Genomic DNA, 56,399 nt, shown 5'->3' with positions numbered 1-56,399 from the left:
CCGCCCGGCGGATGCGCTCCAGTTCGGCTTCGCCGACGTCACGGATGCGCCGTACTCGGGTTTCGTAGCCGGCCCGCTCGATGCGCTTGACCATTTGTCGCACGTTGCGCATCGCGCGTCCGGCGAGTGAGAAATCCGCGACGTCCACCACCGCCTCGTCGCCCAGTTCCAGGGCGTCCAGGCCGGTCTCGCGGGTCCACACCTCGCCGCCCGTCTCCGAGCAGCCCATGACGGCCGGGGTCCAGGAGTGCGCCTTGGCCTCGTCCATGAAGCGCTCGATGGCGCCGGGCCAGGCCTCGACGTCGCCGATGGGGTCGCCGCTGGCGAGCATCACGCCGGAGACGACGCGGTAGGTGACCGCCGCCTTGCCGCTCGGGGAGAAGACGACCGCCTTGTCGCGGCGCAGTGCGAAGTGGCCGAGGGAGTCCCGCCCGCCGTGCTTGGCCAGCAGGGCCCGCAGGCGGGACTCGTCCTCCTCGGTGAGGCGGGCGGCCGGGTGCTCGGGGCGGAAGGCCAGGTAGATCGTGGTGGCGGCGGTGATCCAGCCGAGGGCGCCGAGGGAGAAGGCGACGGTCCAGGAGGTGTTGCCCTGGTAGTCGACCGGCCCCTCGAAGCCGAACAGGCCGTAGACGACGTGCGTCAGCCGGTCGGCCAGGCTCGGATCGCCGATCGTCCGGTGCGGATGGACGCTCACGATGACGAGCCCGAGGGCGAGTGAACCGGCGCTCATGAGGACGAAGTTGGTGAGCGCGCGCCACCTGCTGCGCGGGTCGGGCAGCGCCGCGAACTGGTCACGGTGCAGCAGCAGCGGCACGAGCAGCGCGACCGCGATGAGCACGCCGATGAGTGAGTGCCGGTACGCGAACTGGGCCGCCGCGCCGGCCGGCAGCAGCGCGACCGCGGCCCGCCACGCACGGCGCTTGCGCCGTTTGAGTCCGTGCGCGAGCAGCAGCAACAGCACGCCGGAACTCAGCGACAGCGCCGCGGCGAACGGGCCGAACGAGCCGGGCAGCACCTCGGCGATGGCGTGCATACGGCTGTGACGGAAGCGCGGGAACACCCCCGCGGCAATGTCCAGGACGCCCACGAGGGCCGCCGCCCTGCCGACCACGACGGGAACGGCCTCGGGGCGCGGACCGCGCAGTATGCGCCGCGCCCGGCTCGATCGGCCCGGAACCCCGCCCGACATTTCCCCATCTATCCTGACAGACATCGCATCCCGTAGTTCTGCGAGAGACCTTGAACCCGGGCCCGATCGGGCATCCGGCGACATTGCGCCCTCTAGGACGGTGTCTCGCGGGGAGAGGTTCACTCCGCGGCGGAAAGTCGGGTCAAAGGCCAAGGAAAGCCTCGGACAAGCCCTCGCAACGACGCGTGGGCGGCCGCCGGGCGGAAAGCGCAGGCAGGTAACAGCCCATGGGTCTCACGAGCAACAAAGTGCTGGTTCTGACGATCGTCATCGCCGCCGTTCTGTTCGTCGGCACGGTGTGGCTGTGGCCGCGACTGGCCCGGCAGAGCTGGCGGTCCGTCAGCGGGAGGGTGGGGCTGATGCTCGCCACCCAGCTCGCGCTCTTCGCCTCCGTAGGCCTCGCCGCCAACCAGGCCTTCGGTTTCTACGCCAGCTGGGCCGACCTGTTCGGTCAGGAGACGGACCAGGGCCTGGTCGTCGACCACATAGCGGGAGGCGGCAGCAGCCCCGTCCAGGTCGTCTCCACCTCCAGGGTCATCGGCGTGAGCAGCCCGCTGCCGCAGGTGGCCGGGCAGGTCCAGAAGGTCGACATCATCGGCCGTACGACCCATCTCGCCACGCCGGCGTTCGTGTACCTGCCCCCGGAGTACTTCCAGCCGCAGAATCGTGCCCGCAAGTTCCCGGTGTCCGTCGTCCTCACGGGTTACCCCGGCACGGCTCAGGCGCTGGTGGACAAGCTGCACTACCCCAGTACGGCGCAGCAGCTGGCCAAGAACGGCAAGATGCAGCCGATGATCCTGGTGATGCTGCGGCCGACCGTGGCGCCACCGCGGGACACCGAGTGCGTCGACATTCCCGGCGGCCCGCAGGCCGAGACCTTCTTCGCCCAGGACCTGCGCGACGCCGTGATCGCCCACTACCGGGTCGACAAGACGCCCGCCAGCTGGGGCATCGTCGGCGACTCGACCGGCGGTTACTGCGCGCTGAAGATCGCGATGCACCACCCGAGGTCGTACGCGGCCGCCGCGGGCCTGTCGCCGTACTACAAGGCACCGATCGACCCCACCACCGGGGACCTCTTCCACGGGAACACGAACCTGCGGAATCGCGCCGACCTCTTCTGGACGCTCAAGCATCTGGCCCCGCCCGAGACGTCGCTGCTCGTCACCAGCAGCAAGGTCGGTGAGCACAACTACAAGGACACGCTCAGGTTCATCAAGAGCGTGCAGGACACGAACGTGACCAGGATTTCCTCGATCATCCTTCCGAGCGGCGGGCACAACTTCAACACCTGGAAGCGGGAGATCCCCGGGATGCTCCAGTGGATCAGCACGCGGCTGGTCGCCCACTGAGCCGCGTGGCTGACTCTCAGTGAAGCCGGTGATGTGGCCGTGTTTTTACAGGGCGGGGGTCCACGATTCGCCTACGCGCGGTAAGTTTCTGGCCATGCCACGTGGACGCCACCGCCATTCCCCACCTCTGCACCGGCTGTTGCCTCCGTCGGCGATCGCCGGCGTCTCCCTCGTCTGCGCGCTGGGTCCCTGGGTGTTCTCCGAGGCCATGGTGTTGCGCGCCCTGGCCGCGGCCGCCGCGGCGACGGCGGTCACCGGCGCCGTCGTGATGCGCCGCTGGGACACCCATGCGGGCAAGCGGGTCGCCGAGCTCACACGCGCGCGTGCCGGCGACGAATGGCGCTTCGAGGAGCGGGTCGCCGAACTGGAGACCGACCTGGAGGAGTCGCGCGAGCTGCGCACCAAGCTGGAGCAGAGGCTGCGCGCCAAGCGCGCGGAGCTGGCCGGCCTGCGCAACGAGCACGCGGCCCTGCTGCGCCGGTACGCCACGGCCGAGACCGAGCGCGCGAGCGCCCTGGAGGGACGCCGGCTGCTGGAGATAGAGGCGACCGTGCCGTCGTCCTCGCCCGCGCTGCCGGCGGCGCGTAGCCCCGAGCCGGGCCCGGCCGACGAGCCGGAGCGGGCCGAGGTGAAGAACGCGGGCGACGCCGCCGAGGACAAGGCGGACTCGGGGGACCAGCCGACGGCGTACGCGGTGTTCTCCCCCGAGGGAGCACGGCTGTACGGGCAGGCGCTGACGGCCCTGGCCCGGTTCGACACCGAGGCCACGGACCAAACCGAGACGGACGCCGCCGAGGCGGCCACGCCCGCGGCCGCCGAGGCCGAGGACTCCGGCGCCGAGGACCCCGGGGCCGAGGACTCCGGCGCCACGGCTGGGACGCCGAGGGCTCCCGAGGCGGACGAGGACGATCGCGCCGGCGTGGAGACCGACGCGGACGCTGTCGTCGCGCGCACGCGCGAGACCCGTGCGGCCGACGCGGGCGAGGCCGACTCCGTCGCAGGAGCCGCAGCGGAAGGCGGCGTGACCGGCGGCGCCGGAGCCGCCCCGGGCGGGGCCGGTGCGCCGGCCACCCCGGAGGACCAGGAGGACGAGGCACAGGGGCAGCCCGTGGCGGCCGGCGGGCACGCGCGCGCGGCCGCCGCCCCCACGGCACCGGCCGAGCCCGCCAGGCCCGTGACCCAGCCGCCCGCCGGGCACTTCACGGTGCCGACCGCGGTCGCCGTCGTACCGGCCGCGCCCGCGCGGCGCCCGGTGGTCGAGGGCGGTTTCGACTTCTTCGGCACCCAGAAGGACGCACCCGAGGCCGCGCTGGACTCCGTGCAGAACGAGGATCTCGCCGACGTCGTCGGCCAGGAGGCCCTCGCCGTGCACAAAGCCGAGACCGAGGCGGAGTTCAAGCAGGCCGGCCCGCAGGAGCACGGCGCCGGCCAGGTCATCGACCTGACCGCGCACGACGAGACCGAGCAGATCGACGTCCAGGGGCTGCGCAGCGCGGCTTCCTGAGAGCTCACCGGCCAAGGGCCCGGCTTCCCGCACACGGGAGCCGGGCCTCCTGTCATCCGGATGTCATCCAGCGGTCGGGACGGGCGTCGCGGCGGCCGGTGCGGGATCTCTCCGCCTGGGCGTGCAGGAGCCGCGCGGCCTCCTGGGCGTCCCGCAGACGGGCCGTCACGGTTTTGTCGGCTCCGGTGTCCACGTGGACGTCCGCGAGCCGCCACAGGCGCCGCCAGGGCCCCTGACGCAGCCGCACGCTCTGCACCTTGGCGTGCGGCACCAGCGAGAGCCTGCGCCGCAGCAGGCCGTGCCGGGTGGCGAACACCGTGTCGTTGACCGTGAGGCGGTGGCCGCGCCACCACACCGGTACGCACCAGCGGGCCCGCCGCGGCGGCCGGGACGGCTCCTGAGGCACCGTCACGCCGTGCAGCACGCGCGCGACGACCGACTCGGCGATCGGACGCGGGGCGACCGGCACCAGCACCGAGTTCGCGGAACCGGCCACGTCCAGTTCCACCCGCACCCAGCCGAGCCGCCGCCACAGCAGCGGCTCCACGATCCGCACCGTCTGCACCCGGCCGGGCGGGACCGTCTCGTGCGTACGGTCCAGCAGCCCGTGGTCGAGGCGCAGTCCGTCCGGTGACTCGCTCACCTTCCAGTCGAACTCGCCGGCGAACCGGCCCGCGCTGCGCGCGCCGGCCGCGCCGAGCAGCGGCAGGGCGGTGGCGAGCACGGTCCACGGGTTCTGGGTGGTGAGCCACAGCACCGTCGGCACGACGAGCGAGGCGCACAACGAGCCCCAGGTGGCGCCCGTCAGCACCAGGGAGAGCGCCAGCGCGCGCGGGGGTACGCGCAGCAGCTCGCACGCCGGGGCCTCACCGGCCTCCCGCGCGGCCTCGGGTGCGAAACCCGCCGCGCGCGCCAGCAGTTCCGCCCGCAGGTCACGCGCCTCCCGTTCGCCCAGGAAGGCCAGTTCGTCCTTGTCGTCGGCGCCCACGACATCGATCCGCAGCTTGGCGACGCCCGCCACCCGCGCGAGGAGGGGGCGGGAGACGTCCACCGCCTGGATGCGTTCCAGCCGGATGTGCGCGGTGCGCCGGAACAACAGGCCGCTCCGGATGCGCAGTTCGGTGTCGGTGACCGCGAAGTGCGTGAACCACCAGGACAGGAACCCGTAGAGGCCGGCCACCGGCACCAGCACCGCGAGCCCCAGCAGCAGCGCGGTGGTGGTCAGGCGCGCCAGCTGCTCCTGCGTCCCGTTCGGGTCGTGCACGGCCCATCCGGCGAGTACGGCGATCGGGGCCCACGCCCGCCGGAAGGGGGTGACGGGGTGCAGCCGACGTTCGGTCACGTCCGCGCGCCCCTCGGCGCCCGCTGCGCCGTCCGCGCCCCTCGGCGGCTCGGCGGCCTCCACGCCGGCCCCGGATTCGCCGGCGCCTGGGGCGCCCGCCGCGCGTATCGCGTCCTTCGCGTCGCCGTGGTCCGGGGCCGTCACAGGCCCGCCGATCGTGCCTCGCCCAGCTCGGTGAGCCGGTCGCGCAGCCGTTCCGCCTCGGCCGGGTCGAGGCCGGGGATGGTGGCGTCGGTCGCGGCGGCCGCCGTGTGCAGCTGCACGGTGGAAAGCCCGAAGCGCCGCTCGATCGGCCCGGAGGTGACCTCCACGAGCTGCATCCGCCCGTACGGGACCACCGTCTCCTCGCGCCACAGCACACCGCGGCTGATCAGCAGGTCGTCCGCGCGCTCGGCGTACCGCCAGGAGCGCCAGTTGCGCCCGATCAGCCGCCAGCACCACGCGGCGGCGGCCAGGGGCACCAGCGCGAAGCCCGCCCATGCGGGCCCCGCGAGCAGGCCCAGGAGCAGCCCGGCGGCGACCGTGAGCCCCGCCGTCCACAGCACCACGAACAGCCGGCGCACCCGCATCAGGGCGGGCTGCAGCCCCCGCCAGACCAGATCCGCCCCCGGTATCCCGGTCTCGTCCGGGCTCCCCGTTTCCATGGGCCCAGCGTACGTAGGGGAAACTGGGGCCATGACTCCTACGACGGAGACCACGGTCGGGATCGGTGGCGCCGCGGAGAGCACCGACATGGTGCTCAACATCGGGCCGCAGCACCCGTCCACGCACGGCGTGCTGCGGCTCAGGCTCGTGCTGGACGGGGAGCGCATCGTGCGCGCCGAGCCGGTGATCGGCTATATGCACCGCGGCGCCGAGAAACTCTTCGAGGCGCGCGACTACCGGCAGATCATCGTGCTCGCCAACCGTCACGACTGGCTGTCGGCGTTCTCGAACGAGCTGGGCGTGGTCCTCGCCGTGGAGCGGATGCTCGGCATGGAGGTGCCCGAGCGGGCGGTGTGGACGCGCACGCTGCTCGCCGAGCTGAACCGGGTGCTGAACCACCTGATGTTCCTCGGGTCCTACCCGCTGGAGCTGGGCGGTATCACGCCGGTGTTCTACGCGTTCCGCGAGCGCGAGGTGTTGCAGAACGTCATGGAGGAGATCTCCGGCGGCCGTATGCACTACATGTTCAACCGCGTCGGCGGCCTCAAGGAGGACCTGCCGGCCGGCTGGACGGCACGCGCGCGTGCCGCCGTCGCAAACGTGCGCTCGCGCATGGACGTCTTCGACGACCTGGTGCTCGGCAACGAGATCTTCCGGGGGCGCACACGCGGGGTGGGCGCGATGTCGCCGGAGACCGTGCACGCCTACGGAGTGAGCGGGCCCATCGCGCGCGCCTCGGGCGTCGACTTCGACCTGCGCCGTGACGAGCCGTATCTGGCGTACGGCGACCTCCAGGACACCTTGAAGGTCGTCACCCGCAGCGAGGGCGACTGCCTCGCCCGGTTCGAGGTGCTCCTGGAGCAGACCCACAACGCGCTCGAGCTCGCCGACGCCTGCCTGGACCGGCTCGCCGAGCTGCCGCCCGGACCGATCAACCAGCGGCTGCCGAAGGTACTGAAGGCACCCGAGGGGCACACGTACGCGTGGACCGAGAACCCGCTCGGCATCAACGGCTACTACCTGGTCAGCAAGGGCGAGAAGACGCCGTACCGGCTGAAGCTGCGCTCGGCTTCGTACAACAACATCCAGGCGCTGACCGAGCTGCTGCCGGGGACGCTGGTGGCGGACATGGTGGCGATCCTGGGCTCGATGTTCTTCGTGGTCGGCGACATCGACAAGTAGGCCGCCCTCTCGGGAAACCGGCCGGCTCAGGCGAGTGGGTCCGTGATCCCGACCGTCTGGACCAGCCAGCCGAAGTCGCCGAGGCCGCCCGGGGCGGTGAGTTCGGCGGCCTCTCCGGCGCTCGCGAGGGCGCGTACGTAGGCGGAAGGGTCCGTGGAGGCCAGCGCGAGCGGGGGGCGTGCGCCGGTGATGTCCAGGGCGCGTAGAGCGGCGCGCTGCGTGAGCAGGCGCGCGGGCGGCAGCGCGCGCGCCGTGCCGGAGGCCGCGTGCGCCGCGTCCGGCGGCGTGCTGGGCACGGCGTCACCGGGGGTGGGCGCTGGGTTCCGGGTGGTGTGCGCCGCCTCCGCGTCGAGGGCCGTGGGCGCCGTGTCCCGCAGCGCGTCCGAGTGTGGGTGCGCCGTGAGAGCCGCCGCGCACGCGTCGAGTGCGACGTGCGCCGTGATGTCGCACGACCCGTCCGGCACGGGCGCCGTCTCGCGCCCCTCCCGGAAGCCCGTGAGTGTCCCGAACAGGGGGCGCGCGTCGACGGTGTGCGCGTAGTCCACCGCCACCGCGAGCCCGCGCACCACCCGGTCCACGACCGACGTCCACGCCAGGTCCCGGGGCAGCCCGATCTCCGCGCGCAGCCCTTCCTCGGCCGGCAGCGGCCACCACCGTGCGAGCCAGTCCGCCTCGGCTCCGGCCACCGGCTCCCCGAGCCGCTCGGTGCCGTCCTCGGCGACCAGCACCAGCCGGGGCAGCCCCGCGGGGTCGACCTCGACGACGTCAACGGGCACGTTGTCCAGCCACTCGTTGGCGAACAGCAGCCCTGTGACGGCGGCCGGAGGCGCGTCCTGCCAGGTGATCCGGTCGTCCAGGCCGGCCGGGCGGTCGGCGAGTTCGACGGCGTACGCGCGCGTGCGGGCGGCCACCCCGGCCGGCAGAGCGGCCAGCACTCCGGTGATCAGTTCGCCGCGGCCCGCCCCCATGTCGACGAAGTCCAGCGCCGGTGGCTGTCCCAGCGCCTGGTCGACCCGGCACAGCAGCCGGGCCACGGCCCGCGCGAACAGCGGGGACGCGTGCACGGACGTACGGAAGTGGCCGGCTGGGCCCTCCGGGCGGCGGTAGAAGCCGCCCGGCCCGTACAGCGCGGCCTGCGTAGCCGCACGCCAGCCGCGCCGGGCCCGTCCGTCGTTCGGGTCGTGCCGGGCGTGATCGCCGTGGCCGTCGCCGGGGGGCCGTTCCGCTTCCGGAGCCGTCTCATCCGTCACCGGAACAGACTAGGCGCACAGATGATCACTCCCTCCACCTTGCGGAGTACGCGCGCCGGCCCCGGATCGGCCCTCCGGTTGACCCCTGCACGCATCCGGTTTCCCTACTCTGGGTTACGTGCAGCGCCTCTATGACTTCCTCCGCCGCCACCCGACCTGGGTCGACAGCTTCTGGGCCGTCGTCCTGTTCGGGCTGTCCGGTTTGAGTGTGGTCAACCTCCACGGGGCGCCCGGTCACCACATGACGCTCGCCGCGGGGATGGCCGTGTCCGTCGTCCTGTGCGCCGTCGTGGCGCTGCGCCGCCGGTTCCCGGAGCCGATGCTGCTGGTGGCCCTCGCGGTGGGGCTGGCCCAGCTGGTGCTGGACGTCGAGACGACCGTCGCCGACTTCGCGATGCTGGTGATCACCTACACGGTCGCGACGGTCGGCGCCCGCTGGGCCTCCCGGCTCGCGCTCGCCGCCAGCCTCGGCGCGGCGGCCCTCGCGCAGATCCGCTGGCCGAGCGGGCACACCGGCTTTCTGGGGCAGATCGTCATAGTCGTCTTCCAGACGGTGCCCTTCGCGCTGGCCTGGGTGCTCGGTGACTCCATGCGCACCCGGCGCGCCTACTTCGTCCAGCTGGAGGAGCGCGCGGCCCGCCTGGAGAAGGAGCGCGAGGCGCAGTCGAAGGTCGCGGTGGCCGCCGAGCGCGCCCGTATCGCGCGCGAACTGCACGATGTCGTCGCGCACAACGTGTCGGTCATGGTGGTGCAGGCCGACGGCGCCGCCTATGTCCTCGACACCGCGCCCGACCAGGCCAAGAAGGCCCTGGAGACGATCTCCTCGACCGGTCGCCAGGCCCTCGCCGAGATGCGCCGGCTGCTGGGCGTGCTGCGCACCGGCGAGCACCAGGAGAGCGGGGAGTACGTCCCCCAGCCCGATGTCGAGCAGATCGACGACCTCATCGAGCAGTGCCGCAGCTCCGGCCTCCCGGTCGACTTCAAGGTCGAGGGCACCCCGCGCCCGCTGCCGAGCGGCGTGGAGCTGACCGCGTACCGGATCGTGCAGGAGGCGCTGACCAACACCCGCAAGCACGGCGGGCCCAACGCGGGTGCCAGCGTCCGGCTGGTCTATTTCGACGACGGGCTCGGCCTGCTCGTCGAGGACGACGGCAAGGGCGCCCCGCACGAGCTGTACGAGGAGGGTGGCGCGGACGGCCGGGGTCACGGCCTGATCGGCATGCGCGAGCGGGTCGGCATGGTCGGCGGCACCCTGGACGCCGGACCGCGCCCGGGCGGAGGATTCCGCATCAGCGTCCTGCTCCCGCTCAAAGCGGCGCACTGACGGGGCCGCACGCCCCCTGCTCACACCTGTAGCACCCCTCCCCGAGGCAACATCCCCCGCACCGAACGAAAGAGGCCCGATGACGATCCGCGTGATGCTCGTCGACGACCAGGTGCTGCTGCGCACCGGGTTCCGGATGGTGCTCGCCGCCCAGCCGGACATGGAGGTCGTCGCGGAGGCGGGCGACGGCGTCGAGGCCCTGCAGGTGCTGCGGTCCACGGCCGTCGACGTCGTTCTGATGGACGTCCGCATGCCCAAGCTGGACGGCGTGGAGGCCACCCGGCGGATCTGCGCCGAGCCCAACCCGCCCAAGGTGCTGATCCTGACCACCTTCGACCTGGACGAGTACGCCTTCTCCGGGCTGAAGGCGGGCGCCTCCGGCTTCATGCTCAAGGACGTGCCGCCCGCTGACCTGCTGGGCGCGATCCGTGCCGTGCACAGCGGCGACGCGGTCGTGGCGCCGTCCACCACCCGGCGCCTGCTGGACCGGTTCGCGCCGATGCTGCCTTCCGTCGGCAAGGAGCCGCAGCACAAGGAACTGGAGCGGCTCACCGACCGGGAGCGCGAGGTGATGGTGCTGGTCGCCCAGGGCCTGTCCAACGGCGAGATCGCGGCCCGGCTGGTGCTGAGCGAGGCGACCGTGAAGACCCATGTGGGCCGCATCCTGACCAAGCTCGGCCTGCGCGACCGGGTGCAGGTCGTCGTGCTGGCCTACGAGACGGGCCTGGTGCGCGCGGGCGGCCACGGCTGAGCCCGACCGCCGGAACGGCCTCGCTGCGGGCCGTCATCCGGTCCTGGCCCGGCCGGGCCGACGGTCGCGAGGGTGCCAGTGGGCCCCCGGCCGCCGCGGGGACCCCGGTGCGGGCCCCTTGCCGGGCAACGGCCCTGCGGCCGCCGGGTGGGCTTTGGAGCGGGCCTCTGCCCCGGGACCGCGGACGCCGTAGCGGAGCCGGCAGGTGAACTCCGGCGCGGCGGTGACGAACTGGTCGCCCGTCATTTTGTCGAGCCGGTCCAGTTCCTCGGCGAGCGTGGCGCCGGGGAGCGAGCGGCCGGCGGGCAGCGCGGCGAACGGGGCGAAGACGTCCGAGAAGGTCGTACGCCACAGGAAGTCCGCCTCGCACAGTCGGTCGGCCAGGCAGGGGTCAGGGCGGGACGAGAGGCGGTCGCCCAGCTCTGGAGGCCGGGTGGTGGCCGGGGTCGCTGAGGGCGTGCAGGGCCATCCCCGGTTCCGCCGCCGATGAGGGCACGACGGAGACCCGCTCCGGGGGCGGTCCGGTGATGTCGATGGTCACGCTCATGCCTTGCATCGTGCACCCGCCCACTGACAGTGCCCCCGCCGATTGACGGCACCCGTCAATCGGCGCGACATCCGCTCCGGCCGGAGGGCGGCCTGAAGGCACCGGGTCAGCCGCGGGGCCAGACCGGTCACCGAGCCGCCGGTGACCGGTCCCTTCACCCAGAGTCCCGAAAGTCCCCAGACCTTCCCACCGCGCCCGCGCCCGGCGTGCACGACGCCGACCGCGTGCGCGCCCTGCGCGACCACGGGCGTTTCACGCGGTCATCGCCGAGCGCCCGGCGAGGGGGCGCGTGCGCTCCGCCCTCCGCCGATGGCTGCGCCCGCGCACGCTGTGATCACAGTGCGGGCAGGCGGGTCACGAAGTCGGCCACGGCCGCCCGTACGTCGTCCGCCGTCCACTCCAGGCCCGCCGCGCCGACCGTGACCTCCGTGCACGCCAGGTCCGGCCCACCGTGGTTCCAGGGGCCCGCGAACAGCAGCACGGAGGTCTCCTCCGCCTGCCGTACGGCGGCCTCGGCCGCCACGTCGGGGTCGTAGGGCAGCCAGACCTGGAACTCGTGGGTGTGCGGCTCCCGCGGATGGACGCGGGCCCAGGGCAGCCCGGCCGCGGCGAACCCCTCGCGCAGCGCGGCGGCCACCACGCGCGCGTGCCGCACATGGTCCGGCAGCCGGGGCAGCTCCGTCTCCAGTCCGGCGAGCGCCGACAGCGCGGTCGGGAACTGCTGGAAGATCGTGCCCCCGTACCGGTGCCGCCACGTCTTCGCCTCCTCGACGAGCGTCCTGGGGCCGCACAGCGCGGCGCCGCCGAAGCCGCCGAGGGACTTGTAGAACGACACGTAGACGGAGTCGGCGAGGCCGGCGATCTCCTCCAGGGGGCGGCCGAAGTGCACGGTGGTCTCCCACAGGCGCGCGCCGTCGAAGTGCACCACCGCGTCACGCTCCCGCGCGGCCTCGACGACCTCGGTCAGCTCCTCCCAGGTGGGCAGCACGAAACCGGCGTCCCGGAGCGGCAGTTCCAGCATCAGTGCCCCGAAGGTCTCTTCGAAGTCGCGTATCTCGGCGGCCGTGGGCAGCCGCCGTTCACCGGTCACGCGCACCGGGCGCAGGCCGCTGACCTGGCTGAACGCATGCCTTTCGTGCACCTCGGGGTGGGCGAGGGCGTGCAGGGCGACCGTGGGGTCGCCGGTGCGGGCCGCCCAGCAGCGCAGCGCAACCTGCTGGGCCATCGTGCCGGTCGGGAAGAAGGCGGCGGCCTCCGTGCCGAGCAGGCCGGCGACCCGCTCCTCCAGGGCGGCCACGATCCGGTCGCCGTAGATGTCCGCCTGCTCGTCCAGGTCGTACACCTGGGGTGCCGTCCGTGTCAGCCAGTCCAGCCGTTCCCGGATCGTGCCGTGCACGCCGGGACGCCACAGCACGCGCCGCGCCGCCTTGCGGGCGGCCATCCGGCGTTCGCGCATCGCCGGCCTCGCGTCCCGTTCCACCGTCTCGCTGCGTTCCGCTTCCGCCGCACCGGTCTCTTCCGCCGTTTCGCTCATGCCGGGGATCATGCCGTGCCCGGACCGGGCGGGCACGGCGGTTTTCCGTGCGGCGGAACCGCCCAGGCGAAACCGTCGCGGCGCGTGGCGAAACCCACAGCCTGTGGACAACCGATCGGCGCCGGACCGAGATAGCGTTAACATGACGAGAAATCGTCCGGTACCCAGAGCGGACTGGAACGGGAAGGCCGCCGTCGCGTGAGTACAGTCCACCAGCCAGACCTCAAGGACCGCCCCGCGCGGCTCACCGTCGGTGTCGTCGGCGCCGGCCGCGTGGGCCCCGCGCTCGCGGCGTCCCTCCAGCTCGCCGGGCACCGCCCGGTGGCCGTCTCCGGTGTCTCCGACGCCTCCCGCAGGCGCGCCGAGACCATGCTCCCGGACGTGCCTCTGGTGCCGCCCGCCGAGGTCCTCGAGCGCGCCGACCTGGTGCTCCTCACCGTCCCCGACGACATCCTGCCCGGCCTGGTCACCGGCCTCGCCGAGACCGGCGCGGTACGGCCCGGCCAGCTGCTCGTGCACACCTCCGGCCGGTACGGCGCACGGGTCCTCGACCCGGCCCTGCGCGCGGGCGCGCTGCCCATGGCCCTGCACCCGGCCATGACCTTCACCGGCACCCCCGTGGACGTCCAGCGCCTCGCCGGCTGCTCCTTCGGCGTCACCGCGCCCGAGGAACTCCGGCTGGCCGCCCAGGCCCTGGTCATCGAGATGGGCGGCGAACCCGAGTGGATCAGCGAGCAGAACCGCCCGCTGTACCACGCGGCCCTCGCGCTCGGCGCCAACCACCTGGTGACCCTGGTCGCCCAGTCGATGGAGCTGCTGCGCACGGCGGGCGTCGAGGCGCCCGACCGGATGCTCGGCCCGCTGCTCGGTGCCGCCCTGGACAACGCCCTGCGCTCGGGCGACGCGGCGCTCACGGGACCCGTCGCGCGCGGGGACGCCGGCACCGTCGCCGCACACATCACCGAGCTGCGCAGGCACGCTCCGCAGACCGTCGCGGGCTATCTCGCGATGGCCCGCGCGACCGCCGACCGGGCCCTCGCGCACGGCCTGCTGAAACCCGAACTCGCCGAGGACCTGCTCAGCGTGCTGGCCGACGGGGACGGCGGCACGAGAGGCACTCACGGCACCGAGGGGAACGACCGATGACCACCGCCCTGCTGAGCACCGCCGACGAGCTGCACGCGCGCGTGCGCCGCGGTCGTCGCGCCGTCGTGATGACCATGGGTGCCCTGCACGAGGGCCACGCCACCCTGATCCGCACGGCGCGCGAGATCGCCGGCCCGGACGGCGAGGTCGTCGCCACCGTGTTCGTCAACCCGCTGCAGTTCGGCGCGGGCGAGGACCTGGACCGCTATCCACGAACCCTCGAAGCCGACCTGAAGATCGCCGACCAGGCTGGTGCGGACGCCGTGTTCGCTCCCTCCGTGGACGAGGTCTACCCCGGCGGCGACCCCCAGGTCCGCATCACCGCGGGCCCCATGGGCGAACGCCTGGAGGGCGCCTCGCGGCCCGGGCACTTCGACGGCATGCTCACCGTCGTCGCCAAGCTGCTGCACCTCACGCGGCCCGACATGGCGCTGTTCGGGCAGAAGGACGCCCAGCAGCTGGCCCTGATCCGGCGCATGGTGCGCGACCTCAACTTCGGCGTCGAGATCGTCGCCGTACCGACCGTGCGCGAGGCGGACGGGCTCGCCCTGTCCAGCCGCAACCGCTACCTCTCGCCGGAGGAGCGCCTGACCGCGCTGACGCTGTCCCGCGCACTGTTCGCCGGCCGCGACCGGCACGCCGCGCAGGAGGCGCTGCGCGCGCGTGCCCGCGAAGTGCCCTCCACGCACGCGCGTGCCGAGGCGCTCAGCGCCCTCGGGGAGTCGCGTGCGGCAGCCGACGCGCACGCGGTCGCCACGGCCTCCCCCGGCGGTCCGGCGGCCGTCCGCGCGGCCGCACGCCAGGTCCTGGACGAGGCGGCCCGCTTCGCCCCGCCGCTCGAACTGGACTACCTGGCCCTCGTCGACCCGTCCGACTTCACCGAGATCGGCGACGGCTTCACGGGCGAGGCCGTCCTCGCCGTGGCCGCGCGGGTCGGCACGACCCGGCTGATCGACAACCTGCCCCTCACCTTCGGAACCCTCGGAGCCGCCTCGTGACCAGCACAGGCACCAGCACTGGCATACGACTGCACGCGCCCGCCCCCGGCTGGGCCATCTCCGCGGACGTGGTCGTCGTCGGCTCCGGAGTCGCCGGCCTGACCGCGGCCCTGCGCTGCCAGGCCGCGGGCCTGACGCCCGTCGTCGTCACCAAGGCCCGCCTGGACGACGGCTCCACCCGCTGGGCGCAGGGCGGTATCGCCGCGGCCCTCGGCGAGGGCGACACACCCGAGCAGCACCTGGAGGACACCCTGGTGGCCGGCGCGGGCCTGTGCGACGAGGAGGCCGTACGGATCCTCGTCACGGAGGGCCCCGACGCCGTACGGCGGCTGATCTCCACCGGCGCCCACTTCGACACCGACGACGAGGGTGACATCCAGCTCACCCGTGAGGGCGGCCACCACCGGCGCCGGATCGCGCACGCGGGCGGTGACGCGACCGGCGCGGAGGTCTCCCGGGCGCTCGTGGAGGCGGTACGCGCGCGTGGGCTCCACACCATCGAGAACGCGCTCGTGCTGGACCTGCTGACCGACGCCGACGGCCGTACGGCCGGTGTCACGCTGCATGTGATGGGCGAGGGCCAGCACGACGGCGTGGGCGCCGTGCACGCCCCCGCGGTCGTCCTCGCGACCGGCGGCATGGGCCAGGTCTTCTCCGCGACCACCAACCCGTCCGTGTCGACCGGTGACGGTGTGGCGCTGGCCCTGCGAGCGGGCGCGGAGGTCTCCGACCTGGAGTTCGTGCAGTTCCACCCGACCGTGCTGTTCCTCGGCCCGGACGCCGAGGGCCAGCAGCCGCTGGTCTCCGAGGCGGTGCGCGGCGAGGGCGCCCACCTGGTCGACGCCGACGGCGTGCGGTTCATGGTCGGGCAGCACGAGCTGGCCGAGCTGGCGCCCCGGGACATCGTCGCCAAGGGCATCCTGCGGCGGATGCTGGAGCAGGACGCCGAGCACATGTTCCTGGACGCCCGGCACTTCGGCGCCGAGATGTGGGAGCACCGGTTCCCGACCATCCTGGCCGCCTGCCGCGCCAACGGCATCGACCCGGTCACCGAGCCCATCCCGATCGCGCCGGCCGCGCACTACGCCTCCGGAGGCGTCCGCACCGACGCCTGGGGCCGTACGACAGTGCCCGGCCTGTACGCGTGCGGCGAGGTGGCCTGCACCGGTGTGCACGGCGCCAACCGGCTCGCCTCCAACAGCCTGCTGGAGGGCCTCGTCTACGCCGAGCGGATCGCCGCCGACATCACCGCCGCGCGGGCGGACAACGGCCTGCACGCGCGCGTGCCCGCACCGGTTCCGCATCCCGAGAAGCCCGCGCACCCGCTGCTCGCCCCCGAGACGCGGTTCGCCATCCAGCGGATCATGACCGAGGGCGCCGGTGTGCTGCGCTCCGCGGAGTCCCTCGCTCGCGCCGCCGGACAGCTCCAGCGGCTGCACTCCGACGCCCGTGACGCCCTGGAGGAGAACGGCAAGACGGCCGAGCCGGGCGTCGACACCTGGGAGGCCACCAACCTCCTGTGCGTCGCCCGCGTGCTGGTCGCCGCGGCGCAGCTGCGCGAGGAGACCCGCGGCTGCCACTGGCGCGAGGACAGCGCCGAGCGCGACGACAGGCACTGGCGGCGCCACATCGTCGTACGGCTCCATCCGGACCGGTCGCTGGCCGTACACACCACCGACACCGCAGACTTCCCCCCGACCCGGCACAACCAGCGTCCCCAGGAGCAGTGACAGACGTGAGCACCGACGACCTTCCCCTCGTCCCCAGCGGCGGCTGCGGCGACGGCTGCGCCTGCGGCGCCGAGGGCGACGAGGAGTACCTGGAGAGCGGGCTCGACCCCGCGCTCGCCGAGCTGCTGGCCGCGGCCGGGCTCGATCCCGTAGAGGTCGAGGACATCGCCAACGTGGCCATCCAGGAGGACCTGGACGGCGGCGTGGACGTGACGACCGTCGCGACCATCCCGGAGGACGCCACCGCCACCGGTGACTTCACCGCGCGCGAGGCGGGCGTCGTGGCGGGCCTCAGGGTCGCCGAGGCCGTGCTCTCCGTGGTCTGCACGGACGAGTTCGAGGTCGAGCGGCACGTCGAGGACGGCGACCGGGTCGCGGCGGGGCAGAAGCTGCTGTCGGTCACCACACGCACGCGTGACCTGCTGACCGCCGAGCGCAGCGCCCTGAACATCCTGTGCCGACTGTCCGGCATCGCGACCGCCACGCGCGCGTGGGCGGACGTCCTGGAGGGCACGACCACGCGCGTGCGCGACACCCGCAAGACCACCCCGGGACTGCGTTCGCTGGAGAAGTTCGCCGTCCGCTGCGGCGGCGGCGTCAACCACCGCATGTCGCTCTCCGACGCGGCCCTGGTGAAGGACAACCACGTGGTGGCCGCCGGCGGCGTCGCGCAGGCCTTCAAGGCCGTACGGGAGCACTTCCCGGAGGTGCCGATCGAGGTCGAGGTCGACACCCTGCACCAGCTGCGCGAGGTCGTCGAGGCGGGCGCCGACCTGATCCTGCTGGACAACTTCACGCCCGAGGAGTGCGCGGAGGCCGTCGGGATCGTGCGCGGCCGCGCGCTGCTGGAGGCCTCCGGCCGGCTCACGCTCGACATCGCGCGCGTGTACGCCGACACCGGCGTGGACTTCCTGGCCGTCGGCGCGCTCACCCACTCCGCGCCGATCCTGGACATCGGCCTCGACCTGCGCGAGGCGGAGTAACCGCGATGCTCCTCACGATCGACGTCGGCAACACGCACACCGTCCTCGGCCTGTTCGACGGCGAGGACATCGTCGAGCACTGGCGCATCTCCACGGACGCGCGCCGCACGGCGGACGAGCTGGCGGTGCTGCTGCAGGGCCTGATGGGCATGCACCCGCTGCTCGGGGAGGAGCTGGGCGACGGTATCGACGGCATCGCGATCTGCGCGACCGTCCCGTCGGTGCTGCACGAGCTGCGCGAGGTCACCCGGCGCTACTACGGCGACGTCCCCGCCGTCCTGGTCGAGCCGGGCGTCAAGACGGGCGTGCCGATCCTCACCGACAACCCCAAGGAGGTCGGCGCGGACCGGATCATCAACGCGGTCGCGGCCGTCGAGCTGTACGGCGGGCCGGCGATCGTCGTCGACTTCGGTACGGCGACCACGTTCGACGCGGTGTCCGCACGTGGGGAGTACGTCGGCGGTGTCATCGCGCCCGGTATCGAGATCTCCGTGGAGGCGCTCGGCGTCAAGGGCGCGCAGCTGCGGAAGATCGAGGTGGCCCGGCCGCGCAGCGTGATCGGCAAGAACACGGTCGAGGCCATGCAGGCGGGCATCGTGTACGGCTTCGCCGGGCAGGTCGACGGGGTCGTCAGCCGGATGGCGCGGGAGCTCGCCGACGATCCGGACGACGTACGGGTGATCGCCACGGGCGGGCTCGCCCCGATGGTGCTGGGGGAGTCCTCGGTGATCGACGAGCACCAGCCGTGGCTGACGCTGATCGGCCTGCGCCTGGTGTACGAGCGGAACGTGTCGCGTCTGTGAGGTGACCGGCGCCCCCGCGGGGGCGCCGGTTTTCGTGCTCCACGCGCGCGTGGAGGACACCTGCGGGTGTGGGTTCGTGGCCCCGGTAGAGGGAAACCGGGAACGACACGCGACGCAATAACATCCCGATCCATCACTTTTGTCCGATTAGCGGTAGCGTCGCCGCATGCCCACGCCATACGGATCCCGCGGCGGCATGGCGTTCGGCGTGGAGGAGCTGCGTGTGCTCCGCCGCGCCCTCGCCCTCGCCCTTCACCCCGGCCGAGCGTCCGCCGGGGACGTCCAGGACTGTTTCCGGCTCGCCGAGTCGCTCGACGAGGCGATGCGCGAGGGGGCGAGACTGCGCGCTTTCCTGGTGGCCGATCTCGGCCGGTACCGGGCCGCGCTGCCGGGCACCGCCGCCGGCTACCTCGGCCTGCTGGAGGAGGCGCTGGGGGCCGGGCACCGGCCGACGCCGGACGATCTCGCCGCGCTGCGGGCGCTGCGCGGGAACCCTGCCGCGGCCGCGCTGCTGGACCGATGCCAGGCGCTGGCCGAGCTGGACGTACGCGCCCGGTTCGCGCAGGGGGCGCGCAGGGTGCCCGCGCCCGCGGTGCCGCCCGCTCGCACCCGCCTGCTGGCCCTTCCGGGCGGCGGACCGGGCTCCGGGGTCCAACAGGCCGGGGAGCCGCAGAAACCCGCACAGAAGCCGGCGCCGAAGCCCGCGCCGAGGCCGGTGGAGCGGCCCGCCACGGAGCCGGCCGCGCCGAAGCGGCCCATCCCGACACCGGGCGAGGTCTTCCCGCGCCGCAAGCCGGCGCCCGGGGCGGACCCTGCCGAGCCCCGCGAACTGGCCGCCGGCTGAGCGATCCCGGCCTCCGGCCCGGACGGCCGTCCCACCCGCACCACCCGCGCGGGTGGTGCGGCCGGGTGCGGCGGCCCCCCTGCGGCGCGCAGGCGGCGCAGGGGGGCCGTGCCCGTTGCGGCGCAGGTGGGGAGGGCGACTCGGGGGGTTCGCGCCCCCCGTACCTTTCGCCCGTTGCGCCGTGGCTACTCTGGAGCCATGGACTACGTCTCCGCGCTCGTGCCCCCGGTCGTGATGGCCGTGTTCTTCATCGGTGTGGTCAGGGTGATCGTGAAGACCCAGGGCGGCGCCGCCAAGGCCAAGGAGGACGCGGCCGTCGACGCCGCCCTCGCGCGCGCGGAGAGCGTGCGCCAGCCCTCCGCCGCCTCCGACGCCTGAGCCGGCGAGCCGCGGCGGATCCGCTGATGCGGTGGCACGTCGAGGTGACCTCGGCGTCTCCTCCGCATACCCATGGACGGCTCGCGCCCTTCGGCACACCTTCGAGCCCCGTGCCCTTTTTGTTCGCATTCATGAGACTAGTGCAAGTCTGGCACGCCATTGCCGGGATCTCCCACTATTGTTCTGAGTTGTGCCTCGCCCATTGGGAGAACTCGAAGACGCGGTCATGACGCGGGTGTGGAAGTGGAACCGCCCGGTGACCGTTCGAGAAGTCCTGGAAGACCTCCAGCGGGAACGCTCGATCGCGTACACCACCGTGATGACCGTTTTGGACAATCTCCATCAGAAGGGCTGGGTCCGCCGCGAGGCGGAAGGGCGGGCCTATCGATATGAGGCCGTCTCGACCCGGGCCGCGTACGCCGCCGCCCTCATGAACGACGCCTGGTCCCAGAGCGACAACCCGGCCGCCGCTCTCGTCGCCTTCTTCGGGATGATGAGCGAGGAACAGCGCCAGGCCCTCAGGGACGCCGTCCGCATCGTCCAGGGACCGGAAACCCGGGAAGCTCCCGAACCGCGGCGACAGGAAGCCGCCCAAGAGGAAGCCCCGCAGGAAGCGCCGGAGGAAGCCGCGCAACAGCAACCCTCCGAAGCCCGGGAAGAGCAGAACCCTGGCTCGGCGGAGGACGCGGGCGGGCGATAGCGTCCGCTCATGTCAGCAGAGCACCCTGAAGTCCCCGCAAAAGCCATCACCGTCCGGCGCGCCCGGACCGGCGATGTCCCGGCCGTACGCCGCCTCCTCGACGCCTACGTCCGGGACCGCATCCTGCTCGACAAAGCCACGGTCACGCTTTACGAGGACATCCAGGAGTTCTGGGTCGCGGAACGCGACGACAACGCCGAGGTGGTCGGCTGCGGCGCGCTGCACGTCATGTGGGAGGACCTCGCGGAAGTCCGCACTCTCGCGGTGAAGCCCGGCCTCAAGGGCGCCGGCGTCGGCCATCAGTTGCTGGAGAAGTTGCTGCAGACCGCGCGCTGGCTCGGCGTTCGACGGGTTTTCTGCCTGACCTTCGAAGTGGACTTCTTCGGGAAGCACGGCTTCGTGGAGATCGGCGAGACACCGGTCGACACCGATGTGTACACGGAGCTGTTGCGTTCCTATGACGAGGGCGTCGCGGAGTTCCTCGGTCTCGAACGAGTGAAACCGAACACCTTGGGCAACAGCCGGATGCTTCTGCATCTGTGATCGTCATTGCCCAGGTGCCCTATGTCCGAAACGCGCATGTTTCCGGACGGGGGCGGTCCTCCGGTGCTCTCCCAGGGGTTTGTGTTTTTCCGGCAAAAGCGGTTTGCTTTCCGACGTACTGCAGTACTGCATATAACAGGGGCGGCGAAACGGCGGACGTCGCACACCCCTGGTCCTCAACGTTATCGATGAAAGGAAATCCGGTGGCACAGAAGGTTCAGGTCCTTCTTGTCGACGACCTCGACGGTGGCGAGGCGGACGAGACCGTGACGTTCGCGCTGGACGGCAAGACGTACGAGATCGATCTCACGACTGCCAATGCGGACAAGCTGCGAGGGCTTCTCGACCCCTATGTGAAGGGTGGTCGTCGTACCGGAGGCCGTGCTTCGGGCGGACGCGGAAAGACGCGTGCCGCTTCCGGTGGCAGCCAGGACACGGCGGCGATCCGCGCCTGGGCGAAGGAGAACGGTTACGAGGTCAACGACCGCGGCCGTGTTCCGGGGAACATCCGCGAGGCCTACGAGAAGGCCAACGGCTGACCCCGCCGGCAGGCGGTCGGCAGCCCGGCGCCCAGGCGCCGCAGCCGGACCCGGTGACACTGCGCTGCCACCGTGTCCAGCACCCGTACGAGATCGGGGGCGCTCCCCTCGCGCCCCACGGCCGGCAGCGTCGGCAACGAGGCCTCGACCTCGCCTCCAACCTCAGGGGGCCGCAGCCATACGGCGGCCCCCTGCACGGGCGACCCGGCCCGCACCGGCGTGACGGCCGCCGGAGGGACCGGCGCCTCCATCGCGCCGCCCGCGCCCAGCACCCGTAGATCCAGGGTCACGGCGCCCCATTCGAGCCAGTCCAGCAGCCCCGGCAGCTCCTCCGCGCTGCCCGCGGCCACCAGCAGCACCATCCGGTCGCCCCGAAGGGCCACCGGAGAACCCGGCGCGAGATGCCGGAGCGCCCCCGCTCCCGCCTCGGCCGGCACGTCCAGGACGTCGAACCGCACCCCGGTGAGCACCCGCAGCGGCGGTCCGGGCACCGTCGCCCATCCCAGATCGTTCTCGTACCAGCGCCGGGCCCACGCGTCCGGCCCGGCCGGGAGATCACAAGCGTCCCCTCCGGCCTGCACGTCCGGTGCATCCGGTACGTCGGGATCCGCGGGGCGACGGGGAAGGGGGACCGTTGAGGTCGCGGGGACCAGGGCAGCCATGCCACGTGCAACCGCCGAAGCACCCGGAGGGTTACGTTGGGTATCTTGCCGATTGCTTTGCGTGCCGGAACAGGGGGCGCGTGGGGGTGCGGGGAGGCGCAAGGTTGTTCGCCCATAGCGGAGGGAACCGGTGCGCGCGGCATGGGATGTCAGTCCCCGCGGGTAAGACATGCCTAGTGGGAGGGGGCGACGCGCGGGAGAGGCCGTCTCACGTTCGCCATCGGCGTAGTGGCGAGTGGGGTAACTGCCTGGCCTGCGGGAACATCGTCTCGCACCATCGGGTTGGAGCAGATGTCGGCGTTCGGGGTCAGGAGGCCAAGGACGGTGTCGGCAGTTGGAATGAGCGGTCCCCGCTTGCGGGACTAAGCTGCGGAAGGACAGGGAGGGGAAGTTCCCCCCACTGCCTGACCGCTCTGAGGAGCGATTAACGATGTTCGAGAGGTTCACCGACCGCGCGCGGCGGGTTGTCGTCCTGGCTCAGGAAGAAGCCCGGATGCTCAACCACAACTACATCGGCACCGAGCACATCCTCCTGGGTCTCATCCACGAGGGCGAAGGTGTCGCCGCTAAGGCCCTGGAGAGCCTCGGCATTTCGCTTGAGGCGGTCCGCCAGCAGGTGGAGGAGATCATCGGTCAGGGCCAGCAGGCCCCGTCCGGGCACATCCCCTTCACCCCCCGTGCCAAGAAGGTCCTGGAGCTGTCGCTCCGCGAGGCCCTTCAGCTGGGCCACAACTACATCGGCACGGAGCACATCCTGCTCGGCCTGATCCGTGAGGGCGAGGGCGTCGCCGCCCAGGTCCTGGTCAAGCTGGGAGCAGACCTCAACCGGGTACGGCAGCAGGTCATCCAGCTGCTCTCCGGTTACCAGGGCAAGGAGACCGCCACCGCCGGCGGCCCGGCCGAGGGCACCCCCTCGACCTCCCTCGTCCTCGACCAGTTCGGCCGGAACCTCACCCAGGCCGCTCGTGAGTCCAAGCTCGACCCGGTCATCGGGCGCGAGAAGGAGATCGAGCGGGTCATGCAGGTGCTGTCCCGCCGTACCAAGAACAACCCGGTGCTGATCGGTGAGCCCGGCGTCGGCAAGACCGCCGTCGTCGAGGGCCTCGCCCAGGCCATCGTCAAGGGCGAGGTGCCCGAGACCCTCAAGGACAAGCACCTCTACACCCTGGACCTCGGCGCCCTGGTCGCCGGCTCCCGCTACCGCGGTGACTTCGAGGAGCGCCTGAAGAAGGTGCTCAAGGAGATCCGCACCCGCGGCGACATCATCCTGTTCATCGACGAGCTGCACACGCTGGTCGGTGCGGGTGCCGCCGAGGGCGCCATCGACGCTGCTTCCATCCTGAAGCCGATGCTGGCCCGCGGTGAGCTGCAGACCATCGGTGCGACCACCCTGGACGAGTACCGCAAGCATCTGGAGAAGGACGCGGCCCTCGAGCGCCGCTTCCAGCCCATCCAGGTCGCCGAGCCGTCCCTGCCGCACACGATCGAGATCCTCAAGGGTCTGCGCGACCGGTACGAGGCGCACCACCGTGTCTCCATCACGGACGAGGCGCTGGTCCAGGCCGCCACCCTGGCCGACCGGTACATCTCGGACCGCTTCCTGCCGGACAAGGCGATCGACCTGATCGACGAGGCCGGTTCCCGGATGCGCATCCGCCGGATGACCGCTCCGCCGGACCTGCGCGAGTTCGACGAGAAGATCGCCGCCGTCCGCCGGGACAAGGAGTCCGCGATCGACTCGCAGGACTTCGAGAAGGCCGCCTCCCTGCGCGACAAGGAGAAGCAGCTCCTGGCCGCCAAGGCGAAGCGGGAGAAGGAGTGGAAGGCCGGCGACATGGACGTCGTCGCCGAGGTCGACGGCGAGCTGATCGCCGAGGTCCTCGCCACGGCCACCGGCATCCCGGTCTTCAAGCTGACCGAGGAGGAGTCCTCCCGCCTGCTGCGCATGGAGGACGAGCTCCACAAGCGGGTCATCGGCCAGGTCGACGCCGTCAAGGCGCTGTCGAAGGCGATCCGCCGTACGCGCGCCGGTCTGAAGGACCCGAAGCGCCCCGGTGGCTCGTTCATCTTCGCCGGCCCGTCCGGTGTCGGTAAGACCGAGCTGTCCAAGGCGCTCGCCGAGTTCCTCTTCGGTGACGAGGACGCGCTGATCTCCCTCGACATGTCGGAGTTCAGCGAGAAGCACACGGTGTCGCGTCTCTTCGGTTCGCCCCCCGGATACGTGGGCTACGAAGAGGGCGGCCAGCTGACCGAGAAGGTCCGCCGCAAGCCGTTCTCCGTCGTCCTCTTCGACGAGGTCGAGAAGGCCCACCCGGACATCTTCAACTCGCTGCTGCAGATCCTGGAGGACGGTCGTCTGACCGACTCCCAGGGCCGGGTCGTGGACTTCAAGAACACGGTCATCATCATGACGACCAACCTCGGCACCCGGGACATCTCCAAGGGCTTCAACCTCGGCTTCGCCGCCGCGGGTGACACGAAGACCAACTACGAGCGCATGAAGAACAAGGTGTCGGACGAGCTCAAGCAGCACTTCCGCCCCGAGTTCCTCAACCGCGTCGACGACGTGGTCGTCTTCCCGCAGCTGACGCAGGAGGACATCCTGCGGATCGTCGACCTGATGATCAGCAAGGTGGACGAGCGCCTGAAGGACCGGGACATGGGCATCGAGCTCTCCCAGTCCGCCAAGGAGCTGCTGGCGAAGAAGGGTTACGACCCGGTGCTGGGCGCGCGTCCGCTGCGCCGCACGATCCAGCGCGAGGTCGAGGACACGCTCTCGGAGAAGATCCTCTTCGGCGAGCTGCGCCCCGGTCACATCGTGGTCGTGGACACCGAGGGCGAGGGCGACGCCCAGACCTTCTCCTTCCGCGGTGAGGAGAAGTCGGCGCTGCCCGACGTCCCGCCGATCGAGCAGGCGGCCGGCGGCGCCGGTCCGAACCTGAGCAAGGAGGCGTAAGCCTCCGGCGGATTGGCCGAGTCGAGGGGCCGGTGCTTTCGGGCACCGGTCCCTCTCGGTGTTTCAGCGTGGGTCCGTGGTTGTTTCCACCTCCAGAACCGTCGGCTCCGTCCGCCCCCCCCGTGGTCGTGCAACGGCGAGGTACGGACGGAGCCCAACGCGGCGACTCAGTTGAGCGTCAGGACAACTGCCCGTTGTAGTCCGGCAGTTTGAAGGTCTTCTCGGCGTGGCCGCCGGAGAGGTCGGTGGCGCTGTTGCCGATGTTCGCGATGATCGTGTAGCCCTTGTTCTCGATGTCGACGCGCTGTGCGGTCTTGTAGGCGGCGACGTCCTTGAACAGGTCGAAGAGGCCGCGGACGTAGAGGCCGGAGACGTCGTAGCCGTCGTGTTCGAGGTTGTACTCGGTGGGCAGGTAGATGATGCCCGGGCGGGCCGTGACGAAGAACAGCGAGACGCCGTGCTCCTGGGCGTACTTCGCGACGTTCAGCACGGGCTTGTTGGCCGGCTGGGGGTAGCTGAAGCCGAAGTCGGTCTCCAGCGTGGTGTTGTCGATGTCGAAGACGATGGCCTGCTTCTCGCCCGGCTCGGCGGCGGCGATCCGCTCCTTCAGATACGGCAGCGCCTGGTCCATCACCGCCTGGCAGTCCTTCTGCCAGGTGTCGTAGTCGACCTTCGCGGTGGTGGTGGCGGCGGAGGCGGCGGTGCCGGCGTCGGTGCCGCTCGTGGTCGCGGCCTGGGCCGGGGCGGCGAGCGCGGCCAGGGCGGCCACGGAGACGGCGGTCGCGGAGATGCGGCGCGCCCAGGGGCGTCTGGTCATCGGTGGGGGTTCCTCTCACGTCCGTACGCGTGCCTGAAATGTCAGGGGCATGATCTGAGGTGAGGGTGGCGCGAGGGGAACCGTAGGGTTACTGGACGGTAGGCGCCTAGAGGTGTGCGTCACTTTTCCGTGATCGTCGGTTCGCTTCGCCGGTGATGTGCCACACAGGCGATTTGTCCCTTACTAGTGCGGATAGTGGCGTCCAGGTCGCCAGGTAAAGTGCGCACAAAGGGCAGGTAAAGCAGTCTTCTTTGCGTGCGTGCGCATGGGTCGCCTCGGGGCGTCTACTACGGGATGCCGTAGATGAGACGTTTTGGGGCGAGTGGGGTGCTCGGCTACCAAGGGATGGCCGCTCGGCTGAACGCCCGTTCGCCGGGTGGCGGTTCTGTCCCCGAGTCCACGAGGTTTCCATGTTCCAGCGCGTCGCGTCCCGTTCTTCCCGTACGTCCCCGCTCCGCGCCCGCGTTGCCGTCCTGGTCGCCGGAGCCGGTGCCATGGCCGCGCTGGGGGCCGGGGCCGCGAGTGCCGCCGCGCCCTCCGCCGCCTCCTGGGTCGGCCCGGTGAAGGGTTACGCGCTGACCGCGAGCTTCGCGCAGGCCGGCGGTCACTGGGCGGCCAAGCACAGCGGCCAGGACTTCGCCGTGCCGACCGGCACCGGCGTCGTCGCCGCGCACGGCGGCACCGTGGTCAAGGCCGGCCCCAACGGTGGCGGTGACGGCCCCGCGTACGGCGGCGCCGTCGTCATCTCCCACGGCAACGGCGCCTACTCGCAGTACGCGCACCTCTCCCGGATCGACGTCAAGGCCGGCCAGATCGTCAGGACCGGCCAGCGCATCGCCCTGTCCGGCTCCACCGGCAACTCCACCGGCCCGCACCTGCACTTCGAGATCCGTACGTCCCCGCACCACGGCTCGGCCGTCGACCCCGTCGCCTTCCTGCGGGGCAAGGGCCTCACCGTCTGAGCTACCGCTTGCCGCAGGCGTGCTCGTGCGCCTGCCTGACCAGGTCCAGGGCGACCTCGAGAACGGCCTGGCGCTTCTTCTCGGGGTCGCCTTCCAGGTCCTGCATCACGAACATCCCGGCGTGCAGCGTGAACATCGCGCTGACCGAGCGCACCTGGTCGACGAGGTCGGCCTGCGGGTCGATGAGGATGTCCCTGAGGCCGCGCATCCGGTCCTTGAAGGTGTCGCCGATGCGCAGTTCCCGCACCGTCGCCTGGTTCTCCTGCATGAACCGGAACAGCGGCTCGGCGCCGGCCAGGGCCTCGCAGTAGCGCCGTACGATCTCCTGCTTGGTCTCCAGGGTGTGCGGCTGCCTCCGGCCCCACTCGATCAGTTCCTCGATCGGCTTCGTCAGGTCCTCGAAGACGCTGACGATGATCTCTTCCTTCGTCTTGAAGTGGTAGTACAGGGCCGCCTTCGTGACGTCGAGACGCTCCGCGATCTCGCGCAGAGAGGTCTTCTCGTAACCCTGCTCCGCGAAGAGCGCGAGCGCCACGTCCTGGATGCGCTGGCGGGTGTTGCCGCGGCGCTGCTGCTTGGTGCCGTCCATGGTGACGCCCATCCTCGTACTCCTCGCGCTTCCGCGGAAACTTACTTGACGCCCGGCTAGTAAGAGGGCTACTTTCCCCAGTGTAGTGAACTAGCCGGGCGGCAAGTAAGTAGCTGCCGCAGGGGGAGTGGAAAGAAATGGCGGACACGGTCGAAAGCGTCATGCAAAGCAAAAAAGAGGAAAAAAAGCCCAAGAGCGTGCGCGTGGTCCTGCTCGCGCTCATGATCGCCATGATGCTCGCGATGCTCGACAACATGATCGTGGGCACGGCGATGCCGACGATCGTCGGCGAACTGGGCGGCCTGGAGCACCTGTCCTGGGTGGTCACCGGCTACACCCTGGCCACTGCGGCCTCCACCCCGATCTGGGGCAAGCTCGGTGACATGTACGGGCGCAAGGGGTCGTTCCTCAGCTCGATCGTGATCTTCCTGATCGGCTCCGCGCTCAGCGGCATGGCGCAGAACATGGGCGAGCTCATCGGCTTCCGCGCCGTGCAGGGTCTCGGTGCCGGCGGTCTGATGGTCGGCGTGATGGCGATCATCGGCGACCTGATCCCGCCGCGGGAACGCGGAAAGTACACCGGCATGATGGCCGGCGTCATGGCGCTGGCGATGATCGGCGGCCCGCTGGTCGGCGGCACCATCACCGACAACTGGGGCTGGCGCTGGTCGTTCTACATCAACCTGCCGCTGGGCGCCGTGGCTCTGGCGCTCGTCAGCGCCGTGCTGCACCTGCCCAAGAAGCGGTCGCAGGCCCGCATCGACTACCTCGGCGTCGCGCTGCTGACCGTCGGCATCACCTCGATCGTGCTGGTCACCACCTGGGGCGGCAGCGAGTACGCCTGGACCTCGGCGCGGATCATGGAGCTGATCGGCATCGGCGTCGCCGCGCTGATCGGGTTCGTGTTCTGGCAGACCAAGGCCGCCGAGCCGGTCGTGCCGCTGCACATGTTCCGCAGCCGCAACTTCACGCTGATGTCCGTCATCGGTTTCATCACCGGCTTCGTGATGTTCGGCGCCACGCTCTACCTGCCGCTGTACCAGCAGTCCGTGCAGGGCGCCTCCGCGACCAACTCCGGTCTGCTGCTCCTGCCGATGCTCGGCGCGATGCTCGTGACCTCGATGGTCGCGGGCCGGGTCACCACCAACAGCGGCCGCTACAAGATCTTCCCGATCGTCGGCGGTGCGCTGATGATCGTCGGGTTGTACCTGCTGTCGCTGATGGACACGAACACCACCCGGTTCACCTCCGGCGTCTACATGGCGGTGCTGGGCCTCGGCATGGGCTGCCTGATGCAGATCACCATGCTGGTGGCGCAGAACAGCGTGGAGATGAGGGACATGGGTGTGGCGTCGTCGTCCACCACCCTGTTCCGTACGCTCGGCTCCTCCTTCGGCGTGGCCATCATGGGCGCGCTGTTCAACAACCGGGTCCAGCACGTCATGGCCGAGCGGGCCGGTGCGGTGGGCAAGCACATGACCGAGAAGACCGCCGCCCTGGACGCGAAGCACCTCAAGATGCTGCCGGCGCCGATCCGGGACGCCTACCAGCACGCGGTGTCCGCCGGTACGCACTCGGCGTTCGTGCTGGGGGCGGCGATCGCGGTGATCGTGCTGATCGCGGCGCTCTTCGTGAAGGAGGTCCCACTGAAGAGCGGCCAGACCAAGCCGGCGGCGGAGAGCGGCGAGGACGCGGCTCCGGTGCAGGTGATCGAGGCCGTCTGAGCCCTACATCAGCCGTCTGATCCTTGCATCAAGGGAAGACCCCCGGTTCGGTGTCCGCCGCCGGGGGTCTTTTTCTGGTTCCGGGCCTCTGTGTCGGGCGTCTGTGCTGGTCGGTGCCGATGTCAGTGCCCCGTGCCACCATCGGCGGCATGGACAAACTGCGCCGCATGCGTCTGGCCAAGGACGCCATGGACCGGGACTGGGCGGACCCCGGCCTCGATCTGGACGCCGTGGCCGCGTGTGCCGGGTACTCGCGGTATCACTTCCTGCGCGCCTTCAAGGACGCCTACGGCGAGACGCCGGGCCAGTATCTGACCCACCGGCGGATCGAGCGGGCCGAGGAGATGCTGCGCTGTGCCAACCTCACCGTGACCGAGATCTGCACGCTCGTCGGCTTCAGCAGCCTCGGCACGTTCTCCGCCCGCTTCAAGGCCCGCACCGGTCTCACCCCGAGCGACTACCGCGCCACGTACGTGGGCCGCGACGCCTCGCTGATACCGGGCTGCTACGCCATGCTCTGGGCCGGCGGATTCAGCACCGCAAGATCGGAGAAGCGCTCCGGACCCCGCCCTGCCTACGGTGACGACAGGGAGTCCGCCCCGACGGACCGCACCACCAGCACCGCCGACAGGAGAACAGAGCCATGATCAAGGGACTTGCCATCACGACCGTCTGGGTCCTCGACCAGGACCGGGCCAAGGAGTTCTACACCCAGAAGCTGGGCTTCGAGGTCCGTACGGACATGAGGATGGGGGACGGCGGCATGCGCTGGCTCACCGTCGGTGCCCCCGGCCAGCCCGATGTTGAGCTGACGCTCATGGTGCCGGGGCCGCCGGCGATGGACCCCGAGTCCGCGGAGATGATGCGGAAGCTTGTCGCCAAGGGTGCGCTCGGTGCGGGAGTCCTGGCGACCGATGACATCCACGGGGACTACAAGAAGCTCAAGGACCGGGGGGTGGAGTTCCTGCAGGAGCCGCAGGAGCGGCCGTACGGAACGGAGGCCCTGTTCCGCGACGACTCCGGCAACTGGTTCTCGTTCACGCAGCGGCGCGAGGGAGGTCTGGACCTGGAGCAGGACTGGGCCTGAGGCCCCCTTCAGGGCGCTTGTCAGCGCCCCGTCGCCAGCGTCGCTCCGCCCGTCGCCTCCAGCACCACGCCCGTGACGAAACCGTTGGCCGCGAGCATGTGGATCGCGCGGGCGATGTCCTCCGGGCGGCCGACGCGGCCGACCGGCGTGATCGCGGCGTAGCCGTCGAAGAGGGACTGGCGCTGCTCGGCCGGCACGCCGTCCCACCACGGCGTGTCGACGACGCCGGGGGAGACCGCGTTGATCCGCAGCGGTGCCAGCTCCACCGCGAGCGGCGGAACCATCGCCTCCAGGGCGCCGTTGATCGCGGCGAGGCCCGCGGTGCCGGGCAGCGCGGCACGGGCGGAGGCGGCGGTCACCAGTGTCACGGAGCCGTCGCGGCGCAGGGCCGGCAGGGCGGCCTGGAGCACCTGGACGTGCGGCCAGAACTTGCCGTCGAAGCCCGCCGCCAACTCGGCCAGGTCCAGCGGGGCGAAGGGTCCGCCGCCCTTGCTGCCGCTGAGTGCGACGACCAGGTGGTCGACGGGCCCCGAGTCCCCGAAGAAGGCGTCCACCGCCGCACGGTCCGTCCCGTCCAGCCGGTACGTCGAGACCTTGCCGCCGATGCGGTCTGCCGCGGCGTCGAGGCGATCCTGGCCGCGACCGGTGATGACCACCTCCGCGCCGTCCGCCGCGAAGGCCGCGGCCGCCGCCTCGCCGATGCCGGAGCTGCCGCCCATCACGACGACCCGCTGTCCGGCGAGGGGGTGCAAAGGGCTGTTCGGAGTGCTCATGAGTGGCTCTCTCCCGGGGAAGCACCGGGTCCCGACCCTTTGCCGAGAACATCGGTCTCGTCAAAGGGTTACCGAGACCGGTAGTCTCGTCAAGGGAGGGTCGGTCACCCGCCACGCCTCGGGGAGGATGGGCCCGTGCACGACAGCAACGAACCCCGCCCGCACACGGGCCGCCGCCGTAACGAGGCGGCCCGCCGGGCGATCCTGGACGCCGCGCTGGAGCTGCTCGCCGACGCCGACGGCGCCCCGGTGAGCGTGGAGACCATCGCGCGTGCGGCCGGGGTCGGAAAACAGACCCTCTACCGCTGGTGGCCCTCGAAGGGCGCCGTCCTGCTGGAGGCGCTGACCGACCGCGCCGCCCAGGACGTGCCCGCGCCGGACACCGGGAACCTCCGCGACGACCTGCGCGACCTGGCGGTCGCCACCTTCGAGGCGTCCCAGCGGCCGCCCTCCGCACCGGCCCTGCGCACCCTTGTCCGGGAGGCGGCCCGGGACGCGCATCTGGCCGAGCTGATGCGGGAGTTCACCCAGTCCCGCAGGGCGGCGGTGCGCGCGGTGCTCGAACGAGGGCGGGAGCGGGGGGAGTTGCCCACCGACAGGGACCTCGACCTGCTGGTCGACCAGTTCTACGGGTTCTTCTGGTACCGGTTCCTGCTGGGGCACGCACCGCTGGACGCGGCCACCGCGGTCCGGTTCACCGACTCCTTGCTCCGCTGAGCGCGCTGCGGGGAGGGGCGCCACCGTATGCCGTCCGGCGTCTGCGGTGAGCTCAGGCCGTTCCCCCCGACAACGGCAGCAACGGATGGCTGCCCGTGCCCGTCGGTGCGTGCTCCGGCAGCCACAACACCGCCACGGCGCCCTCCGCCGGGACACCGGCGGGGGTTCCCGGGAGCCGTACGTTGCGGAACGTCAGCCGGGCGCCGAGGACCCGGGCCTGGCCCGCCGCGATGGTCAGGCCCAGCCCGTGGCCCGTACCGGCGCGGTCCTTGCTGCCCGTGCGGAAGCGGCTCGGGCCCTCGGCGAGCAGCTCCTCGGGGAAGCCGGGACCGTGGTCGCGGACCCGGATGACCCGGCCCTCGACGGTGACCTGGATCGGCGGCCGGCCGTGCCGGGCGGCGTTGGCGAGCAGGTTGAACAGCACTCGCTCCAGCCGCCGCGGGTCTGTGGTGACCTCGGACTCGTGCACCACCCGTACCTCGATGTCCGGGTCCTTGGCGGCCACGCGGCGGGCGACGAACTCGCCGAGCATGATGTCCTGCAGCTCGGCCCGCTCGGATGCGCCGTCGAGGCGGGCCACCTCCAGGACGTCCTCGACCAGGGTGCGCATGGCCTTCGCCCGGTCCAGGACCAGCTCCGTGGGACGGCCCGGGGGCAGCAGCTCCGCGGCGGTGAGCAGGCCCGTCACGGGGGTGCGCAGCTCGTGCGCGATGTCGGCGGTGACCCGCCGTTCGGCCTCCAGGCGCTGTTGCAGCGCGTCCGCCATGGCGTCCACCGCGCGCGCCAGATCGTCGGTCTCGTCGCGTACGACCCCGCCGATGGCCTCCCGCACCCGGACGTCGGTCTCGCCCTTGGCGACCTGGTTCGCCGCGGCCGCCGCCTTGCGCAGCCGCCGGGACAGCTGCCCGCCGATCAGCACCCCCAGCGCGCTGCCGCCGAGCACGACCGCGACGGAGCCGATGACCAGCGCCTGGTCGAGGTCCCTCATCACGTCGGTGGAACGGTCCGGCATATGGCTGTGCAGGGACAGCACATGCCCGTTCTTGGTCGGCACGGCCGCCCAGATGTCGGGCACCCCGCCGTGGTCGATGACGTCGCTGGCCTTTCTGCCCTGCTCCAGCATCTTGCGCATCGAGTCCGGCAGCTCGGGGTCGTCGAGCTTGATGTTGGGGAAGTTCGGCCGCCGACTCAGCTCGTAGTTGCGCTGCGCGTACTGGACGCGCTGGCTGGCCAGGTCGCGCGCGTTGTCGAGCATCGAGACCCGGGCCGCGTTGTGCACGACCAGGCTCAGCGCTATCGCCACCAGGCCGGCCACCAGCGCGATCGCCGCGCTGAGCTTCCATCTGAGCCCGGTGTGCAGGCCCGCGCGCTCCATGCGCCGGACCGGGTACCGAAGGATCCCCCGCATGCCGCCCCGCTCAGGCCTTCAGCTTGTAGCCGAAGCCGCGGACCGTCTCGATCCGGTCCTGGCCGATCTTCTGGCGCAGCCGCTGCACATGCACGTCGACGACCCGGGTGTCCCCGCCCCAGCCGTAGTCCCAGACGCGCTCCAGCAGCTTGTCGCGGGAGAGCACGGTGCCGGGCGCCGAGGAGAACTCCAGCAGCAGCCGCATCTCGGTCGGCGTGAGCGCGACCGGCTGCCCGGCCCGGCGCACCTCCATGCCCTCGGTGTCGATCTCCAGGTCCCCGAAGGTGAGCACACCACCGGTCACCGTGTCCTCGACGGTCTCGGTCCGGTCGCCGCCGCCCGCGTGCCCGAAGCGGCGCAGCACCGCCCGGATCCGCGCGACCAGCACGGCGCCGTCGAACGGCTTGGTCACATAGTCGTCGGCGCCCGCCTCGAGGCCGAGGACGACGTCGATGGAGTCGGCGCGCGCCGACAGCATGATCACCGGCACGGTCGACTCGTCGCGGATACGACGGCACAGGCTGACGCCGTCCAGACCGGGGACCATGACGTCCAGCAGGGCGATGTCGGGGCGGTTCGCCCGGAACGCCTCCAGGCCCGACAGGCCGTCGGGCATGGCGGTCACCGCGAAGCCGTCGCGCTCCAGGGCGAGCTGGGTGGCCTCGCGGATGACGTCGTCGTCCTCGACGAACAGGACGTGGGTCTGGTCTGCCATCCCGCTGCTCTCAGTCTTCGTGGTGTACCTGTGGGGGGTCAGTTGTCCTGCGCGGCCGCCGCGTCGCCGCCGGCCTTGCTGTAGTAGGTGTCGTGGCTGTTCAGTTCGGTGAACCGGCCCGCCTTCCACCCGTACTTGATCACGGTCTCCCTGGACGGGTTGGACACCGTGTCGTCCGCGTCGTAGACCTGCTTGGTCACGGTCAGGTCGGTGCCGTCGATCTCCGCGACGACCGGCGCGTCCTCCGCCTTGAAGACATTCTTGTACGTGCCCTCGACGTCCCGGTACACGTAGGTGCCGACGCCCACCAGGTCGCCGCACGTCATCACGTTGACGAGGATGTCGTTGACGGGTCCGTGGGTCAGATCGCCGTAGGAGACGTCGACAGGGTAGTCGTTGCCGCCGCACGGCTTCAGACCCCGCTTCACCGTCGTGGAGACCTCCGGGTCCTGCTTGATCAGCGAGACCGCGTCGACCCGACGGTAGGTGTGGGACGGGCTGGGCGTGGGGGAGGCGAGGGCTTCCGGGACGGCTGACGCGTGTGCGGGACCCTCGTCCCGCGTGCCGGTGCCCCCGGTGCCGCACGCGGCGACGAAAAGGGCGAGGGCGGCGAGCACGGCCCCCACCGTGATCACCGCCTGTGCAGTGCCTCGGACCCGGTCGGGTCCGGCGCCGGTCAGGCCGCGCAACGCTCCCGCTCCTCACGCTCCAGCGCACGTGCGTCCAGGTCACGGGCCTCCAGCTCCTCGCGGAGCCGGGCGAGCGCCCGGTGCAGCGTGCTCTTGACCGTACCGGCCGACATGCCGAGGGCGGCGGCCGTCTCCTCCGTGGACATCTGCTCCCAGTGTCGCAGTACTACAACACTGCGCTGCTTCGGTGCGAGCACTTTCATGACGTCCATCAGAAGAGCCCGGTCGGCGTGCTGCTCGGTGGAGTCGTCGACGGACGCGTCCGGCAGCTGCTCGGTGGGGACCTCCTCCAGCTTGCGTGCCCGCCACCACTCCGTACGGGTGTTGATCATGACACGGCGCAGATAGGCGTCGGCGAGCCGCTTGTCGGCGATGCCCTCCCAGCGGCCGTACGTGCGCACCAGCGCCGTCTGCAGCAGGTCCTGGGCGTCGACCGGGTCCGGAACCAGCCGGCGGGCGCTGCGCAGCAGCGCGTCCTGCCGGGTGCGGACGTACTCCTCGAATTCGAGCACCTCGCCCTGCGCCATGATCAACCGCCTCCGTTCCCCGTGTACTTCGGCTCACTGCCAGAAGTCCTGCGTTCCCCGTGCCCGGTGGTCTCCCGGGCCCGGAAAAGAAGTTAGGGAGTGGTTGTCACGGCACTGTCCGAACCAGCCTGCGGCTAGCAATCGGCTATCCGTCGGTTGTGTAACAGCCGTAGGAACGGGGTAAGGGGGGTGGATACTATGTCCCTTTATGGGGGCCTTTGTCGGCCAAATCGGGCCGTAACAGTGGTGCGCCGGCTGTGACTTGGCTGTCCATCAGCTCAGCGGCAGCCGGTACAGGCCGCCCGGCAGCGGCTCCACCAGACCGTCCGCGACGAGCCCGTCGAGCGCCCGGGCGCGCTGCACCGGCTCGTGCCACACGCGGTCCAGCACCCCCTGCGGCACCGGCGCGGGCGCCTCCCGCAGCACCGCCAGCAGCTTGCCGCGCACCTGCCGGTCCGTACCGGCGTACGTCTGCCCACGGCGCGGCGGCCCCGTGTGCGCCGGCTTGCCGGCCAGCAGCCAGGCGCACTGCGCGGCGATCGGGCACCGCGCGCACCCCTCGTTCTTCGCCGTGCAGACCAGTGCGCCCAGCTCCATGGAGGCCGCGGCCCAGCGCGCGGCGGCCTTCTCGTCCTCCGGCAGCAGCTCGCGTGCCAGACGCCGCTCGGCGGCCGTGGTCGCGTTCGGCGGGTACTGCACGCCGGTCACCGCCCGTGCGAAGACCCGGCGCACGTTCGTGTCCAGCACCGGATGCCGCTGCCCGTACGCGAAGGAGGCCACCGCGGCGGCCGTGTACTCCCCGATGCCGGGCAGCGCCAGCAGCTGCGCGTGATCCGTCGGTACGTCCCCGCCGTGCCGTTCCGTTATGGCGACCGCGGCCCCGTGCAGCCTGAGGGCCCGGCGCGGATAGCCGAGTCGGCCCCAGGCGCGCACCGCCTCGCCCGGCGCCTCCTTCGCCAGGTCGGCGGGGCGCGGCCAGCGGGCCAGCCACTCCTCGTAGACGGGCAGCACCCGGTTGACCGGGGTCTGCTGGAGCATGAACTCGCTGACCATCACACCCCATGGGCCCGCCTCCGGGCGGCGCCAGGGGAGGTCGCGGGCGTGGGTGTCGAACCAGGCGATCACGGGGGTGTGCAGCTTCTCAGTCATGGCCTTCCGATCCTGCCACGGTCCGGCACCCGTGACCGGTGACGGCGCGATCACGGAGTGTGGTCAAGAGTGAAGAACCATGGGGGTTGCGGAAGTTACCGGAATGATGATCCGGAAAAGTTGGAGTTCGCGCGGCGGGTGGGGCAAGCGAGCACCGGGATCTCTCGTACAGTTTGCGCCGTGGGATCTCTGCGCAATCCGGTCGGGCCGCTTCCCTCCTCCATCTACTGGCGAAGGAGGGTCGTACTGCTGTCCGTGGTCGCGGTGTTGGCGCTGCTGATCACCTGGATCGTCACCGCCGGCGGCGGGGGCGGCAGGAAGGACTCCGGCGCGCCCGACGGCAAGAATCCCGCACACACCATCACACCCGGGCCGTCCTCGTCCGGGCCCGCGATCAGCCAACACCCCGGCGGGCGCGATGATTCGGGCGGCGGCGACTCCGGTGGGAGCGACTCCGGTTCCGGTGGCGGCGGTGGTTCGGACACCGGCTCCACCGGCTCCACCGGCTCGTCCGGGTCGTCTGGGTCGGCCGGCGGCTCGGGTGCCGGCTCCGGCGGCGGCAGCGTCGGTACAAACGACACGCTTCCGGCGTCCTCGTCGCTGCCCAACTGCACTTCCCCCGCAGTGGCGTTGAGCCTGCGCAGCCTGCACAACTCCTACTCGCCGGACCAGACGCCGACCTTCGAACTCACCGCGAGGAACGGCTCGTCCGCCGACTGCAAGGTCGATCTCGGCCCGAAGAGCGCGGTGTTGACCATCACGCCGGCGGACGGGAACAGCACGTTCTGGTCGTCGGCCGACTGTCCCCAGGGCGCGGGGAGCCTGCTGTTCCGGGTGCCCGCGGGGCAGAGCATCACGTACACCGTGAAGTGGGACCGCAAGCCGAGCGCCGCGCACTGTGCGACGCCGGCCGCGGGGTCGGCCAAGGCGGGGACGTATCTGCTGGAGGCGAGGGCACCGGGGTACGGGAAGGTGCAGGCGTCGTTCGTGCTGTCGGCGGACTGAGGGGCGGGGTGCCGGGGCGTCGTCCTGTGCGGCATACGTCCCCGAGGTGTCAGGCGTCCGGCCCCGAAGTCAGACGTACCGCTCCAAGATGGACGACTCGGCCAAACGCGACAAACCTTCCCGCACGCTCCTGGCGCGGGCCTCGCCCACGCCGTCCACGGTCTGCAGGTCGTCCACGCTCGCGGCGAGCAGCTTCTGCAGGCCGCCGAAGTGCTCCACCAGGCGGTCGATGATCGCGCCCGGAAGGCGCGGGACCTTCGCCAGCAGCCGGAAGCCTCGCGGGGACACCGCGGAGTCGAGGGTCTCCGGTGAACCGGTGTAGCCCAGCGCCCGGGCCACCGTGCCCAGTTCGAGCAGTTCCGCGTGGGTCAGCGCGTCCAGCTCGGACAGCGCCTCCTCGACCGTGCGGGAACGCTTGGCCGTGGGCTCGGGGACGTAGTCCCGGACGACCAGCTCACGGTCGGGCTCGACCCCGGCGATCAACTCCTCCAGCTGAAGCGCGAGAAGACGCCCGTCCGTGCCCAGTTCGACCACGTATTCCGCGATTTCGGTGGCGATGCGCCGGACCATCTCCAGCCGCTGCGCGACGGCGGACACGTCCCGCACCGTCACCAGGTCCTCGATCTCCAGCGCCGACAGCGTGCCGGCGACCTCGTCCAGACGCAGCTTGTAGCGCTCCAGCGTGGCGAGCGCCTGGTTCGCGCGGGAGAGGATCGCCGCCGAGTCCTCCAGGACGCGCCGCTGACCGTCGACGTAGAGGGCGATCAGCCGCATCGACTGGGAGACGGAGACGACGGGGAAGCCGACCTGCTTGCTGACCCGGTCCGCCGTACGGTGCCGCGTGCCCGTCTCCTCCGTCGGGATCGTCGGGTCCGGCACCAGCTGCACGCCCGCGCGCAGGATCTTCGACAGGTCCGAGGACAGCACGATGCCGCCGTCCAGCTTGCACAGCTCCCGCAGCCGGGTAGCGGTGAACTCCACGTCCAGCACGAACCCGCCCGTGCACATCGCCTCGACCGTCTTGTCGGAGCCGAGGACGATCAGCCCGCCGGTGTTGCCGCGCAGGACGCGCTCGAGGCCGTCGCGCAGGGCCGTACCCGGAGCCACGGCGCTCAGCGAGGCGCGCATCAGGCCTTCGGAACCGGCACTCCCACCGATTTTTCCGGGGCCCGCTGCCCGGTCGTTGGCTGCCACTGCACTCCTCCGGTCGCAGGTTCTGAGGCGCTCCCGTACCCGCACTCGGTTCGTACGGACGGGCGAGACCTGGGCAAAGTCTACCGGCGCTCCTCCGCCTCCCGTGGGGCCTCTCGGCGACGGGAGCGCGGCAGCACCCGCAGCGCCTCCCCCATGTCGGCGACCTCCAGGACCTTCATGCCGGGCGGCACCTTGCCCGGATCGCTCGGCACGAGCGCGTGGGTGAAGCCCAGCCGGTGCGCCTCGGAGAGCCTGCGCTGCACGCCCGTGACCCGTCTGACCTCGCCGGCGAGGCCGACCTCGCCGATCGCGACCAGGTTCTTCGGCAGCGGGGTGTCGCTGGCGGCGGAGGCGAGCGCGAGGGCGATCGCCAGGTCGGCGGCCGGCTCCGACAGCTTCACGCCGCCCACCGTGGCGGAGTAGATGTCCCGCTTGCCGAGCGCGCTGATCCGGCCCCGCTGCTCCAGGACGGCCAGCATCATCGACACGCGCGAGGTCTCCAGGCCCGACGTCGTACGCCGCGGGGAGGGGATCTGGGAGTCGACGGTCAGCGCCTGCACCTCGGCCACCAGCGGGCGACGGCCCTCCAGGGTGACGGTCAGGCACGTGCCGGGGACCGGTTCGGCGCGACGGGTCAGGAAGAGTCCGCTGGGGTCGGCAAGTCCGGTGATGCCCTCGTCGTGCAGTTCGAAGCAGCCGACCTCGTCCGTGGCCCCGTAGCGGTTCTTCACGCCGCGTACCAGGCGCAGGCGCGCGTGCCGGTCGCCCTCGAAGTGCAGGACGACGTCCACCAGGTGTTCGAGCAGGCGGGGGCCCGCGATCGCCCCGTCCTTCGTGACGTGGCCCACCAGGAGAGTGGACATGCCGCGTTCCTTGGACGCGCGGATGAGGGCGCCCGCCACCTCCCTGACCTGGGCCATGCCGCCGGGCGCGCCCTCGATCTCCGGGGAGGCGACCGTCTGCACCGAGTCGAGGATCAGCAGGGAGGGCTTGATCTCGTCCAAGTGGCCGAGGACGGCGGACAGATCGGTCTCGGCGGCGAGATACAGCTCGTCGTGGAGGGCGCCGATGCGGTCCGCGCGCAGCCGCACCTGGCTCGCGGACTCCTCGCCGGTGACATAGAGGGTGCGGTGCTCGGAGCTCGCCGACTTGGCCGCCACGTCCAGCAGCAGGGTGGACTTGCCGACGCCGGGCTCGCCCGCGAGCAGCACGACCGCGCCGGGCACCAGGCCGCCGCCGAGCACCCGGTCCAGCTCCGGCACGCCGGTCGTGCGGGCGGTGGCCTGCCGGCCGTCGACCTGGCCGATGGGCAGCGCGGACGTCGTGACACGGCCCGGTGCCGTCGTACGGACCGCGGGTGCGCCGTACTCCTCCACCGTGCCCCAGGCCTGGCACTCGGGGCAGCGGCCGAGCCACTTGGCCGTCTGCCAGCCGCACTCGGTGCAGCGGTAGGACGGGCGGTCCTTGGTGGTCTTGGTACGGGCAGCCATGCGGAAACCGTAGCCCGCGGCACTGACAACGGGTCCCCGGGCCGCGAGTGGGTGAGCGGGAACCGGCCACGACCCGTCGTGATCGGGCCACGGAACAAAGGGTTCCTGTCCCCTTATGAGGGATCGTTTCACCCGTACGGATTAAAAGAGCTCAAGGCGCGAGAACGGGCACTCCACAGCCGCCTACGGTCGCACGGGTGATGAGCAGCAGTCCGGAGACCACCACCCGCACCAGAGGCGCGCATGGGCCGCGCCGCGAGGCGCGTCAAGCACGAGAGGCGCGGGAGGCGCGGGAGGGACGCGACCGCGCCGCCGCGCGCACCCTCGTCCAGCGGCCGCCGGCGCGATACGAGCCGTACCTGGACGGACTGTTCACCTACTGTCTGTCGGTGCTGTGCGACCACGACGCGGCCACCGCCGCCCTCGGCGACGTCCTCGCCCTGGCCGAGCGGCGCGGGCACCGTGCCCCGGACGCCGCCGCGGACCGCAGGGCCTGGCTGTACGCCCTGGCCCGCTGGGCGTGCCTGCGCAAGCTGGCCGAGGCCAAGCAGAAACGTCAGGCCACCCACGCGGCGGGCCGCTCCGGTGCCGGGAAGCCGGGGAGGAGCCAGGTGCCGGATCCGCCGGTCGCCCCGGAGGTGCAGGAGCAGCGGCGCCGGGAACTGGCCCTGCTGGCCTGGCCGGAGGCGGCCGGCACGACCCCCGAGCAGCGCGAGGCCCTGGAGCTCGCCGTCCGCCACCACCTGGCCGCACACGAGGTCGCCGCCGTCCTCGGCAAGGAACCCGCCGCCGCGCGCGAGCTGCTCGCCACGGCCGCCTGCGAGGTCGAGCGCACCCGCGCGGCCCTCGCCGTCGTCGAGACCGGCGGCTGTCCGAGCGTGGCCCACCTCACGGGTGACAGCGGGCTGGTCCTCAGTACGGCCCTCCGCCGCGAGCTGGTCCGGCACGTCGACGACTGTCCGCGCTGCCGCCGCACCGCCGAGCGCGCCGTACCCGGCCACTGGCCCGGCGCCACGGTCACCCCGGCCGAGCTGCCGGTCCTCGAGGCACCCCGCGCGGTCCTGCACATGGCGCTGACGCACCCCTCACGCGCGCGGGGCACGGCCGTACCCCGCTTCGACCGGCGCGGCTTCCCGATGGACCCCAAGGACCACGCGGCCCGCCGCGACCGGCTACGCGCGCGTGCGGTGACGACCACGGTCGTCGCCACGGTGGTGGCCGCCCCCGTCCTCGCCCTGTGGGCCGCCTACCGGGGCGCCCCCGCGGGGGAGGGGGGCGGACCCTCCGCCACCGCGCGCGAGGCGCAGGGCCCCGACGCCCTCGGCAGCGACTCGGCCGGCGGCTACGAGAACGCCGGCAACGCGCGCGTGAAGCCCGCCCCGCACCTCGGCAAGGACGGCAAGGCGGACGTCTCCGTGGAGGTCGTCAGCGTCGCGGGAGTGGGCCGGAAGCACTCCGGACGGCTCGACGTCGGCGCCGAGAACGACGGCGACACCACGCTGATCACCCTCACCGCCTCCGGCGCCTCCCCGGTGCGCTGGTCCGCCTCCACCTCGGCGCCCTGGCTCTACCTCAGCCAGTCCTCGGGAACCCTCGAGCCCGGCGACACCTTGACGATCAAGGTGTACGTCGACCACCTCCGCGAGCCCTCCGGTCACTGGCGCGCCCAGGTGGCGGTCTCCCCGGCCGGCGCGGTGGTCACCATCGACGGCTACGGCACGGCACCCACCCACCACCCGACACCGCCACCGACGTCCGCCGCCCCGACACCGCCCACCACACCGCCGACAGACCCGCCCTCCACCCCACCGTCCACGCCTCCGACCGGCCAGAGCCCCACCCCGACGGACCCGACCCCACCGGACACCCCCACCCCGACACCGACCCCGGCACAGTCCGACAGCGACACACCCAGCCCTTCGGGCAGCTAGGGCCTGGGGGAGGGGGAGGAGGCGTGGCGGGCAGCCGTGGCCGACCGCCTGCGCGGGCGGAGGCTCCGGAGCGCGGGGCGTGCCGCGGCGCGGGTGGCGCGGTGCCCGGCGCGGGCGGCTGCGACGAGGAATCCCCCCATCGCCCAGCGACCACCCCAGCGACCCCGGCGACCACGTCGACCGGGCCCGGCTGACCGGCGGTGGACTGCCGGGGAGGAGACGGCCGGGAGGGAAGCGGGGCGGCGAGGAAGGACGCCGTGGGTCTACGGTGCCGGGTCGGCCGGGTGAGGGGCCACGAGCGGCAACTGCGACGCCAGTCGTGCCTCGCACAGCTCGACCAGGCGGTCGTACCCGGCCTTGCCCATCAGTTCGGTCAGCTCGGCCCGGTAGGAGACGTACACCGGCTCGCCCGCGCCGTGCGCCGACGTCGCCGACGTGCACCACCAGTGCAGATCATGCCCGCCCGGACCCCAACCCCGGCGGTCGTACTCACCGATGGACACCTGCAGCACCCGCGTGTCGTCCGGTCGGTCGATCCAGTCGTACGTCCGCCGGATCGGCAGCTGCCAGCACACGTCCGGCTTGGTCTCCAGCGGCTCCCGCCCCTCCCGCAGCGCGAGGATGTGCAGCGAGCAGCCCGCGCCGCCCGCGAAGCCGGGCCGGTTCTGGAAGATGCAGGAGCCCTGGAAGGGGCGGGTCTGCCGCGAGCCCTCGTCGTCCTTCGAGACCCAGCCGTTGCGGGTGCCCTCGTCGTGGTGCTGCCAGATCTCCGGCGTGAGCCGCGCCACATGCTCGGCAACCCGCTTCTCGTCGTCCTCGTCCGAGAAGTGCGCGCCCAGCGAGCAGCACCCGTCGTCCGCGCGGCCGTCCTGGATGCCCTGGCAGCCGCTGCCGAAGATGCAGTTCCAGCGAGAGGTCAGCCATGTCAGATCACAGCGGAAGACCTGCTCGTCGTCCGCGGGATCCGGAAACTCCACCCAGGCGCGCGCGAAGTCGAGCCCCTTCTCGTCGCTCACCTGCAGGTCCTTCTTGGACTTCTTGGACACGGACGCCGTCGCCTGCGAAGAATCCTTCACTCCCTTGGAGGATTTGTGGTCCTTCGCCTTTTTCGTCTTTGGCACTCGTCCAGGGTAAGTGGCCGAGGGCCGCTCCGGGGACCGTGGACGGACGATCTGGCAGTAGCGTTCCGTACATGAGACTCGGTGTCCTGGACGTGGGTTCGAACACGGTGCATCTGCTGGTGGTGGACGCCCACCCCGGCGCGCGCCCGCTGCCCGCGCATTCGCACAAGGCCGAACTTCGGCTCGCCCAGTTGCTCGACGACAGCGGTGCCATCGACGACAACGGCATCCACAAGCTGATCGCCGTCGTACAGGACGCGCTGCAGGCCGCCGAGGACAAGGGTGTCGAGGACCTGCTGCCGTTCGCCACCTCCGCCGTCCGGGAGGCCAGCAACGCCGACGACGTCCTCGCGCGCGTGGCCGACGAGACCGGCGTACGGCTCCAGGTCCTCACCGGCGCGGAGGAGGCCCGCCTCACCTTCCTCGCGGTGCGCCGCTGGTTCGGCTGGTCCGCCGGAAAGCTGTTGGTCCTGGACATCGGCGGCGGCTCCCTGGAGATCGCCTACGGCATGGACGAGGAGCCGGACACCGCCGTCTCCCTGCCACTCGGCGCCGGCCGGCTCACCGCGGGCTGGCTGCCCGGCGACCCGCCCTCCCCGGAGTCCGTGCGCGCGCTGCGCCGCCACGTCCGCGCGGAGATCGCCCGCACCGTCGGCGAGTTCAGCCGTTTCGGCGCCCCCGACCACGTGGTCGCCACGTCCAAGACCTTCAAGCAGCTGGCCCGCATCGCCGGCGCCGCCCGCAGCGCCGAGGGGCTCTACGTCCAGCGCGAGCTCAAGCGCGAGTCGCTGGAGGCCTGGGTCCCGCGCCTGGCCGGGATGACCGAGGACCAGCGCCGTGAGCTTCCGGGGGTCTCGGAGGGCCGGGCCGGCCAGCTGCTGGCGGGCGCCCTGGTGGCCGAGGGCGCGATGGACCTGTTCCGTGTGGAGAGCCTGGAGATCTGCCCGTGGGCTCTGCGGGAGGGCGTGATCCTCCGGCGCCTCGATCACATGGGGTCCGCTTAGCGACCGAAGAGGCACGCGACTGTGCCGGCACACGGCTCCGCCGGGTGGGCGCGGGCAGCCACCCATGACCCGCACCCGCGCAAATGGCAAACCTCACAACGGCGAACAGGTACCCAACGCCTTCCCCACTCCACCCCGTAAGGTGACGGACGTGGCTGAACCAAGGGACGTCCCCGTCGCGCTGTCGACGGCCTCCGTATACCCGGAGTCCACGGCGACGGCCTTCGAGATCGCCGCGCGCCTCGGGTACGACGGCGTCGAGGTCATGGTGTGGACCGACCCGGTCAGCCAGGACATCGAGGCGCTGCGCCGCCTGTCGGACTACCACGGCATCCCGGTCCTGGCCGTCCACGCCCCCTGCCTGCTGATCACCCAGCGGGTCTGGTCGACGGACCCCTGGGTCAAGCTGCAGCGGGCCCGGGCGGCCGCCGAGAAGCTGGGCGCTTCCACCGTCGTCGTGCACCCGCCCTTCCGCTGGCAGCGGCAGTACGCCCGGGACTTCGTCGACGGGATCTGGCGGATGGCGGACGAGACGGACGTACGGTTCGCCGTCGAGAACATGTATCCGTGGCGCTACCGCGACCGCGAGATGCTCGCCTACGCCCCCGACTGGGACGTCACCCAGCACGACTACCGGCACTTCACGATCGACCTCAGCCACACGGCGACGGCCCGCACGGACGCCCTGGACATGATCGACCGCATGGGCGACCGCCTCGGGCATGTGCACCTCGCGGACGGTCGGGGCTCCGCCAAGGACGAGCACCTGGTGCCCGGCCGCGGCACCCAGCCCTGCGCCGAGCTCCTGGAGCACCTGGCCCTCTCCGGCTTCGACGGCCATGTCGTCATCGAGGTCAACACCCGCCGGGCGATGTCCAGCGCCGAGCGCGAGGCCGACCTCGCCGAGGCCCTGGCCTTCACCCGCAAGCATCTGGCGTCGGCGGTCCGGGTGCCCCGGCGATGAGTGAGCCTCCGGCCATGAGCGAGAACCCGGCTCCGACCGGGAACGAGCCGGCCGCCCGCAGAAGAGGCAGGCCGCCGCGCACGGAGTCCGCCGACACCCGCGACCGCATCCTCGCCGCGGCCCGCGAGGAGTTCTCCGAGCGCGGGTACGAGAAGACGTCCGTGCGCGGCATCGCCAAGGCGGCCGGCGTCGACTCCGCGCTGGTCCACCACTACTTCGGCACCAAGGAGCAGGTCTTCGAGGCGGCCGTCGCGGTGGCCTTCGCGCCCGCGCTCGACGCGCCGGTCGCGGTCGCCGACGGCCCGCTGGACGCGGTGGGGGAGCGGCTGACCCGCTTCGTCTTCGGCGTCTGGGAGAACCCCAGGACCCGTACACCGCTGCTGGCCATCGTCCGCTCGGCCGTCAACAACGACACCGCGGCCGCCGTGTTCCGTCGTCTGGTCGCCGCCCAGCTGCTGCGCCGTATCGCGGCCCAGGTGGACCTGCCGGACCCGGAACTGCGCGCCGAGGTGGCCGCCGCCCAGCTGGTGGGTGTGGCGATGATGCGCTACGTGATCAAGCTGGAGCCGCTGGCGTCCGCGGACCTGGAGCAGATCATCGCGCGGGTCGCCCCCGTCGTGCAGCACCACCTCACGGACAGGTGACCGGCACCTCGACCGGCGCCTCTCACGGACGGGCGACCCACGCCTCCCACGGACAGGTGAAACACGCGTCCCGCATTCCGGACAGCCGTGTCCAGCGTTTGGAGCACCGGCGTACGCTCGGAGACAGTCAGAACTCTCTGGCAGAAGGTCTTCGAAGGAGCGAGCGACGATGCCCGAGCTGAGGTCCCGCACAGTCACCCACGGCCGCAACATGGCGGGCGCCCGCGCCCTTATGCGCGCCTCCGGTGTACCCGGTGCGGACATCGGCCGGAAGCCGATCATCGCGGTCGCGAACTCCTTCACCGAGTTCGTGCCGGGCCACACCCACCTGCAGCCGGTCGGCCGGATCGTCAGCGAGGCGATCAAGGAGGCGGGCGGCATCCCGCGCGAGTTCAACACGATCGCCGTGGACGACGGCATCGCGATGGGCCACGGCGGCATGCTGTACTCCCTGCCCTCCCGCGACCTGATCGCCGACTCGGTGGAGTACATGGTCGAGGCGCACTGTGCCGACGCCCTGGTCTGCATCTCCAACTGCGACAAGATCACCCCGGGCATGCTGATGGCGGCCCTGCGCCTGAACATCCCGACGGTCTTCGTCTCCGGCGGCCCGATGGAGGCCGGCCGCGCCACCCTCGTGGACGGCACGGTCCGCACCCTCGACCTGGTCGACGCGATCTCCGACGCCGTCAACGACAAGATCTCCGACGAGGACATCCTCCGCATCGAGGAGAACGCCTGCCCGACCTGTGGCAGCTGCTCCGGCATGTTCACGGCCAACTCCATGAACTGCCTGACGGAGGCCATCGGCCTCTCGCTCCCCGGCAACGGCTCGGTCCTCGCCACCCACACCGCGCGCAAGCAGCTCTACGTCGACGCGGCCCGCACGGTCATGGACCTCACCCGCCGCTACTACGAGCAGGACGACGACACGGTCCTGCCGCTCAACATCGCCACCTTCCAGGCCTTCGAGAACGCGATGGCCCTGGACATCGCGATGGGCGGCTCCACGAACACGATCCTGCACCTGCTGGCCGCCGCCCAGGAGGCCGGCGTCCCCTTCGGCCTGGAGCAGATCGACGCCGTCTCCCGCCGGGTGCCGTGCCTGGCGAAGGTGGCGCCCAACGTGGCGAAGAACCGCACGTACTACATGGAGGACGTGCACCGCGCCGGCGGCATCCCGGCCCTGCTCGGCGAGCTGCACCGCGCGGGCCTCCTCAACGAGGACGTCCACGCCGTCCACAGCCCGTCCCTGGCCGACTGGCTGAAGACCTGGGACGTCCGCGGCGGCAGCCCGTCCCCGGAGGCCGTGGAACTGTGGCACGCGGCCCCCGGCTGCGTCCGCTCCGCCGAGGCCTTCTCCCAGTCCGAGCGCTGGGAGGCCCTGGACGAGGACGCGGAGGGCGGTTGCATCCGCTCCGCCGAGCACGCGTACTCCAAGGACGGCGGCCTGGCGGTCCTCAGGGGCAACCTCGCCGTCGACGGCTGCGTGGTGAAGACGGCCGGCGTCGACGAGTCGATCTGGACCTTCGAGGGCCCGGCGGTCGTCTGCGAGTCCCAGGAGGAGGCCGTCCAGCGGATCCTCACCCAGGAGGTCAAGGACGGCGACGTCGTCGTCATCCGCTACGAGGGCCCCAAGGGCGGCCCCGGCATGCAGGAGATGCTCTACCCGACCTCGTACCTGAAGGGCCGCGGCCTGGGCAAGACCTGCGCCCTGATCACCGACGGCCGCTTCTCCGGCGGCACGTCCGGCCTGTCCATCGGCCACGCCTCGCCCGAGGCGGCCTCCGGCGGCACCATCGCCCTCGTCCAGGACGGCGACCGCATCCGCATCGACATCCCGAACCGCGCCATCGAGCTGCTGGTCGACGAGGCCGAACTGGCCCGCCGCGAGCAGGCGCTGGGCGGGGTGTACGCGCCGAAGAACCGCGAGCGCAAGGTCTCCCAGGCCCTCCGCGCCTACGCCGCGATGGCGACCAGCGCCGACAAGGGCGCGGTGCGCGACGTGACCAAGCTGGGCTGACCCGCACAGGGGAAGGGGCCGCCTCCCGCAGGGGGGCGGCCCCTTCGCGCGTCACCAGCCGGACGGGTTCCGCGCGGACACCCCGAAGACGGTTCCGTCGGGGGCGGTGGCGTAGACGTGCCCGTCGACGACCAGCGGTGCCGGCAGGACAGCGGTGACCGCACCGGCGCCGAGCCGCGCCGGAGTCTGCCCGACGAGGCGTCCCCCGCGCGCGTCGACGGCCAGCAGCCGTCCGTCGGCCGCGGTGAAGTAGACGTGCTCACCGTCGGCGACCGGGGCCGACCCACGGCTGACGGACGTTTCCAGATCCCATAGCCGCTTGCCGGTGGCAAGGTCGACGGCCTCCAGCGAACCGCCGGCGGCCAGCAGGTACACCGTGTCGCCGTGTGCGGTCGCCTGCGGTGACTGGCGGGGGACCGGCAGGGCCACCCGGCGCGAAGTCCTCGAATCCGGGGTGTAGCGGACGACGGCTTTGGTGTCCCAGGACTTGTCGGTGGACAGGAAGAACAGGGACCCGTCCTGGCTGGCGACGGGCTTCAGCCACCCGTCCAGCGACGTCTCCCAGCGCACCGCACCGGTGTCCGGGTCCACAGCGGCCACGTGCGTGTGTTCCCCGTCAGGGGACGAGGTGGTCGCGTACACCAGCGGATCTCCCGCGAACGAGGTGAGAGCCGGTGTGCCGTAGCCCGGGAGGCGCCGGTGCCACTTCGCGCGGCCCGACCTGCCGTCCACACCGGTGACCGTCCCGTCGGCGGCCGTGAGCAGGGCCGTGCCGCCGGCGTACCGGACCGTCGTCCCGTCGGGCAGACGCCGTTTCCACACCTCGTCGCCGGAGCGCGGGTCGCGTGCCGTCAGCAGGGAGCCGCCGTCCGTGCAGAACTGCACGAGAGGACCGACCGGAACCGGCGGTCCGCACACCGGCCTGGCGGCGCCGGAACGGTGCCACAGGAGCTTTCCGTCGGCAGGGGAGAGGGCGAAGGCGGCCCCGGCCCGCGCGCAGAGCACCCTGCCCGCCCCGTACGAACACTGCGGCATCCCCGACGCGCCGAGCACCGGCCTGGTCCGCCAGGAGCTGAACGCGGCCGCCTTGGTGTGCGGGCTCGTACCGGCCGGCGTCATGCCGCCGGCCCCGATCAGCTGCGCCGAGGCCAGTGCGGCGGCCACGACGAGCCCGAGCGCCCCGGCGCCCACCGCCACCTTCCGGCCGAACCGCCGCCTGGCTGCCGACTGGCGGCGTTCCTCGGCGGGGGACGGCGGAGCCGGCGTGCCCTCGCCCGTGCGCTGTGCGGGTATGAAGGCCTGCGTGTCGTACGAGGCGGCCACCGATCGTAGTTCCCGCATCAGCTCGTCGGGCGTCGGCCGGTCCTCGGGCTCCTTGGCCAGACAGCGCAGCACGAGCGGCGCGAGACTCTCCGGCACCCCGGTCAGATCGGGTTCGTCGTGCACCACCTGGTAGGCGACGACGTACGGGCTGTCGGAGTCGAACGGCCCGCGCCCCGTGGCCGCGTGCACCATCACCGACCCGAGCGCGAAGATGTCGGCTGCGGGCCCGACTTCACGCGGCCGCCGGAACTGCTCGGGTGCCATGAAGGGCGGCGTGCCGATCAACTTGCCGGTCTCGGTGCGCAGTTCGCTGTCCCTCGGCCGGGAGATGCCGAAGTCGATGACCTTCGGTCCGTCCTCGGCCAGCAGCACGTTGCTCGGCTTCAGATCCCGGTGCACGACGCCGACCCGGTGGATGTCGCGCAGCGCCTCGGCGAGCCCGGCCATGAGCCGCCGCAGCTGCGCCGTCTGCATCGGCCCGTTCTGCTTGACGTGCTCGGAGAGCGTGGGCCCGGGAATGAACAGCGTGGCCATCCAGGGCCGCTGGGCCTCCGGATCGGCGTCCACCACGGGCGCGGTGAAGGCACCGCTCACTCTCCGGGCCGCGGCCACTTCCTGCCGGAAACGGCCCCTGAACTCTGGATCCCTGGCGAGCTCGGTGTGTACGACCTTCACCGCGAGCTTCATCCCCGAGGTGCTGCGCGCCAGGTGGACGACGCCCATGCCCCCCGAACCCAGGCGTGACTCCAGGCGGTAGTGACCGGCGTGCTCGGGAAGTTCCGCTTCCGCGCCCGCTCCCGTGCTCCTGCGTGGCGCCATGGACCCCCCCGTGCTGTTCGTCCGCGCGCGCGACGCACGGAGCCTAGCCGATGACTCGTGCGAGACAGAGGCGGCTTGCTAGCCTGCGCGCGCGAGTTGCGTACACGTGTGCTGTGACTCGATCACCGGGGCCAGTGATGCCCATGGTGACCATGGAGCTCAAGGGGGGAGAACACATGACTGTTGGCGGTGCTGAAAAGACGGAAGCCGGCGCCGGAGGCGAAGCTGCGGTGGCGGCGGAGGCGGCCATGCGCACGTACGCGGTCGCTCCAGGCGTCCGCCTGAACGTCCGCAGCGGTCCCGGCACCAGCTACGGGATCGTTCGCGTCCTGCCCGAGGGCATGCGTGTCCCGATCTTCTGCCAGGCGCCGGGCACGACGGTCTCGGGCCCGTACGGAACGTCGAACATCTGGGACAACATCGACAACGGCGAGTACGTCTCCGACGCCTACGTCCAGACCGGCAGCGACGGCTACGTCGCCTCCCGCTGCGGCTGACCGGCTCCCGAGAGGGCAAAGACGACTGCGTTCAGGCGCAGAACCGCCGTCCTCGCCGCCACCGCGGGTGCCGTCCTCGCGGTGGCGGTCCCACCGGCGTCGGCGGCCACCGCGGACCTCCGCTACTACTCGGTCGCCCCGGACGTCCGCCTGAACGTCCGAGCGGCCCCGGCACCGGCTACAACACAACGGCGAGTACGTCTCCGACGCCTACGTCCGGACCGGCAGCGACGGCTACACCGCCTCCCGCTGCGGCTGACCCCACCCAGAGCCCGCCCCCCGCCCGGCGCCATAATCGTTTCGTGAGCGACGAAACCGGCACCCCGGACACCCCGGCGGGCTCCTCGGGCGATACGGCCCACGGCGGCGGCCCCCGCCCCGAGCCCCTCCGCTTCTTCGGCACCACCTGGGTGAACCACGACGGCGGCTACCCGGCCCGCCGCGCCGGCGTCGCCGTCGGCTCCCTCGTCGCGGCCGCCGCCTCCTGCCTGGTCCTGCGCTTCGCCTACGAGGGCATCCGGATCGCCGACACCGGCTCCTTCGTGACCGTGCTGATCATCGCCATGTTCGCGATCTGCAGCGCGCTCGCCTTCCGCAACACCTGGGAGGGCTTCGGCAGCCGCCACGACCCGCAGCGCCAGGCATCCCTGCGCGGTCTGCTCGCCATCGGCTTCGTCGGCTCCCTCCTCGCCTACTTCTTCCGCTCCCTCACCGAGGCCCCGGGCGAGAAGCTGCACCGCGAGGAGTACGAGAAGGCCCGCGAGGAGTACGAGCGCCGCAGCTCCAGGCGCACCGGCAACCCGTCCAAGAAGAAGCGCCGCAAGTGACACCGGCTCCGGGTGGTCGGTCCACGGCCGGCCCGGCCGGTAGTACCGGCTCATGACCGCCGCGGCCCACTCCGGCTGACGGCGTCGCGCCGTCTGACCGCAGCACACGGCAGCGCGAGACCCCGGTGCGGCCGGGCCGCTTCCCGCCCCGCCGGGCGAAGGCGCCGACCGCCGGCCAGTCGGTGTCGCCGCGCGGACGCCGGGCCCCGGTCTCGATCCGCTCCTCCGGCACCCGGTCGAAGCGGTGGACGGCCCCAGGTGGGAGAACTCCTGCAGCCCGGCCAAGGCCACCGCCGCGAACCGCTCACCGCCCACCCGGAGCACGGCCCGCCCACCCGCGTCCCATCCCCTGAACCCGCTGCCCTCCCTTTCCCGGAAAACCCGCTGTCCTCCCCACCCCGCCCTCACCACCATGTCCGTATGACCACGACACCACCGCCCCCACCCCCACCCTCGCCCGCGGCCCGCGCGCACTCCTTCAACTCCGCCGCGGCCCAGTACGCCGCCAACCGCCCGTCCTACCCGCCCGCCCTCTTCGACGCCGTCGAGGAGCTGGCCGGCCGGTCGCTGTCCGGTGCCAGGGTCGTGGACGTCGGGGCCGGTACCGGGATCGCCACCGCCCTCCTGCATGCCCGCGGGGCCGACGTGCTCGCCGTCGAACCCGGCGCGGGCATGGCCGCCGAGTTCCGCCGCGCACTGCCGCGCCTCCCGCTCGTCCGCGGCAACGGCAACGCCCTCCCCGTCACCGACGCCTCCGCCGACTTCGTCACCTACGCCCAGGCCTGGCACTGGACCGACACCGCCCGCTCGGTGCCGGAGGCGCTGCGAGTGCTGCGGCCGGGCGGCGCGCTGGCGCTGTGGTGGAACGGCGACGCGCTGGACGTCGAGTGGCTCGCGGAGGCCGCCGTTCGCATCGGCCGCTTCCTGGGCGCGGACATCGTCGCGCAGCAGCGGGACGGCCGCCGTACGGAACTGGCCGACCCCAGCGGCCGCCTCCGGTTCAGCCGCCGGGAGGTCCGCTGGAGCCGGCGCGTCACGATCGACACCCACCTCGCGAACATCGGCAGCCACTCGGCGTTCCTCCTCACGCCCGAGGACCGCAGGGCCGCCTTCCTCGCGGAGGAGCGCGGCCATCTGCTGCGGGTCTTCCCGGACGGGGTGGTCGAGGAGACGTACGACGTGCTGCTGCTCGTCGCCACCAAGCCCTGACCCGACCCACCCCAGCGGCGCGGCGGCCCGGTTTTCCACCGGGCCGCCGTTTCCGTCCGCGGCCACACCGGCTCGCCCCTTGACGGCCAAGGTCCGCCGGACAGATTATTCATCACATGATGAATTCTGTGGCCGACCCACCCCGGCCCACCGCACCGGACGCCATCCACGCCGACGACCTCACCGTCGTCCGCGGCCCCCGCACCGTCCTGCACCACCTCGACTTCACCGTCCCCCGCGGCCAGATCACCGGCCTGCTCGGCCCCTCCGGCTGCGGCAAGTCCACCCTGATGCGCACCGTCGTCGGCACCCAGGCCAAGGTCACCGGCACCCTCGACGTCCTCGGCCGGCCGGCCGGCCACCCCACCCTGCGCAGCCGCATCGGCTACGTCACCCAGGCCCCCTCCGTCTACGACGACCTCACCGTGCGCCAGAACCTCGAGTACTTCGCCGCGATCCTCGACCCCGGCGGCCGCGCCGCCGAACGCCGCCACGCACATGTCGAACACGCCATCACCGACGTCGACCTCACCAGCCACGCGGACGCTCTCGCCGGCAACCTCTCCGGCGGCCAGCGCAACCGGGTCTCACTCGCCGTGGCGCTGCTCGGCGCCCCCGAACTCCTCGTCCTGGACGAACCCACCGTCGGACTCGACCCCGTCCTGCGCCGCGACCTGTGGAACCTCTTCCACGACATCGCCGCCACCCGCGGCGCCACCCTCCTCGTCTCCTCCCACGTGATGGACGAGGCCGAGCGCTGCCACCGCCTCCTCCTCATGCGCGAGGGCGAGATCCTCGCCGACGACACCCCGGACGCCCTGCGCACCCGCACCGGCGCCGACACGGTCGAGGCGGCCTTCCTCCACCTCGTCGACGAAGAGTCCGCCAAGGCCCGCACGAAGGAAACGACACGATGACCACTCGGACGGCGACCACCACGGCCGCACCCGTCAGCGCCCTGAGCCTGTCCCGCACCACCGCCACCGCCGCCCGGGTCCTGCGCCAGCTCCGCCACGACCCCCGCACCATCGCGCTGATGATCCTCATCCCGTGCCTGATGCTGATCCTGCTGCGCTACGTCTTCGACGCCAGCCCCCGCACCTTCGACAACATCGGCGCCTCGCTGCTCGGCATCTTCCCGCTGATCACGATGTTCCTGGTCACCTCCATCGCCACCCTGCGCGAACGGACCTCCGGCACTCTCGAACGCCTCCTCGCCATGCCCCTCGGCAAGGGCGACCTCATCGCCGGCTACGCCCTCGCCTTCGGCGCCATCGCCGTCGTCCAGTCCGCCCTCGCCACCGGACTCGCCGTCTGGTTCCTCGGCCTCGACGTCACCGGCTCCCCCTGGCTGCTGCTCCTCGTCGCCCTGCTCGACGCCCTGCTCGGCACGGCCCTCGGGCTCTTCGTCTCGGCCTTCGCGGCCTCGGAATTCCAGGCGGTCCAGTTCATGCCCGCGGTGATCTTCCCCCAACTCCTCCTCTGCGGGCTGTTCACTCCCAGGTCCGACATGCACCCCGCCCTCACGGCCGTCTCCGACGCCCTGCCGATGTCGTACGCCGTCGACGGTATGAACCAGGTCCTGCACCACACCGACATGACGGCGACCTTCGTCCGGGACGCCCTGATCGTGGCGGGCTGCGCCCTGTTCGTGCTGGCGCTGGGGGCGGCGACCCTGCGACGCCGGACGGCGTGAGCCCGAAGCCGCCACGGGTGGCGGAGGGCGTCCGTCCACCGGACAACCACCCCTCCGCCCGCACCCCGGTGCAAAACTGACCCCATGAGCCAGAAAGTCGCAGTCCTCGGCACCGGCAAGATCGGCGAAGCCCTGCTCAGCGGAATGATCCGGGCCGGCTGGGCCCCCGCCGACCTCCTGGTCACCGCCCGCCGCCCCGAGCGCGCCGAAGAACTCCGCACCCGCCACGGAGTCACCCCGGTCACCAACACCGAGGCCGCCAAGACCGCCGACACCCTGATCCTCACGGTCAAGCCGCAGGACATGGGCACCCTCCTGGACGAACTCGCCCCGCACGTCCCCGCCGACCGCCTGGTCATCAGCGGCGCCGCCGGCATCCCCACGTCGTTCTTCGAGGAGCGTCTGACCGCGGGGACCCCGGTCGTCCGCGTCATGACCAACACCCCGGCCCTCGTCGACGAGGCCATGTCGGTCATCTCCGCCGGCACCCACGCCACCGAGCAGCACCTCGCGCACGCCGAGGAGATCTTCGGCGCCGTCGGCAAGACCCTCCGGGTGCCCGAGACCCAGCAGGACGCCTGCACCGCGCTGTCCGGCTCCGGCCCGGCGTACTTCTTCTACCTGGTCGAGGCCATGACCGACGCCGGCATCCTGCTCGGCCTGCCCCGCGACAAGGCCCACGACCTCATCGTCCAGTCCGCCATCGGCGCCGCCGTGATGCTCCGCGACAGCGGCGAACACCCCGTCAAGCTCCGGGAGAACGTCACCTCCCCGGCCGGCACGACGATCAACGCCATCCGCGAACTGGAGAACCACGGCGTACGAGCCGCCCTCATCGCCGCCCTCGAAGCCGCCCGCGACCGCAGCCGCGAACTCGCCTCCGGCAAGAAGGACTGACCCGGCACCGGGGGCGAGGACCCACCCGCGGCCCCCGCCCCCGCCCGCACGCGCCGTACGGAGCGGGGGCGGAGGGACCGCCCTAACGCCCGGCCGAGCTCAACGCCGTCTCGAAGACCGGCGGCAACAGCCCGATCGCCCGGTACGCCGCGTCGACGGTCGGCCGTGCCATCGCCCTCGCCTTCTCCGCACCGTCCCGCAGCACCCCCTCCACATAGCCGGGATCCGCGCACAGCTCCCGGTGCCTGGCCTGCACCGGCCCGAGCACCTCCAGCACCGCCTCCGCCGTGTCCTTCTTCAAGCTGCCGTACGACTCGTACGCACCGGCCAGGGCCTCCGGGTCGCCACCCGTGCACGCCGCCAGGATCTCCAGCAGGTTCGCGACCCCCGGCCGCGCCTCCCGGTCGTACGACACGTCCCGCCCGCTGTCGGTGACGGCCCGCATGATCTTCTTCCGTACGTCGTCCGGCTCGTCCAGGAGATAGACGACCCCCAGACCCGAGTCGTCCGACTTCCCCATCTTCGCCGTGGGGTTCTGCAGATTCATCACCCGCGCCGCGACCCTGGGCCGGGTCGCCCGCGGCACCACGAACGTACGGCCGTAGCGCTGGTTGAACCGCACCGCGAGATCCCGCGCCAGCTCGACGTGCTGCACCTGGTCGTCTCCGACCGGCACCTCCTCCGCGCCGTACCCCAGGATGTCCGCCGCCATCAGCACCGGATACGTCAGCAGCGACAGCCGCACACTCGCGCCCCGCTCCCGCTGCCGCGCGACCTTCTCCTTGTACTGGATCATCCGGCGCATCTCACCGTCGCTCGCCACGCACTCCAGCAGGTACGACAGTCTGGTGTGCTCGTCGACATGGCTCTGCAGGAACACCGTGCACACCTCGGGATCGAGGCCGGCGGCCAGCATCAAGGTCGCCGTCTGCCGACTGAGCCTGCGCAACCGCGCCGGATCCTGATCCACGGTCAGCGCGTGCAGATCCACGACGCAGAACACCGAGTCGGCCTGGTGCTGGTCCGTCTCCACCCAGCGCCGCAAGGCACCCAGGTAGTTGCCCAGCGTCAGGTGCCCGGTCGGCTGAACCCCGCTGAAGACTCGCGTCATCTCCACTCCACCTCCTGATCGGGACCGCCGCTCCTGCGGCCGCCCCCCGGAGTCCGGAGGAGAAACGAGAACGGCCGCCGAGGCGGCGGCCGTTGGTTGCATACGTGAGTCGGCCGCCGTCAGGCGGCCCACCAAAGCTGGGTACACGTACGCGTCGTCATGCCGACCACAGTACGCCCCGGGGGTGCACTCCGCACAGAGTTGACACGCCCCACGCCGATCCGTAGTGTTCTCCGAGTTGTCCGACGTGAGCGCCGACTCCGGTCGGTCCCCGGACAGCCACTCCGCAAGTATCAACCGACAATCGACGCTCCGGCGGCGACTGTTTTGGCGTGCGTATTTGCGAAATGAGGAATCCGCGTTCGAAAGGACGCAGCCCCCGATTAGCTCGGGAGCACGGAATCCGCTAAAGTCTCACTCGTCCGAACGGCCCAACGGCCGGGAGGACAAACCCGCTGACTGGGAGTCAGACGCCGAAAGGGTCTGATAGAGTCGGAACCGCCGGAAAGGAAACCGCGAGAGAAACGCGGGGGCCTGGAAAGCACCGAGGAAATCGGATCGAGAAAAGATCTGATAGAGTCGGAA

At 71.8% G+C, this 56,399-nt stretch carries 52 protein-coding genes and 1 pseudogene (1 of these 53 running past the window's edge); 33 read left to right on the top strand and 20 right to left on the bottom strand.

The annotated features are described in order from the left end of the window. Positions 1-1,189, bottom strand: the 5' portion of a protein-coding gene (locus AB0L59_RS29895) for a phosphatidylglycerol lysyltransferase domain-containing protein (protein ID WP_365589657.1). Its footprint begins 626 nt before the window's first position; the window shows 1,189 of its 1,815 coding nt (coding positions 1-1,189); it begins with the start codon at positions 1,187-1,189; the stop codon falls past the left edge of the window. A gap of 227 nt (positions 1,190-1,416) precedes the next feature. On the opposite strand from AB0L59_RS29895, the gene AB0L59_RS29890 reads away from it, so the two are divergent. After that, a complete protein-coding gene (locus AB0L59_RS29890) occupies positions 1,417-2,541 on the top strand; it encodes an alpha/beta hydrolase-fold protein (RefSeq protein ID WP_365589655.1) in 1,125 nt (374 codons plus the stop codon). A 94-nt stretch (positions 2,542-2,635) separates the two neighbouring features. Beyond that, positions 2,636-4,045: a hypothetical protein gene (locus AB0L59_RS29885; protein ID WP_365589653.1), complete on the top strand. Its 1,410-nt coding sequence runs from the start codon at positions 2,636-2,638 to the stop codon at positions 4,043-4,045. Between the two features lie 52 nt (positions 4,046-4,097). On the opposite strand, the gene AB0L59_RS29880 is transcribed toward AB0L59_RS29885, so the two are convergent. Together AB0L59_RS29880 and AB0L59_RS29875 are read right to left on the bottom strand one after the other, a co-directional pair. Further along, on the bottom strand, positions 4,098-5,387 hold the full coding sequence (locus AB0L59_RS29880) for a PH domain-containing protein (protein WP_365589851.1): 1,290 nt from the start codon (positions 5,385-5,387) through the stop codon (positions 4,098-4,100). Between the two features lie 140 nt (positions 5,388-5,527). Further along, positions 5,528-6,031 (bottom strand): PH domain-containing protein, encoded by a 504-nt coding sequence (locus AB0L59_RS29875; protein WP_365589651.1) that lies wholly within the window; start codon positions 6,029-6,031, stop codon positions 5,528-5,530. A gap of 31 nt (positions 6,032-6,062) precedes the next feature. Between AB0L59_RS29875 and AB0L59_RS29870 the strand changes: the two genes are divergently transcribed. Next, the gene (locus AB0L59_RS29870) at positions 6,063-7,214 is read left to right on the top strand and encodes an NADH-quinone oxidoreductase subunit D (RefSeq protein WP_365589649.1); all 1,152 of its coding nucleotides are present in this window, start codon (positions 6,063-6,065) and stop codon (positions 7,212-7,214) included. 26 nt (positions 7,215-7,240) lie between these two features. On the opposite strand, the gene AB0L59_RS29865 is transcribed toward AB0L59_RS29870, so the two are convergent. Beyond that, entirely contained in the window at positions 7,241-8,464 is a 1,224-nt protein-coding gene (locus AB0L59_RS29865; protein ID WP_365589647.1) for an SAM-dependent methyltransferase, read from the bottom strand. 118 nt (positions 8,465-8,582) lie between these two features. On the opposite strand from AB0L59_RS29865, the gene AB0L59_RS29860 reads away from it, so the two are divergent. Beyond that, positions 8,583-9,788: a sensor histidine kinase gene (locus AB0L59_RS29860; protein ID WP_365589645.1), complete on the top strand. Its 1,206-nt coding sequence runs from the start codon at positions 8,583-8,585 to the stop codon at positions 9,786-9,788. 79 nt (positions 9,789-9,867) lie between these two features. Then, entirely contained in the window at positions 9,868-10,539 is a 672-nt protein-coding gene (locus tag AB0L59_RS29855) for a response regulator transcription factor (protein WP_365589644.1), read from the top strand. A gap of 189 nt (positions 10,540-10,728) precedes the next feature. On the opposite strand, the pseudogene AB0L59_RS29850 reads toward AB0L59_RS29855, so the two are convergent. Both AB0L59_RS29850 and AB0L59_RS29845 read right to left on the bottom strand, forming a co-directional pair. Further along, positions 10,729-11,086 (bottom strand): annotated as a pseudogene (locus tag AB0L59_RS29850) (DUF5937 family protein); the annotation flags it as partial. A gap of 334 nt (positions 11,087-11,420) precedes the next feature. Next, the gene (locus AB0L59_RS29845; RefSeq protein WP_365589850.1) at positions 11,421-12,542 is read right to left on the bottom strand and encodes a beta-eliminating lyase-related protein; all 1,122 of its coding nucleotides are present in this window, start codon (positions 12,540-12,542) and stop codon (positions 11,421-11,423) included. 276 nt (positions 12,543-12,818) lie between these two features. Here AB0L59_RS29845 and AB0L59_RS29840 point away from each other — a divergent pair, with 276 nt between their 5' ends. From AB0L59_RS29840 to AB0L59_RS29795, 10 genes are all read left to right on the top strand, one after another. Continuing rightward, on the top strand, positions 12,819-13,766 hold the full coding sequence (locus AB0L59_RS29840) for a DUF2520 domain-containing protein (protein ID WP_365589642.1): 948 nt from the start codon (positions 12,819-12,821) through the stop codon (positions 13,764-13,766). Beyond that, positions 13,763-14,764 (top strand): pantoate--beta-alanine ligase, encoded by a 1,002-nt coding sequence (gene panC, locus AB0L59_RS29835; RefSeq protein ID WP_365589640.1) that lies wholly within the window; start codon positions 13,763-13,765, stop codon positions 14,762-14,764. Before AB0L59_RS29840 ends, panC begins: the two co-directional genes overlap by 4 nt. Then, the gene (locus AB0L59_RS29830; protein ID WP_365589638.1) at positions 14,761-16,494 is read left to right on the top strand and encodes an L-aspartate oxidase; all 1,734 of its coding nucleotides are present in this window, start codon (positions 14,761-14,763) and stop codon (positions 16,492-16,494) included. The genes panC and AB0L59_RS29830 overlap by 4 nt, the downstream gene beginning before the upstream one ends. Positions 16,495-16,499: 5 nt before the next feature. Next, entirely contained in the window at positions 16,500-17,477 is a 978-nt protein-coding gene (nadC, locus tag AB0L59_RS29825; protein WP_365589636.1) for a carboxylating nicotinate-nucleotide diphosphorylase, read from the top strand. Positions 17,478-17,482: 5 nt separating this feature from the next. Continuing rightward, a complete protein-coding gene (locus AB0L59_RS29820; RefSeq protein WP_365589633.1) occupies positions 17,483-18,280 on the top strand; it encodes a type III pantothenate kinase in 798 nt (265 codons plus the stop codon). A 196-nt stretch (positions 18,281-18,476) separates the two neighbouring features. Then, entirely contained in the window at positions 18,477-19,124 is a 648-nt protein-coding gene (locus tag AB0L59_RS29815; RefSeq protein WP_365589849.1) for a hypothetical protein, read from the top strand. A gap of 198 nt (positions 19,125-19,322) precedes the next feature. Further along, complete coding sequence (locus AB0L59_RS29810; RefSeq protein WP_365589632.1) at positions 19,323-19,502, top strand: hypothetical protein; 180 nt, start codon at positions 19,323-19,325, stop codon at positions 19,500-19,502. A gap of 190 nt (positions 19,503-19,692) precedes the next feature. Beyond that, on the top strand, positions 19,693-20,202 hold the full coding sequence (locus AB0L59_RS29805) for a BlaI/MecI/CopY family transcriptional regulator (RefSeq protein ID WP_365589630.1): 510 nt from the start codon (positions 19,693-19,695) through the stop codon (positions 20,200-20,202). Positions 20,203-20,211: 9 nt separating this feature from the next. After that, positions 20,212-20,745 (top strand): amino-acid N-acetyltransferase, encoded by a 534-nt coding sequence (locus tag AB0L59_RS29800; protein WP_365589629.1) that lies wholly within the window; start codon positions 20,212-20,214, stop codon positions 20,743-20,745. A 203-nt stretch (positions 20,746-20,948) separates the two neighbouring features. Further along, positions 20,949-21,284: an Lsr2 family protein gene (locus AB0L59_RS29795; protein ID WP_365589627.1), complete on the top strand. Its 336-nt coding sequence runs from the start codon at positions 20,949-20,951 to the stop codon at positions 21,282-21,284. Here the strand turns inward: AB0L59_RS29795 and AB0L59_RS29790 are convergent. Continuing rightward, on the bottom strand, positions 21,263-21,865 hold the full coding sequence (locus AB0L59_RS29790; protein ID WP_365589625.1) for an SCO3374 family protein: 603 nt from the start codon (positions 21,863-21,865) through the stop codon (positions 21,263-21,265). The genes AB0L59_RS29795 and AB0L59_RS29790 overlap by 22 nt on opposite strands. Before the next feature lie 511 nt (positions 21,866-22,376). Between AB0L59_RS29790 and AB0L59_RS29785 the strand changes: the two genes are divergently transcribed. After that, a complete protein-coding gene (locus AB0L59_RS29785) occupies positions 22,377-24,902 on the top strand; it encodes an ATP-dependent Clp protease ATP-binding subunit (protein WP_365589623.1) in 2,526 nt (841 codons plus the stop codon). Positions 24,903-25,080: 178 nt separating this feature from the next. Here AB0L59_RS29785 and AB0L59_RS29780 read toward each other — a convergent pair whose 3' ends face one another. Continuing rightward, positions 25,081-25,719: an HAD family acid phosphatase gene (locus tag AB0L59_RS29780; protein ID WP_365589621.1), complete on the bottom strand. Its 639-nt coding sequence runs from the start codon at positions 25,717-25,719 to the stop codon at positions 25,081-25,083. A 410-nt stretch (positions 25,720-26,129) separates the two neighbouring features. Here AB0L59_RS29780 and AB0L59_RS29775 point away from each other — a divergent pair, with 410 nt between their 5' ends. After that, a complete protein-coding gene (locus AB0L59_RS29775; RefSeq protein WP_365589619.1) occupies positions 26,130-26,681 on the top strand; it encodes a M23 family metallopeptidase in 552 nt (183 codons plus the stop codon). A gap of 1 nt (position 26,682) precedes the next feature. Here the strand turns inward: AB0L59_RS29775 and AB0L59_RS29770 are convergent, their stop codons facing one another. Further along, positions 26,683-27,282, bottom strand: a complete 600-nt coding sequence (locus AB0L59_RS29770; protein WP_365589618.1) for a TetR/AcrR family transcriptional regulator — start codon at positions 27,280-27,282, stop codon at positions 26,683-26,685. 149 nt (positions 27,283-27,431) lie between these two features. On the opposite strand from AB0L59_RS29770, the gene AB0L59_RS29765 reads away from it, so the two are divergent. The 3 genes from AB0L59_RS29765 to AB0L59_RS29755 all read left to right on the top strand — a co-directional run bounded on the left by AB0L59_RS29765 (position 27,432) and on the right by AB0L59_RS29755 (position 30,081). Further along, complete coding sequence (locus tag AB0L59_RS29765) at positions 27,432-28,994, top strand: MDR family MFS transporter (RefSeq protein WP_365589616.1); 1,563 nt, start codon at positions 27,432-27,434, stop codon at positions 28,992-28,994. Between the two features lie 149 nt (positions 28,995-29,143). Further along, positions 29,144-29,641, top strand: coding sequence for a helix-turn-helix transcriptional regulator (locus tag AB0L59_RS29760; RefSeq protein WP_365589614.1), 498 nt, complete (start codon positions 29,144-29,146; stop codon positions 29,639-29,641). After that, on the top strand, positions 29,638-30,081 hold the full coding sequence (locus AB0L59_RS29755; RefSeq protein WP_365589612.1) for a VOC family protein: 444 nt from the start codon (positions 29,638-29,640) through the stop codon (positions 30,079-30,081). Before AB0L59_RS29760 ends, AB0L59_RS29755 begins: the two co-directional genes overlap by 4 nt. Before the next feature lie 20 nt (positions 30,082-30,101). On the opposite strand, the gene AB0L59_RS29750 is transcribed toward AB0L59_RS29755, so the two are convergent. Continuing rightward, entirely contained in the window at positions 30,102-30,854 is a 753-nt protein-coding gene (locus AB0L59_RS29750) for an SDR family oxidoreductase (protein WP_365589610.1), read from the bottom strand. Positions 30,855-30,989: 135 nt separating this feature from the next. Between AB0L59_RS29750 and AB0L59_RS29745 the strand changes: the two genes are divergently transcribed. After that, positions 30,990-31,571: a TetR/AcrR family transcriptional regulator gene (locus AB0L59_RS29745; protein ID WP_365589608.1), complete on the top strand. Its 582-nt coding sequence runs from the start codon at positions 30,990-30,992 to the stop codon at positions 31,569-31,571. 52 nt (positions 31,572-31,623) lie between these two features. On the opposite strand, the gene cseC is transcribed toward AB0L59_RS29745, so the two are convergent. From cseC to AB0L59_RS29720, 5 genes are all read right to left on the bottom strand, one after another. After that, complete coding sequence (gene cseC, locus AB0L59_RS29740) at positions 31,624-32,979, bottom strand: two-component system sensor histidine kinase CseC (RefSeq protein WP_365589606.1); 1,356 nt, start codon at positions 32,977-32,979, stop codon at positions 31,624-31,626. A 10-nt stretch (positions 32,980-32,989) separates the two neighbouring features. Then, the gene (cseB, locus tag AB0L59_RS29735) at positions 32,990-33,694 is read right to left on the bottom strand and encodes a two-component system response regulator CseB (protein ID WP_365589604.1); all 705 of its coding nucleotides are present in this window, start codon (positions 33,692-33,694) and stop codon (positions 32,990-32,992) included. 38 nt (positions 33,695-33,732) lie between these two features. Next, positions 33,733-34,383, bottom strand: a complete 651-nt coding sequence (locus AB0L59_RS29730; protein WP_365589602.1) for a hypothetical protein — start codon at positions 34,381-34,383, stop codon at positions 33,733-33,735. Continuing rightward, on the bottom strand, positions 34,371-34,910 hold the full coding sequence (locus AB0L59_RS29725; protein ID WP_030751823.1) for a SigE family RNA polymerase sigma factor: 540 nt from the start codon (positions 34,908-34,910) through the stop codon (positions 34,371-34,373). The genes AB0L59_RS29730 and AB0L59_RS29725 overlap by 13 nt, the downstream gene beginning before the upstream one ends. 273 nt (positions 34,911-35,183) lie before the next feature. Next, positions 35,184-36,059, bottom strand: a complete 876-nt coding sequence (locus AB0L59_RS29720) for an A/G-specific adenine glycosylase (RefSeq protein ID WP_365589600.1) — start codon at positions 36,057-36,059, stop codon at positions 35,184-35,186. Between the two features lie 180 nt (positions 36,060-36,239). On the opposite strand from AB0L59_RS29720, the gene AB0L59_RS29715 reads away from it, so the two are divergent. Beyond that, complete coding sequence (locus AB0L59_RS29715) at positions 36,240-37,064, top strand: hypothetical protein (protein WP_365589598.1); 825 nt, start codon at positions 36,240-36,242, stop codon at positions 37,062-37,064. 69 nt (positions 37,065-37,133) lie between these two features. Here AB0L59_RS29715 and disA read toward each other — a convergent pair whose 3' ends face one another. Both disA and radA read right to left on the bottom strand, forming a co-directional pair. Beyond that, on the bottom strand, positions 37,134-38,258 hold the full coding sequence (gene disA, locus AB0L59_RS29710) for a DNA integrity scanning diadenylate cyclase DisA (protein WP_365589596.1): 1,125 nt from the start codon (positions 38,256-38,258) through the stop codon (positions 37,134-37,136). A gap of 80 nt (positions 38,259-38,338) precedes the next feature. After that, the gene (gene radA, locus AB0L59_RS29705; protein WP_365589594.1) at positions 38,339-39,748 is read right to left on the bottom strand and encodes a DNA repair protein RadA; all 1,410 of its coding nucleotides are present in this window, start codon (positions 39,746-39,748) and stop codon (positions 38,339-38,341) included. 197 nt (positions 39,749-39,945) lie between these two features. Between radA and AB0L59_RS29700 the strand changes: the two genes are divergently transcribed. Then, complete coding sequence (locus tag AB0L59_RS29700; protein WP_365589592.1) at positions 39,946-41,679, top strand: hypothetical protein; 1,734 nt, start codon at positions 39,946-39,948, stop codon at positions 41,677-41,679. Positions 41,680-41,942: 263 nt separating this feature from the next. Here AB0L59_RS29700 and AB0L59_RS29695 read toward each other — a convergent pair whose 3' ends face one another. Further along, complete coding sequence (locus AB0L59_RS29695) at positions 41,943-42,725, bottom strand: hypothetical protein (RefSeq protein WP_365589848.1); 783 nt, start codon at positions 42,723-42,725, stop codon at positions 41,943-41,945. Positions 42,726-42,871: 146 nt separating this feature from the next. On the opposite strand from AB0L59_RS29695, the gene AB0L59_RS29690 reads away from it, so the two are divergent. The 4 genes from AB0L59_RS29690 (at position 42,872) to ilvD (ending at position 47,435) form a co-directional block, all read left to right on the top strand. Beyond that, positions 42,872-43,804, top strand: coding sequence for a Ppx/GppA phosphatase family protein (locus AB0L59_RS29690; protein ID WP_365589590.1), 933 nt, complete (start codon positions 42,872-42,874; stop codon positions 43,802-43,804). A 151-nt stretch (positions 43,805-43,955) separates the two neighbouring features. Further along, positions 43,956-44,768, top strand: coding sequence for a sugar phosphate isomerase/epimerase (locus tag AB0L59_RS29685; protein WP_365589588.1), 813 nt, complete (start codon positions 43,956-43,958; stop codon positions 44,766-44,768). A 14-nt stretch (positions 44,769-44,782) separates the two neighbouring features. Further along, entirely contained in the window at positions 44,783-45,412 is a 630-nt protein-coding gene (locus AB0L59_RS29680) for a TetR family transcriptional regulator (protein WP_365589587.1), read from the top strand. A 169-nt stretch (positions 45,413-45,581) separates the two neighbouring features. Next, positions 45,582-47,435, top strand: a complete 1,854-nt coding sequence (ilvD, locus tag AB0L59_RS29675; protein WP_365589585.1) for a dihydroxy-acid dehydratase — start codon at positions 45,582-45,584, stop codon at positions 47,433-47,435. A gap of 51 nt (positions 47,436-47,486) precedes the next feature. Here ilvD and AB0L59_RS29670 read toward each other — a convergent pair whose 3' ends face one another. Beyond that, positions 47,487-49,577, bottom strand: coding sequence for a serine/threonine-protein kinase (locus tag AB0L59_RS29670; protein ID WP_365589583.1), 2,091 nt, complete (start codon positions 49,575-49,577; stop codon positions 47,487-47,489). Between the two features lie 248 nt (positions 49,578-49,825). On the opposite strand from AB0L59_RS29670, the gene AB0L59_RS29665 reads away from it, so the two are divergent. The 6 genes from AB0L59_RS29665 (at position 49,826) to proC (ending at position 54,703) form a co-directional block, all read left to right on the top strand. After that, complete coding sequence (locus AB0L59_RS29665; protein WP_365589581.1) at positions 49,826-50,074, top strand: SH3 domain-containing protein; 249 nt, start codon at positions 49,826-49,828, stop codon at positions 50,072-50,074. Positions 50,075-50,376: 302 nt separating this feature from the next. After that, positions 50,377-50,901, top strand: coding sequence for an EamA/RhaT family transporter (locus tag AB0L59_RS29660; protein ID WP_365589579.1), 525 nt, complete (start codon positions 50,377-50,379; stop codon positions 50,899-50,901). A gap of 420 nt (positions 50,902-51,321) precedes the next feature. Beyond that, on the top strand, positions 51,322-52,110 hold the full coding sequence (locus tag AB0L59_RS29655) for a class I SAM-dependent methyltransferase (RefSeq protein ID WP_365589577.1): 789 nt from the start codon (positions 51,322-51,324) through the stop codon (positions 52,108-52,110). A gap of 116 nt (positions 52,111-52,226) precedes the next feature. Beyond that, positions 52,227-53,027, top strand: a complete 801-nt coding sequence (locus AB0L59_RS29650) for an ABC transporter ATP-binding protein (protein WP_365589575.1) — start codon at positions 52,227-52,229, stop codon at positions 53,025-53,027. Then, positions 53,024-53,806, top strand: a complete 783-nt coding sequence (locus AB0L59_RS29645; protein WP_365589574.1) for an ABC transporter permease — start codon at positions 53,024-53,026, stop codon at positions 53,804-53,806. The genes AB0L59_RS29650 and AB0L59_RS29645 overlap by 4 nt, the downstream gene beginning before the upstream one ends. Before the next feature lie 84 nt (positions 53,807-53,890). Further along, positions 53,891-54,703: a pyrroline-5-carboxylate reductase gene (gene proC / locus AB0L59_RS29640; protein ID WP_362129790.1), complete on the top strand. Its 813-nt coding sequence runs from the start codon at positions 53,891-53,893 to the stop codon at positions 54,701-54,703. Between the two features lie 82 nt (positions 54,704-54,785). Here proC and trpS read toward each other — a convergent pair whose 3' ends face one another. After that, the gene (trpS, locus tag AB0L59_RS29635; RefSeq protein ID WP_365589572.1) at positions 54,786-55,814 is read right to left on the bottom strand and encodes a tryptophan--tRNA ligase; all 1,029 of its coding nucleotides are present in this window, start codon (positions 55,812-55,814) and stop codon (positions 54,786-54,788) included. Positions 55,815-56,399 lie beyond the last annotated feature (585 nt).

Source organism: Streptomyces sp. NPDC052109 (genome assembly GCF_040680195.1).
In the GTDB taxonomy this organism is placed as follows: Bacteria; Actinomycetota; Actinomycetes; order Streptomycetales; family Streptomycetaceae; genus Streptomyces.
Note: the sequence above shows the minus strand (reverse complement) of the source record. Positions and strands in the feature narration are given on the sequence as shown.

What these genes read in the sequence shown, in the direction of transcription:
- AB0L59_RS29890 (WP_365589655.1), top strand. Translation starts at nt 1,417, where the DNA reads ATGGGTCTCACGAGCAACAAAGTGCTGGTTCTGACGATCGTCATCGCC.
- AB0L59_RS29750 (WP_365589610.1), bottom strand. Translation starts at nt 30,854, where the DNA reads ATGAGCACTCCGAACAGCCCTTTGCACCCCCTCGCCGGACAGCGGGTC.
- AB0L59_RS29755 (WP_365589612.1), top strand. Translation starts at nt 29,638, where the DNA reads ATGATCAAGGGACTTGCCATCACGACCGTCTGGGTCCTCGACCAGGAC.
- AB0L59_RS29775 (WP_365589619.1), top strand. Translation starts at nt 26,130, where the DNA reads ATGTTCCAGCGCGTCGCGTCCCGTTCTTCCCGTACGTCCCCGCTCCGC.
- AB0L59_RS29650 (WP_365589575.1), top strand. Translation starts at nt 52,227, where the DNA reads ATGATGAATTCTGTGGCCGACCCACCCCGGCCCACCGCACCGGACGCC.
- AB0L59_RS29785 (WP_365589623.1), top strand. Translation starts at nt 22,377, where the DNA reads ATGTTCGAGAGGTTCACCGACCGCGCGCGGCGGGTTGTCGTCCTGGCT.
- AB0L59_RS29855 (WP_365589644.1), top strand. Translation starts at nt 9,868, where the DNA reads ATGACGATCCGCGTGATGCTCGTCGACGACCAGGTGCTGCTGCGCACC.
- AB0L59_RS29845 (WP_365589850.1), bottom strand. Translation starts at nt 12,542, where the DNA reads ATGCGCGAACGCCGGATGGCCGCCCGCAAGGCGGCGCGGCGCGTGCTG.
- AB0L59_RS29655 (WP_365589577.1), top strand. Translation starts at nt 51,322, where the DNA reads ATGACCACGACACCACCGCCCCCACCCCCACCCTCGCCCGCGGCCCGC.
- AB0L59_RS29645 (WP_365589574.1), top strand. Translation starts at nt 53,024, where the DNA reads ATGACCACTCGGACGGCGACCACCACGGCCGCACCCGTCAGCGCCCTG.
- AB0L59_RS29810 (WP_365589632.1), top strand. Translation starts at nt 19,323, where the DNA reads ATGGACTACGTCTCCGCGCTCGTGCCCCCGGTCGTGATGGCCGTGTTC.
- AB0L59_RS29780 (WP_365589621.1), bottom strand. Translation starts at nt 25,719, where the DNA reads ATGACCAGACGCCCCTGGGCGCGCCGCATCTCCGCGACCGCCGTCTCC.
- AB0L59_RS29720 (WP_365589600.1), bottom strand. Translation starts at nt 36,059, where the DNA reads ATGACTGAGAAGCTGCACACCCCCGTGATCGCCTGGTTCGACACCCAC.
- cseB (WP_365589604.1), bottom strand. Translation starts at nt 33,694, where the DNA reads ATGGCAGACCAGACCCACGTCCTGTTCGTCGAGGACGACGACGTCATC.
- AB0L59_RS29765 (WP_365589616.1), top strand. Translation starts at nt 27,432, where the DNA reads ATGCAAAGCAAAAAAGAGGAAAAAAAGCCCAAGAGCGTGCGCGTGGTC.
- AB0L59_RS29770 (WP_365589618.1), bottom strand. Translation starts at nt 27,282, where the DNA reads ATGGGCGTCACCATGGACGGCACCAAGCAGCAGCGCCGCGGCAACACC.
- AB0L59_RS29670 (WP_365589583.1), bottom strand. Translation starts at nt 49,577, where the DNA reads ATGGCGCCACGCAGGAGCACGGGAGCGGGCGCGGAAGCGGAACTTCCC.
- AB0L59_RS29800 (WP_365589629.1), top strand. Translation starts at nt 20,212, where the DNA reads ATGTCAGCAGAGCACCCTGAAGTCCCCGCAAAAGCCATCACCGTCCGG.
- AB0L59_RS29875 (WP_365589651.1), bottom strand. Translation starts at nt 6,031, where the DNA reads ATGGAAACGGGGAGCCCGGACGAGACCGGGATACCGGGGGCGGATCTG.
- AB0L59_RS29815 (WP_365589849.1), top strand. Translation starts at nt 18,477, where the DNA reads ATGGCGTTCGGCGTGGAGGAGCTGCGTGTGCTCCGCCGCGCCCTCGCC.
- AB0L59_RS29885 (WP_365589653.1), top strand. Translation starts at nt 2,636, where the DNA reads ATGCCACGTGGACGCCACCGCCATTCCCCACCTCTGCACCGGCTGTTG.
- radA (WP_365589594.1), bottom strand. Translation starts at nt 39,748, where the DNA reads ATGGCTGCCCGTACCAAGACCACCAAGGACCGCCCGTCCTACCGCTGC.
- proC (WP_362129790.1), top strand. Translation starts at nt 53,891, where the DNA reads ATGAGCCAGAAAGTCGCAGTCCTCGGCACCGGCAAGATCGGCGAAGCC.
- AB0L59_RS29665 (WP_365589581.1), top strand. Translation starts at nt 49,826, where the DNA reads ATGCGCACGTACGCGGTCGCTCCAGGCGTCCGCCTGAACGTCCGCAGC.
- AB0L59_RS29725 (WP_030751823.1), bottom strand. Translation starts at nt 34,910, where the DNA reads ATGGCGCAGGGCGAGGTGCTCGAATTCGAGGAGTACGTCCGCACCCGG.
- ilvD (WP_365589585.1), top strand. Translation starts at nt 45,582, where the DNA reads ATGCCCGAGCTGAGGTCCCGCACAGTCACCCACGGCCGCAACATGGCG.
- panC (WP_365589640.1), top strand. Translation starts at nt 13,763, where the DNA reads ATGACCACCGCCCTGCTGAGCACCGCCGACGAGCTGCACGCGCGCGTG.
- cseC (WP_365589606.1), bottom strand. Translation starts at nt 32,979, where the DNA reads ATGCGGGGGATCCTTCGGTACCCGGTCCGGCGCATGGAGCGCGCGGGC.
- AB0L59_RS29820 (WP_365589633.1), top strand. Translation starts at nt 17,483, where the DNA reads ATGCTCCTCACGATCGACGTCGGCAACACGCACACCGTCCTCGGCCTG.
- AB0L59_RS29870 (WP_365589649.1), top strand. Translation starts at nt 6,063, where the DNA reads ATGACTCCTACGACGGAGACCACGGTCGGGATCGGTGGCGCCGCGGAG.
- AB0L59_RS29760 (WP_365589614.1), top strand. Translation starts at nt 29,144, where the DNA reads ATGGACAAACTGCGCCGCATGCGTCTGGCCAAGGACGCCATGGACCGG.
- trpS (WP_365589572.1), bottom strand. Translation starts at nt 55,814, where the DNA reads ATGACGCGAGTCTTCAGCGGGGTTCAGCCGACCGGGCACCTGACGCTG.
- AB0L59_RS29680 (WP_365589587.1), top strand. Translation starts at nt 44,783, where the DNA reads ATGAGCGAGAACCCGGCTCCGACCGGGAACGAGCCGGCCGCCCGCAGA.
- AB0L59_RS29690 (WP_365589590.1), top strand. Translation starts at nt 42,872, where the DNA reads ATGAGACTCGGTGTCCTGGACGTGGGTTCGAACACGGTGCATCTGCTG.